This window comes from Rhodanobacter thiooxydans (assembly GCF_021545845.1).
Lineage (GTDB): Bacteria > Pseudomonadota > Gammaproteobacteria > Xanthomonadales > Rhodanobacteraceae > Rhodanobacter.
This window is the reverse complement of sequence record NZ_CP088923.1, coordinates 1,196,050-1,251,623: the sequence shown is the minus strand read 5'-3', so window position 1 is coordinate 1,251,623 and position 55,574 is coordinate 1,196,050. Positions and strand designations below refer to the sequence as shown.

The following is a 55,574-nucleotide window of genomic DNA, read 5'->3' as shown; positions in this document are numbered from 1 at the left end:
GCGACAGCGGCGTGATCACCGGGTTGAGCAGGATGGTGCGCGGCACTTCGGGCGCGTCCGGGTAGCGTTCGGAATGCTCGAAGCCGAAGATCACCAGCTGCAGATCGACACCGATCTGCGGTGCGGCCAGGCCGACCCCATCAGCGGCCTGCATGGTCTCGAACATGTCGGCGATCAGCGCATCGAGTTCCGCGCTGCCCAGCATCGCGGGGCGCACCAGCGGCGCGATGCGCAGCAGGCGCGGGTCGCCCATCTTGAGGATTTCACGGACCATGAGGACCTCGCCTTGAACACTGTTACTGGGTGATCTGTGGTCGATGCGATGCCGGTACAAGCGGCGATGCCCCATGCTTCAACGGCAGAAAGCCGGGCAAAGCCTCGTACCCATTTGTTGAAGTCGCAAGCGGCTTCAACCGCCGAACACCTTCTTCAGCAGGTCGGTGGTGCGTGCGGCGGGGTTGTGGCGGATCGACTGCTCCTGCTCGCCGATGGTAGTGAACAGGCCGTCCAGGGTTTTCGCCGTTACGTAGTCGTCCAGATCCAGCGGGCTGCCGCCCTTGTTCGAATTGTCGCCGCCGAGTGCGCCGAGCACGCCACCGAGTTCGCCGCCCATGCTGCCGGCGGTGAACGACTTGTACTTCTGGGTGACGCCGACGCTGTCGGTGGCCTTGGCCACGATCGGGTGGATGCGCGCGGTCAGTGCGTCGCCGGCGGTGCGGCGGAAGAAATCGGTGGCCGCGTGGTCGCCGCCGGCGAGGATGCCGCGCGCGTCGTCCAGCGTCATCCTGCGGATCGCGTCGCCGAAGATCTCAGCCACCTGCGGCACCGCCTTCTCCGCCGCGCGGTTCATGCTCAGCTCGAACGCGTCGACCTTGGCGCCCTGGCCCAGCTGGCGCGCCAGCTCGCCGGCCCGTTCGAGCTTGCCCGGCAGCGGGATGCGCACCTTGCTGTTGTTCCAGAAGCCGCCGTCACGGCCGAGGCTGTTGATCGCGTTGGTGGTGCCCTTGGCCAGTGCTTGCTTGAGCCCGGCGGCGATGTCGCTGGTCGGCAGGTTGTTGCCGAGCTGCGATGAACTGGACGGCTGCGTCGACTGCTTGACCTTGTTCAGCAGGCTCTTGAACTGACCGGAACCGGTGGCCGTCAGCGGCAGCGCGGCGACGGCGAGTACAAGGCTCAGCAAACCGTAGCGAACCGCGATGCGCATGACGAATTCCTTGTAGTCAGGGGGGGCCAGTGTAGCGTCGCCGCCTCGTCACGGCGTGACGACGCGGGCTTCGCTATTCGACCAATGGCTAATGCCGCTTTGCCGGTTTCGGGATTGACCGCCACGGCCGACGGTACGAATCTTGCGGCACTGCCCAGGAGAGCCCGCCCATGCAAGCCGCCGTCATGCCCAAGCCCAGCCCTGCCAGCAGGATATTGTGGGTCGCCATCGCCATCGTCGGCGCGTTCTGCCTGGGCGTGGTGGCCCTGCGCCGGGGCGAGCCGATCAACGCAATCTGGCTGGTAGCCGCCTCGATCGCGATCTTCGTGATCGGCTACCGCTTCTACGGCAAGTTCATCGAACACTCGGTGCTGAAGCTGGACCCGACCCGCGCACCACCCTCGGTCCTGCGCAACGACGGCCTGGACTACGTGCCGACCGACAAGTGGGTGGTGTTCGGCCACCACTTCGCCGCGATCGCCGGCGCCGGCCCGCTGGTCGGCCCGGTGCTGGCCGCCCAGATGGGCTACCTGCCCGGCACGCTGTGGATCCTGTTCGGCGTGGTGTTCGCCGGCGCGGTGCAGGATTTCATGATCCTGGGCCTGTCGCTGCGCCGCGACGCGCGCTCGCTCGGCCACATGCTGCGCGAGGAGCTGGGCCCGATGCCCGGCATCGTAGCGATGATCGGCGTGCTGGTGCTGATGATGATCGTGCTGGCGGTGCTGGCGCTGGTGGTGGTCAAGGCGCTCACGCACAGCCCGTGGGGCACCTTCACCGTAGCCGCCACCATCCCGATCGCGTTCCTGATGGGCGGCTACATGCGCTGGTTCCGCCCGGGCCGCATCCTGGAAGTGTCGATCATCGGCCTGGTGCTGCTGCTGGCCTCGATCTGGGCCGGCAAGTTCGTGGCCGACTCTGCCGCGCTGGCGCCGATCTTCGACATGGATGCCAAGACGCTGGCCTGGTGGCTGATCGGCTACGGCTTCGTGGCCTCGGTGCTGCCGGTGTGGCTGTTGCTGGCGCCGCGCGACTACCTCAGCACCTTCCTCAAGATCGGCACCATCGCGCTGCTGGCGCTGGCGATCTTCCTGGCCGCGCCGACCCTGCAGATGCCCGCGGTGACCAAGTTCATCGACGGCACCGGCCCGGTGTTCGCCGGCAACCTGTTCCCGTTCCTGTTCATCACCATCGCCTGCGGCGCGGTATCCGGCTGGCATTCGATCATCGCCTCCGGCACCACGCCGAAGCTGCTGGCCAACGAAGGCCAGGCGCGCATGGTCGGCTACGGCGGCATGCTGATGGAGGCGTTCGTGGCGATCATGGCGCTGGTCGCCGCCGCCTCGCTGCACCCGGGTGTGTACTTCGCGATGAATGCGCCCGGTGCGATCATCGGCACCACCGTGGAGCAGGCCGCCACCACGATCAGCCAGTGGGGCTTCGTGGTGACTCCGGACGAGTTGATGCGGACCGCGAAGGACATCGGCGAGAACAGCATCCTCAGCCGCGCCGGCGGCGCACCGACGCTGGCGGTGGGCATGGCCCAGCTGCTGCACAACATCATCCCCGGCGAGGGCATGGTGGCGTTCTGGTACCACTACGCGATCCTGTTCGAGGCGTTGTTCATCCTCACCACGGTGGACGCCGGCACCCGCGTGGGCCGCTTCATGATCCAGGAGATCGCCGGCCTGATCCACAAGCCGCTGCAGGCCACCGAGTCGTGGACCGGCAACCTGCTGGCCACCGCGATCTGCGTGGTGCTGTGGGGCTACTTCCTGTACCAGGGTGCGGTCGATCCGCTCGGCGGCATCAATACGCTGTGGCCACTGTTCGGCATCGCCAACCAGATGCTGGCCGCGATCGCGCTGATGCTGGCCACGGTGGTGGTGGTGAAGCTCAAGCGCGAGCGCTACGTATGGGTGCCGGGCATCCCGGCGCTGTGGCTGATCATCTGCACGCTCACCGCCGGCTACGAGAAACTGGTCGGCCCGATCAGCTTCACCGCCGCCGCGAACAAGTACGCGGCGGCGATGCAGCAGGGCCAGTTGCTGGCACCGGCCAAGACCCAGGCGGCGATGCAGCAGATCGTCACCAACAACTACGTGGACATGGCGATGACCGGCCTGTTCATGGCGCTGGTCGTGGCGATGGTGATCTTCTGCCTGCGCGCTGCGATCAGGGGCTGGCAGACCAACCACCCGACCGCGCACGAGGAACCGTACGTGGCGCTGGCGAGCGTGGCCGGCTGAGGACGACGCGATGAATGCGAGCTTCCGTTCCGTGGGCAAGTGGGCGGTGCAAACCGCCCGCCTGTGCTGCGGCGTGCCCGACTACGACATCTACGTGAAGCACCTGCGCGAGCATCACCCCGAACGCGAGGTGCCCAGTTACAAGGAGTTCTTCCGCGAGCGCCAGGAAGCGCGCTACAAGGGCACTGGCGGACGCTGCTGCTGAGCACCCGGCCCCTCTCCTGTTGCGGGAGGGGCCGGCGCACGGGGAGTATCCGACAGCACGGCCACGGTTCGCCGCAGTGCCGCGCTCAGGGCTTGCGCGCCACGATGATCTGGCTGATCGGCATGAATTCGTCCAGCTGCCGCTTGAGCTGCAACCCCTGCGGCATCTCCAGCAGGGACTGCCAGGCGGCGGTCCAGTGATCCAGCACCGGGTGCGCGGGGTCGTGCAGCTCCACCTGGCAACCCCAGAACAATGCCCACCAAATCGACCAGAAGAAGCCGTGCTGGGTGTGCTCCACCACCGTCAGGCCGGCCTCGCCGACCCACTGCGCGAACTCGTCGCGGCCGATCACCCGCACGGCGCCACCGGGCAGTTCGCGATACTCCGGCGGCAACACTTTGTCCTGCAACGCCTCCTGCAACGCGCCAGGTACGCTGAGCAGGTAGAGCGCGCCGGGCGCGCCGACCCGCACCAGCTCGGCCAGCATTCGGCGCGGATCCTCGACATGCTGCAACACCTCGGTGCAGACCACCCGCGTGGCGATGCCGTCGTCCAGCGGCAGCGGATTCGCATCGCTGACCAGCGCGGCGTACTCGCCGCGGGCTTCGACGCTCAACCGGGCGCGCAGCTCGCGGATCACCTGCGGTTCGCGGTCAATGGCGTAGACGTGGGCGCCATGGCGCGCGCAGAACACGCTGTTGACGCCAGCACCGCAGCCGACGTCCACCACCACGTCGCCGGCGCCGATCGGCATGCCGCGGAACAGCTCGCCGCTGTCCTCGCCATACCAACCGGCAAGTTTCGCGTCATGCAGGCCGACGGCCGACGGTCCGTGCGGCGCGGATTCGCCGCTGGTCGCCGCGGCGGAGCTGGCATCCTCGGCACGATCGGGCATGGCGGCTCTCCGAAAGAAGAAAACGGTCTTCGCGAACGCCTCCGGCTCGCGCGGTCGTCACCCGTAGTGTGGCAGCTTGCGGCATGACGGGCGCATGGACGATCGCCGCGGCCGCCGCACAGCGCCGGCGCCGGCGCCGGCGCCGGATCGGCGACAATAGCGCCAACCACTCCGATCGCCACTCGATGCCCACTGCCGAACCCGCCCCTGCTCCCGCGCCGGCCGCAACCCAACCGCGCCATGCCGGCCTGCGCGTCATCGCGGTCTACGAGATCATCAAGACCGCCTGCCTGCTGCTGGTAGCCATGGCGGCGTTCCACCTCGACCACCAGCAGAGCTTCGAACAGCTGGTGCACTGGCTGGAACACCTCTCGCTGACCGACAGCAACGGCCTGCGCTGGAAACTGGTCGGCCTGCTGCAGGATTTCGGGCCCAGCCGCTTCGTGGCGGTCGGTGCGGTCGCGCTCGGCTACGCGGTGCTGTTCGGCATCGAGGGCATCGGCCTGTGGCTGGGCAAGTACTGGGCCGAATGGTTCACCGTGATCGCCACCGGCTCGCTGATCCCGCTGGAACTGTACGAGACGCTGCACCGCTTCGGCTGGCTGAAGCTGGCGACGCTGGTCGGCAACGTGGCGATCGTGGTGTACCTGGTGCGCATCGCCCTGCAGACGCGCGCAGCACGACGTGCATCGAGGCCTCACACCTCGTGATGGACCGCCTCGGCGGACAGTGCCGCGCGCCGCGGCATCAACTCGACCAGGTACATCGCCGCCAGAATCAGCCCGCCGCCGGCGAGCATGCGCCAGCTCAGCACGTCGCTGCCGAGCAGCACGGCGAACGCGGCGGCGAACACCGGTTCGGTGGTCATCACGATCGCCGCGCGGGTGGCCGGCAGGTGCGACTGCGCCCAGGTCTGCATCAGCATCGCGCCGGCGCCGGCGATCAGCGCCATGTACAGCACGGCGAACCAGGCGCTGCGATCCGGCGGCAGCACCGGCCCGTGCGGCGCGGTGGCGAGCAGACAGACCGCGGCGATCGCCACCATCTGCACCGCCGACAAGCCGAACGCCTCGCCCTGCCGCGACCACTGGCCAAGCAGCACGATGTGCAGCGCATACAGCGCCGCCGAGGCCAGCGTCAGCCACACGCCAAGGTCCACCGATACGCCGTTGAGCGAGAGCAGCGCCAGGCCCGCGGTGGACAGCCCCACCGCCAGCCACACCACGCCGGCCATGCGCTGGCCGAGCAGCAGCAGCGCGAGGATCGGCGTGAACACCACGTACATGCCGGTGGCGAAGCCGCTGACGCTGGGCGCGATCAGCGACAGGCCCCAGGTCTGCAGCAACTGGCCGATGCCGTAGATCGCGCCCAGCAGCAGGCCATGCAGCACCTGCCGCCGGCCGAGCCGCCACACCGGCCGCGCGAACAGCACCAGCATGGCCACGGCGGCGATGACGAAGCGCACGGCCAGGAAATCCGCCACCGGCATGCGCCCGACCACGTCCTTGATCAGCACGAAGGTGGAGCCCCACACGGCGGTCATCACCAGCAGGCCGAGGGTGGCAAGAAGGGAGATGGTGCGTGCGTTCATAGGGCGGTAGGTGAATAGAGAGAAGCGAGGAGTGCGAGAACAGCAGCGACACTGCAAGGCGCTTTTGCCTTCTCCATTTTTCCGCTTCCCTTCACTCGCTCCTCGCTTTCCGCCGCAGCAGCTGGCCGGGAATCTGCAGCAGGAAATGTCCCCAGATGCCCAGCCACACCACGCAGGCCACCAGTGGATTGCGCGCGGCCGGGTCGTGCTTGCGGAACCAGCGCCACATGCCGCGGTGCTTGTGGCGGCTGACGAACACCGGGCGGTGCCGGCTGGAGCTGCCCTTGCCGTGCTGCACGCGCACGTCGCCGGCCAGCAGCACCTGGTAGCCGAGGTTGCGCACGCGGCGGCACAGGTCCAAGTCTTCGCAATGCAGGAAATAGCCCTCGTCGAAACCGCCGAGACGCTGGAACAGCGCGCGTGGCATCAGCATCACCGCGCCCGATACCGCCTCGGCCTCGACCACCTCGGCCGGAATCTCGCGCTCGATGTTGATCTTCTCGCCGGCGCGGCCGAACAGGCTGTTGAGCGCGCGCCACAGCAGCGGGTCGCGGCGCCACGACGCGGGATCGGGGTGGCCCTCGGCATCGCACACCACGGCGCCGACCAGGCCCGCTCCGGGTCGCCCGGAAAGCAGGTCCAGCAATCGCTGCAGGTCGTCCTGTGGCAACAGGCAATCGGGGTTGAGGATCAGCAGCGCCTGGCCGTACGCCTGCTTGGCGGCGAGGTTCACCGCCGGGCCGAAGCCCAGGTTGCGGGAGTTGTAGATCAAGCGGAGGCGGGGGTCGTGCGCATGCGCGCGCTCGATCGCCTCGGGCACGCCGTCGTGCGAATCGTTGTCGACCAGGATCAACTCCAGCGCCAGCGTGCTGGCCAGCACGCTGCGCACGCATTCGCGCAAGCTCGGGCCGCTGTCGGCGGATACCACGACCACGCTGAGCGCCGGCGCGAACGGTGATCGTTGGGAAGCGGGCGTGCTCATCCGGCAAGTATGCGCAAAGATGCGCGCAGGGAGAACAGCCCGCACGGCATGGCCAGCGACCCGTGGCCCGCGGCGGCTTCAGCTTTCATCCGCGTCGTCCCCGCCAAGCACGGTCGACAGCGCCAGCGGCATGTCACCGTCGCGGCGCACCAGGTACGGCTGGCCGCGGTACCAGCCGTCGAGGCGCCAGCCGCGCAGGCGGTGCTGCCGCTCGCGCTGGCGATCCCACAGCAGCACGCCGCGGCCGTGGCGCAGCTGCGCGGCAAACCAGCGCCCGCCGGGGCTGAAGGCGACCGGTGCGTCGGCGCCGGCGATGCGCTCGCCGATCTCGAAAACGTATGCGCCATCGCGGTGGGCCACGCAGCCTCCCAGCGGATCGGGCAGGCCGCCGGTGGCGAGCTGCCATGCCGGCAGCTGCAGCTCGATGATCTCCGCCGCCGGACCGATCGGCGCCATCGCCAGTTCCGGCCACTCGGCGGATGGCGCCGCCGGCGCGCGACGCAGCTCGCGGTCGAGCCACGCCTCCAGCCCGGCCAGCATGGTGTAACCGGCCAACGCACCCAGCAAGGCCGCGCCCCAGGCGAAGGCGTCGCCGCCCAGCGTCCGCTGCAGCGCGAACAGCATGCCGGGCAGGCCCCAGCGCAGGGTGCGCCGGATCAAGGCGGCATGCTCGTCGGCCAGCCGCTGCGGTAGCACGGCCACCGCGATCGCCAGCGCCAGCAGCAGCGACAGGCCCAGCCACCACGGCAGCAGCGCCAGCAGGATCAGCCAGGCCAGTAGTGGCAGTACGACACGCCATGCCGGCGAATGACGCCGGACCATCACTCAGTGCCTCGCGACGCGGTAGGCGGTCAGCCGCACCACACGCGAGCGTTGCGGAACATGCGCATCCACGGTGAATCCTCGCCCCACTGTTCCGGATGCCAGCTCAGCTGCACGCTGCGGAACACGCGCTCGGGGTGCGGCATCATGATCGTCACGCGGCCGTCGGCGGCGGTGAAACCGGCCAGGCCGCCGGGCGAACCGTTGGTGTTGAGCGGGAAGCTCTCGGTCGGCCTGCCGCGGTTGTCGACGAAGCGCACGGCGCCGTTCGACTTCGACGGGCTGCAGGTGTGCGGAAAACTCACCCGGCCCTCGCCGTGCGCCACCGCCACCGGAATCCGCGAGCCGGCCATGCCCTTGAAGAACAGGCTCGGCGTGTCGAGGATCTCCAGCGTGGACAGGCGTGCCTCGTACTGTTCGGACGCGTTGCGCAGGAACTTCGGCCAGTGCTGCGCGCCGGGAATGATCTCCTTCAGCTGCGACAGCATCTGGCAACCATTGCACACGCCGAGCGCGAACTTCGTGGGATCGGCGAAGAACGCGGCGAACTCGGCGCGCAGGTAGTCGTTGTACAGGATCGAGGTGGCCCAGCCGCGGCCGGCACCGAGCACGTCACCGTAGGAGAAGCCGCCGCAGGCGGCGAAGCCGCGGAACTCGGCCAGCTTCACCCGGCCGCTGGCCAGGTCGGACATGTGCACGTCCACCGCGTCGAAGCCGGCGCGGGTGAACGCGGCCGCCATCTCCACCTGGCCGTTGACGCCCTGCTCGCGCAGCACCGCGACGCGCGGGCGCACGCCCTGGCCGATGAACGCTGCAGCGACGTCCTGCGCCGGGTCGAAGCTGAGCTTCGGCGTGATGCCCGGATCGGCGTCGTCGAGCCGCCACTCCGACTCCGCGTCGGCGGTGAGCGGGTTGTCGCGCAGGCGTTGCATCGCATGGCTGGTCTCGTTCCAGGCCTTGAACAGCGTGCTCCAGTGCCACTTGAACAAGGTCTCATCGCCCAGGAACAGCTTGATGCCCAGCTTTTCCTTCGGTCGGCCGATACGGTGGCTGACGCCGGCCAGTTCGTGCTTGATCAACAGCGCCTCGAACGCCTCGCGGTTCGCCTCGGCCACCTGCACCACCGCGCCGAGCTCCTCGTTGAACAGCGCGCGCAAGGTCGCCTCGGCCCAGCCATCCAGGTGGATCTCCAGCCCGCAGTGGCCGGCAAACGCCATCTCCAGCAAGGTGGTGATGACGCCGCCGTCGGAGCGGTCGTGGTAGGCCAGCAGCAGGCCGCCGGCGTTGGCTTCCTGCACCAGCTCGAACAGCGCGCGCAGTCGTTTCGCGTCGTCCAGGTTCGGCGGCACGCCGCCGGAACGGTTGAACACCTGGGTCAGTGCGGAGCCGCCGAGGCGGTCGCGGCCCGCGCCCAGGTCGATCAGCCACAGCGCGGTCGCACCGCGGTCCAGCCGCAACTGCGGGGTGAGCGTGCGGCGCGCGTCGGTGACCCGGGCGAAGCCGGTGACCACCAGCGACACCGGCGATATCGTGCGCTGCGCGGTGTCGCCGTCCTTCCATACGGTCTGCATCGACAGCGAGTCCTTGCCGACCGGAATCGAAATCTCCAGCTCCGGGCACAGCTCCATGCCGACGGCCTTCACCGCGTCGAACAGCGCGGCATCCTCGCCCGGGTGGTTGACCGCGGCCATCCAGTTCGCGGAGAGCCGGATCTCGCCCAGGCTCGCGATCGGCGCGGCGGCCAGGTTGGTGATCGCCTCGCCCACCGTCAGCCGCGCCGCGTCGGCGCTGGAGAGCAGGGCCACCGGCGCGCGCTCGGCCATCGCCATCGCCTCGCCGGCGTAGCCGTCGAAGTCGGCGAGGGTCACCGCGCAATCGGCCACCGGCACCTGCCACGGGCCGACCATCGGGTCGCGCGCGTTCAGGCCGCCAACGGTACGGTCGCCGATGGTGATCAGGAAACTCTTGCTGCCCACGCCGGGCAGGCGCAGCACGCGCAGCAGCGCCTCGTCCATGCCGATGCCGGTCAGGTCCGGCAGCAGGTCGACGCGCGGCTTGCCGCGCTGCGCGTCGCGGTGCATCCGCGGCGGCTTGCCGAACAGCACGTCCATGGGGAGGTCGATCACGGTCAGTCCGCGGCGCGGGTCGGTCAGCACCAACTGGCGCTCGGCCGTGGCGTCGCCGACTACCGCATACGGGCAGCGCTCGCGCACGCACATCGCCTCGAACTCGGCGAGGTTTTCCGGCGCGATCGCCAGCACGTAGCGTTCCTGCGACTCGTTGCTCCACACCTGCATCGGCGACAGCGACGGGTCGTCGCAGGGAATCATCGACAGGTCGATCACGCCGCCCACGCCAGCGTCGTTGAGCAGTTCGGGAATCGCGTTGGAGAGGCCACCGGCGCCGACGTCGTGCACGCTGACGATCGGGTTGGCCTCGCCGCGACGCCAGCAGGCGTCGATCACTTCCTGGCAGCGCCGCTCCATCTCGGCGTTGTCGCGCTGCACCGAGGCGAAATCCAGCTCCGCGCTCGACGCACCGCCGGACACCGACGAGGCCGCACCGCCGCCCAGGCCGATCAGCATGGCCGGGCCGCCCAGCACGATCACCTTGTGGCCCGGCTGCACCGCGTGCTTCAGCACGTGGCCGGGGCGCAGGTTGGCCAGCCCGCCGGCCAGCATGATCGGCTTGTCGTAGCCGCGGCGCAGGCCGGGTTCGGCGGTCTCGTGCTCGTAGCTGCGGAAATAGCCGCCCAGGCAGGCGCGGCCGAATTCGTTGTTGAACGCGGCGGCACCGAGCGGGCCGTCGCGCATGATCTCGAACGCGCTGGCCATCCGCGGCGGCAGCGGGCGATCCACTTCCCACGGTCGCGGCAGGCCGGGGATGCGCAGGTCGGACACCGAGAAGCCGGTGAGCCCGGCCTTCGGCTTGCCGCCGCGACCGGTGGCGCCCTCGTCGCGGATCTCGCCGCCGGCGCCGGTGGCCGCACCGGGCCACGGCGCGATCGCGGTGGGGTGGTTGTGCGTTTCCACCTTGATCGCGTAGTCGATGCGTTCCTCGTGGCCGCGCCACACGCCATCGGCCGGATCGGCGAAGAAGCGCCCGCCGGTGCTGCCCTCGATCACCGCTGCGTTGTCCGAATAGGCGGACAAGGTATGCGCGGGTGAGCACTGGTGGGTGTGCTTGATCATGCCGAACAGGCTGTTGTCCTGCGCCGCGCCGTCCACCGTCCAGCTGGCGTTGAACACCTTGTGCCGGCAGTGTTCGGAATTGGCCTGCGCGAACATGAACAGCTCGGCATCGGTAGGGTCGCGGCCGAGTTCGGCGTAGCGGTCGACCAGGTACTCGATCTCGTCGTCGGCCAGCGCCAGGCCCAGCCGTATGTTCGCCGCGGCCAGCGCGGCCTGCGGGTCGGCGCCGAGCGCCACGTGCACCAGGTCGCCAGGCGTACCGCCAAGGAACAGGCCCTGCGCGTCCTCGATCCGCTGCAGCACCGACTGCGTCATCGCGTCGTGCAGCAGCGCCATGATCGGCGCGTGGTCCGGTGCCCCGGCCGGCGGCAGCCCGGCCACCTGCCAGGCCAGGCCGCGCTCCACCCGACGCAGATTGAAGCCGGACGCGTCGAAGCCGGCGCCATGCAGGATGTCGGTGGCCTTGCTCGACCACGGCGAGATCGTGCCCAGCCGCGGTACCACCCACAACGTGGCCGGCTCAGGCAGCGCATCCTTCGCTTCCAGCACGGCCAGCAGGCGCTGGCGCAACTCGCCCTCCGGCGCCGTGGCGGCGTCGACGAAATAGACGAACCACGACGCCTGCACCCGCACGCCGTGATGCAGGGCATCCAGGCGGGCATTGAGGCGTTCGAGGCGGAACGGCGAGAGGGCGCTCTGCCCGTCGAGTACGATCATGCGGGGAACGGAGCTGTGCGAAGAAAACGCCTATTCTACCTCATGCTGCAATACGGCATCGCCTTGGCTCGTCCCCCTGCAGTTGGGGAGGCCGGCGACTAAAGGAAGTCCTTCAGGTGAGGGAGTGGCTTTTGGTCCATCCCGCAAAGAGCACCCCGCCCCAACTTTCCACCGCCTTGGCGCTCAAGAGACCCCCTTTAGTCGCAAGAGAGGGAGGCCAGCGTCAGCCGCCCCGCTTGAGCGCCTGCAACAGCTGTTCCGGCGTGACGTAGCCGCCCAGCACGCGCCCATCCGGGCCGTAGATCGCCGGGGTGCCGTTGACGCCCAGCTTCACGCCCAGGTTGAACTGGTCCTTGACCGGGTTGGTGCAGGTGGCCGGCGCCGGCGCATGGCCTTCCTTTGCGGCGGTGAACGCGGCCTTGCGGTCCTTGGCGCACCACACCGAGACCATCTCGGTGTAGGTCGGCGTGGGCCGGCCGGCGGTGGTCACCAGGCCTTCGCGCGGCCACGCCAGGTACTCCACCGCGATGCCTTCCTTGTTGAACGCGGCCACATGCTCGTGCAGCGCGCGGCAGAAGCCGCAGTTGACGTCGGTGAATACGCTGATGGTGTACTTCGGGTTCGGCGGCGCGAACACGATGCGCTCGGATGCCGGCACCTTGGCCAGCTCGGCCTTGCGGAAGCGCGCCCAGGCATCGTCGCCGAGGTTGTGCTTGCTTTGCAGGTCAAGCACGTCGCCGTGCATCGCGTACTTGCCATCGGTGCTGACATAGAGCAACTGGCCGGCGGCGATCACCTGGTAGAAGCCCGGCATTGGCGCCGGCTCGATCGAATCGACCTGCACGTTCGCCGCCAGGCTCCTGATCGCCTGCCGCACCATCTGCTGCGCCGCCGGCGTCACCGCCGAACCGGCAACCGGCACCGCGTCGTTGTCCGCCGCACAGGCGCTCAGGGAAAGCCCGCCGATGCACAGCGCCAGCAACAGTTTCTTCAACATCATCAACCTCGTTTGATCCGTGGCCGGCGCGCTCGCCGGCAGCAAACACGGATTCTCGCACAGGCAGCTGAACGCCATTCGGTGCACGGTGCCGCAGAAAACCGGTCGCGATGGTGGTTTCCACGGCACTGCCGCGCGAGCTGCCTAGGCCAGGAAGCCGAACTTGCTCACCCTCGCGGATGATGCTGCGCATGCAGCCGCTTCAGGCCTTCCTTCGCCACCAGCGTGTAGATCTGCGTGGTGCTGAGCGAGCTGTGGCCGAGCAGCATCTGCAGCGCGCGCAGGTCGGCGCCGTGATTGAGCAGGTGGGTGGCGAAGGAGTGGCGCAGCACGTGGGGCGAGATGCGTTTCGGGTTGATGCCGACTTTCAGCGCGTAGCGCTTGACCAGGGTCCAGAACATCTGCCGGGTCATGCCTTCGCCGCGCCGGCTGAGGAACAGCGCCGCCGGCTGGCGGCCTTTCGCCAGCGCCGGCCGCGCGTCAGTCAGGTAGGCACCGATGCGCACCAGCGCTTCCTCGCCGACCGGCACCAGCCGATCCTTGCCGCCCTTGCCGGTGACCCGCAGCACGCCCTGGCGCGGGTTCAGCGCGGCCAGCGGCAGCTCTACCAGTTCGGACACGCGCAGGCCGGAGGCGTACATCAGCTCCAGCATGGCGCGGTCGCGCAGGCCCAGCGTAGTGCCGGTGTCGGGCGCGGTCAGCAGGCCCTCGATCTCGCGTTCGGCCAGCGCCTTGGGCAGGCTGCGCGGCAGCTTCGGACGCTCGATCAGCAAGGTCGGGTCGGCGAAGCCGGGCTCGCTGCGGGCGAGGAACGCGTAGTAGCGACGGAACGCCGACTGCCGTCGCGCGATCGAGCGCACCGCCGCCGGCTGCGCGCCGTGGTAGGCGGAGATGTCCTCGCGCCGCGCGGTGCGCAGGTTGCGTCCGCGCGCGGCAAGCCACAGCGCCAGCGCCTCCAGGTCGCGCCGGTAGGCCTCCAGCGTGCGGTCGGCCAGGCCGTCCTCCGACCAGACCCGCTCCACGAACGTGCTGATGTCCCGCCGGTCGGCTTCGGCGATACTGGCGCGGTTTTCGTCCTTCTTCATGCGCTCGATGCTGGGCATTGCGCGCGCGCTACGCAAGCGACCGAGCCACGATGCCGCCGAACCTCGCCACCACCGATACCCCCTGCCCGCCGTGGCGACGCCTGCTCGCGCTGGTCTACGACCTGCTGATCGTGCTGGCGATCGTAATGGTGGTGGGTCTCGTGTGTCAGCTCGCCACCGGCGGCAACCTGATCCGCACCGGCGCGCGGACGGTCGTGCCGGTCTGGTACCAGGCGCTGCAAGGGGCGGCGGTGGTGGCGTACTTCGTCAGCTCGTGGCGGCGCGGCGGGCAGACGCTGGGCATGCGCCCGTGGCGCATCCGGCTGACCCGCGGCGACGGCGGCAGGCCGACGCTGCAGCAGGCGTTGATCCGCGTACTGGTGGCGGCCGCGCCGCTGGCGCTGCTGCTGCTGGAACCGGTGATCGGGTTGCGCGCGACGCTGTGGACGCTGCTGGCGGTATGGGCCGGCTGGTTCGCGGTGGCCCTGGTCGACCCGCGCCGGCGCGCGCTGCACGACATCGCCGCCGGCACCGAGCTCCGCCGGCTGGACTGAACTTCATGCTGCGCTCAGCGCCCCCGCCGCCCAATCCGCCGATGCCTACACCGCACCCCGCCGAAAGCCGCAGCGACGCCGAACTGATCCGCGCCAATCGCGGCTTCTACGACTCGCTGTGGGCCGGGGCGAAACTGATCGCGCCGGCGTGCTTCAACACGTGGCCGCTGCTGCACGAACTGGCCGCGGCCGCGCCGCGCCGGCTGGAGGTGGCGCCTGGCCTGCGTCCGCGGCTGCCGTTGCACGGCAGCTGTTTCGTCGACCTCAGCCATGCCGCGCTGCGTTGCCTGCAGGCCAGCGGCGCCAGTGCGGTACACGGCATGATCGGCGCGCTGCCATACGGCGACGCCAGTTTCGACCTGGTCTGCGCGCTCGACATCCTCGAACACGTCGCCGACGACGAGGGTGCCCTGGCCGAACTGGCGCGCGTGGCAGCGCCGGGCGCCGCCGTGCTGCTGTCGGTGCCGCTGCACCCGGCGGCGTGGACGGCGTTCGACGATTTCGTCGGCCACTGCCGCCGCTACGAGCCGGAGCGGATCGTGGCCCTGCTCGCGCGGCATGGCTTCAGCATCGAACGCAGCGCGGTGTACGGCATGCAGCCGAAGTCCTCACGCCTGCTCGAACTCGGCCAGTGGTACCTCACCCATCACCGTGAGCGCGCGATGTGGTGGTACAACCGCGTGCTGATGCCGCTCGGCCTGCGCTTCCAGAAACCACTGCGATGGCGCGCCGGGCTGGGCGACACCAGCGGCGTCGACGAGCTGCTGCTGCGCTGCCGCTACCGGCCGGTTTTGGTGCCAAGTCGCTGATCGAGCTGCCATCGCTGATGGCGGCGACGCAACACTCCGGAAACCGATCGGCGCTAAGATGGCGACTTTCGCCTGCGACAAATCGTCCCGATGCTCTATCAGATCCATGAGTGGCAGCGCGCGTTTCTCGGCCCGCTGAGTCATTTCGCCCAGGCCGGCGCGCGCATGCTCAACGACGCCAGCAATCCGTTCGCGCAGTTGCCCGGCGCGCAGCGCATGGCCGCCGGCTATGAACTGATGCATCGCATCGGCAAGGCTTACGAGAAGCCCGCCTTCGGCATCCATACCGCCATCGCGCACGAACACGAGATCGCGGTGATCGAACGGGTCGCGCTGGACCAGCCGTTCTGCCAGCTGAAGCGCTTCAAGCGTTTCAGCGACGACCCGTCGACCATCGAGAAGATGAAGAACGACCCGGTGGTGCTGGTGGTGGCGCCGCTGTCCGGCCACCACGCCACGCTGCTGCGCGACACCGTGCGCACGCTGCTGCGCGACCACAAGGTCTACATCACCGACTGGGTCGATGCGCGCATGGTGCCGGCCGCGGTCGGTCCGTTCGGGCTGGACGACTACATCGCCTATGTCCGGGCCTTCATCCGCCACATCGGCGCGTCCAGCCTGCACGTGATCTCGGTCTGCCAGCCGACCGTGCCGGTGCTGGCGGCGGTGTCGCTGATGGCCGCGCGCGGTGAGGCCGCCCCACGCAGCCTGACCATGATGGGCGGCCCGATCGACCCGCGCCGCAACCCCACCAGCGTCAACAACCTGGCCACTACCCAGCCGCTGTCCTGGTTCAAGGGCAACGTGATCCACACCGTGCCGCCGAACTACCCCGGCCACGGCCGCGAGGTCTACCCCGGCTTCCTGCAGCACGCCGGGTTCATCGCGATGAACCCCGGGCGCCACCTCAATTCGCACTGGGATTTTTACCAGGACCTTGTCCGCGGCGACCTCGACGACGCCGAGTCGCACCGCAAGTTCTACGACGAGTACAACGCCGTGCTCGACATGCCGGCCGAGTTCTACCTAGACACGATCGAGAAGGTGTTCCAGCAGTTCCTGCTGCCGCGCGGCCGGTGGGACGTGGCCGGCGAACGGGTGAACCCGGCCGCGATCACGCGCAGTGCGCTGCTTACCATCGAGGGCGAGCTGGACGACATCTCCGGCCTCGGCCAGACCGAAGCGGCGCACGACCTGTGCAGCAGCATCCCGGCCACGCGCCGTGCGCACAAGGTGATCGAAGGCGCCGGCCACTACGGCATCTTCAGCGGCCGTCGCTGGCGCGAAACGGTCTACCCGCAGGTGCGCGACTTCATCCGCAAGTTCGACCACGCCGCGAAGTAGCCGCCCGCCGATTGCGCCCAGGCTTTGCGCCCGGCGGCCCGGCCCCATCGTCAATCCGAAATCGCCAGCACGCATGCGTCCGCGCCATAACTGCGGCAGCAGACGGGAAAGATCGACAAGCTACCCGGCGCGATCGCTGGTCCGAGCAGCCCTTCCAGAAAACCGCTGAAGAAGGCGCAGCCGGAGTGGCCTTCCGTGCATAGCGGGCTGGCGTGGATGCGCAACTGGTCGTCCTGCTGATCGACCTCGACCAGCGCACGCAGCGCGGGGGCGCCGATGTGCTCGATGGCCGCGCGCAAGTCCTGCCCGACGTCCAGCGCGTACTCGCGCTCGAACAGCCACGCGCCCGTGCGCTGCCCCGCCAGCGTGAGCGAGGATTCGCGCGCGCCGTCGGCAACCGCCTGCGCCAACGCCAGCAACCGCGGCACGATCCGCGGATACTCCGAGGGCAACTCGTGCAGCGCCCGACCGACCGCCGCTTCATCCGCCGGCAGCGGCACCAGCTGGACGAATGGCGCCGCCACCACGGGCGGCGCGGCCGGCGCCCGCGGCGTGGGCAGGATGAATTCGAACATCGGCTCCTCCACCACGGCTGGTGTCGGTGTCGGTGTCGGTGTCGATGTCGGCAAAGCTGCCGCATCGGTCAGCGCGACCGGTGCCGCGACGACGCCCGCCATCCCGGTACGATCGGCCATCGCGGGAGCGGGAGCAGGCACGGGCGCGGCAACCGGCGTTTTTTCCGCCGCAGGAGCCTCCGCTGCCGGGCGGCGTGCAACTGGCGGAGCCACGCGCACCGGCTCCATCGGTTCGCGCGATGCCGCGAAATGCGCCCGCGCCTCGCCTTCGACGAAGGGAAACATCTTCACGCTGATGAAGCGCTCGCAGGCGTCCAGCGCTGCCTCGAGCGCCCGCTGCTTGCGCGACGGCCCCTGCACCACCATCGTCAGCAGGATGCCGTGGTTATCCTGCACGAGGCGCTGCCGTTGCAGGCTGAAGCCGCCGGCCAGGACCAGCCGACCAACCTCTACCAGCAAGCCCTCACGGCGTTCCGAGAGGCCCTGGATTTCCAGCTCGATCATCATGCCCCCTGCATGCGATGCCGGTGATGCGTGTCGTGCCGCATGCTACGTCAGCCGCTGCGACAAAACCCGGACGCACGGCCGGAAATTCCGCTTGCACGGAACAGCCTTGTGGTGCATGCAGGCGGTCAACGAAAAGCCCCGCCGTAGTGGGGCCTTTCGTCCGGACTGCGCAGCTGCTTCAGCGCAGGATCGCGGCCGGGTCCTGTTTCGCCTTCAGCGCGCTGCACAGCTGGATCGACTCGCCGGTCTGCGCCAGGCCACGGCCGATGCCGGCGGCGTCCTGCTCGCGGGTCTTGAAGAACGCCTGCAGGCGGTCGTACTCGGCTGCCGAGCAGCCGCCGGCAGCCGCCAGCGACGGCAGGCGGCCGCCGGAGAAGCTGCCGGTGCGATCGAGGATCTGCTGGTAGTGCGCGGTGAACCACGACCACATCGCGTCGCGCTGGGCCTTGGTGTCGCGGACGCCGCGCAGCAACATGGCCATTTCGCCGACCTTGACCGGCTTGGTCAGCGCGAAGTCGCGCACCTGCTCGGCCAGCGCCGGATCTTCCACGCTGGCGAGGCCACCGAGGATGCCGTTGCGCAGCGCCGCATCGCTGGTCTTCGGCAATTCGGCAACCAGCGCATCGACCGCGCTCTTGCCGTGCTGCTGCACCGCCACGCCCAGCGCGTCGCCAAGCAGGTCCGGGTCGGCGGCGGCCAGGTCCAGATGGCCATCCGCCTCCGGCTTGAGCGCCGCCTCGCCCTGCTTGAGCAGCGCCGCGCGCACTTCCGGCAGCTTGAAGTCGAGCGCCAGCGCGCTGGCCAGGCTACTGCGCAGCAGCGCGTCATCCTCGGCTTCGCCAGCCTTGCGCTGGTAGCCGAGCTGCTCCAGCCGCGGCAGGTAGGCGGCCTTGGCCCAGTCGGCCAGGCGTTCGCGCTGGGCGTCGGTGACGGCGATGCGCTGATAGAGGCCACTGGCCGTGTCCAGTGGCGCCACGGCCACTTCGCGGATCTTCGAGCCGGCCAGCGGCTGCAGTGCCGCCAGCACCTGGCCCGCGTCCAGATCGCCGCGGCGGAAGCTGGCATTGATCGCGTCGGCGTAGGCCAGCTGCTCGGCATCGCTGAGCTTGCCGACCTGCTTGATCAGGCTGTCCAGCCCGGCCTGGTCGAGGCTGAAGCGGTAGTAGCCGCTGGCGTTCGCGTTCGGCATCACCCAGGTCGGCGTGCTGGCGCCGGGCAGCGCCATCGAGCCGGTGGCCTGGTCGAGCATTTCGCAGGCGACCTTGCTGCCGCCGCTGGTGCCGTAGCGCACGCATACCGGCACGCCCCAGATGCGCTGCGGGTCGCCGTGGCTGCCGAGCGGCAGGTAGCGGCTCTGGCTCAGCCGCAGCACGGTCTTGCCGTTTTTCTGTTCGAGCCTGGTCGCCACGTAGGGCACGCCGGACTGGTCGAGGAAGCTCTTGAACGCGTGCTTGAACGCGTCACCCTTGTCGGCCGCGGTGGCGATCGCCGAGACCAGGTCGTCGGCGGTGGCGTTGCCGAACTTCTGCTGCTGGATGTACGCGCGCATGCCCTTCTGGTAGGTCGGCTCGCCCACGTAGTTCTCGAACATGCCGATGACGCTGGCGCCCTTCTGGTAGGTGATGCCGTCGAACGCGGTCATGATGTCGCCGTTGCCGGTGATCGGCTGGCGGATGCTGCGCGCGCTGGTCAGGCTGTCGTTGCTCATCGCGCCCTGCGCACCACGCACGCGGTCCAGGTCGGCGCGGTACTCCGGGTGCACCTGCATGGTGACCTTCTGCTGCATCCAGGTGGCGAAGGCTTCGTTGAGCCAGATGTCGTTCCACCATTCGGTGGTGACCGTGTCGCCGGTCCACTGGTGCGCCAGCTCATGCGCGTTGACGTTGAACGAGCCGCGCACGTTGCGCGCGGGCGAATCCTTGTCGAGCAGCAGCAGCCAGTCGCGGAACGTCACCAACCCGGGGTTCTCCATCGCGCCGGCCTCGAAGTCCGGCGCCGCCAGCAGGTCGAGCTTGCCGAACGGATAGCCGAAGCCGTAGTAGTTCTCCAGTGCGTGGATGATGCTCGGCGCCTCGCTCAGCACGTGCTGCATGCGATGCCCCTCGCCCTTGGCGGCGATGCCGCGCAGCTTGAGCGGCTCGGCGCGGTACGCGTCGGGCGAGATGTCCGGGCCGTCGACGATGTCCCACGGGCCCACGGCGAACGCCACCAGGTAGGTCGGCAGCGGCTGGGTCTGCGCGAAGGTCACGGTTTTCCAGCCCTTGGCGGCCGGCTGCTCCTTCACCTGACGGGTGTTGGCCACCACGTTCTCGTGCTCGGGCACGGTGATGGTGATGTCGAACGGGGTCTTGAAGCCGGGCTCGTCGAAACCGGAGAAGGCGAAGCGCGCGCTGATCGGCTCCATCTGCGTCATCGCGTACGGCTGGCCCTTCGCGGTGACCTTGTACAGGCCCTGCAACTGCTGGTTGAGCGGCGCGGTGTACTCGAACTTCAAGGTCAGCTGCTGCGGCTCGAGCGTGCTGCCGAAATCCACCCGCGACACGCCGGCCTTCGGGTCCACCGCTACGTACTTGCCGGCATGCGCCTTGCCGGCGGCGTCGGTGACGGTCACCTTCGACACCTTCAATTCGGCACCGTCCAGCCACAGATGGTCGGAGGCCTGGTTCAGCTTCACCTTGATCGTGGTGGTGCCGGAAAAGTCCTGCTGCGCCGGATCCACCTTGAACGCGAGCTGGTACGACTGCGGCACCGCCCAGCCGGGCAGCCGGCCCTGCGGCGCCTGGTCGGCGCTGGCGGCGAACGCGGCGCCGCAGCAGGCAGCCAGCGCGGTGAGCAGAAGGGGACGGGCGAAACGGCGCATGAAAACATCTCTGGTTTGCGAGGGGAAACCCAAGCTAGGGCCGTCATGACCTTTGACCCAGTGCCGGAAGGCATGGCGGCCACCGGCCGGATCACGAGACGAAAAAAACCGGCGGCAAGGCAGGCCTTGTCGCCGGTCGGGGGAAACCCGCGCGCCTGCGGGGGAGCTGGAGGGAGGGGACTCCGACGCGCGGGGTGTTGCAGAACGTGCATGCAGGATAGGTCACGCCCTTGCATCGTTCCAATTGATTGTTACCATCCATGTCATAGCGTACGTCTATTGCCTGCCGGACCCGTCATGAACCTGCGCGATCTGCAATATCTGGTGGCCCTGGCCGAGCACCGGCATTTCGGCCGCGCCGCCGAAGCCTGCTTCGTCAGCCAGCCCACCCTGTCCACCCAGATCAAGAAGCTGGAGGACGAACTGGGCGTGTCGCTGGTCGAACGCACCCCGCGCAAGGTGCTGCTGACCGAGGTCGGCCGCGACATCGCCACGCGGGCGCGCGACGTGCTCAACGAGATCGAGCAGATCCGCGGCGTGGCCCGCCGCACGCTGGACCCGGAATCCGGCACGGTGCGCCTGGGCATCTTTCCGACGTTAGGTCCGTACCTGCTGCCGCACGCGCTGCCGCTGGTGCGCGAGGCGTTCCCCCGGCTGGAGCTGTTGCTGGTAGAGGAGAAGACCGAAGTGGTGCTGCGCATGTTGCGCGAAGGCAAGCTGGATGCCGGCATCCTCGCGCTGCCGCTGCACGAGGACAGCCTGCACAGCGAGTTCCTGTTCGAGGAACCGTTCCTGCTGGCGGTGTCGGACGCGCACCCGCTGGCGCAGCACCAGGGCCAGCTGAAGCTGGGCGACCTGTCCAGCCAGAACCTGCTGCTGCTGGAAGACGGCCACTGCCTGCGCGACCAGGCGCTGGAGGTCTGCCACCTGACCGGCGCCGGCGAGCACAGCGGCTTCCGCGCCACCAGCCTGGAGACGCTGCGGCAGATGGTGGCGGCGAACGTGGGCATCACCCTGCTGCCGGTCACCGCGGTGAAGCCGCCGGTGGCGCCGGTGGAGAACCTGCACCTGATCGAGTTCCGCGGCCACCCACCGAGCCGGCGCATCGCCATGGTCTGGCGCAAGAGCTCGGCCATGGACGGATTCCTGCGGCGGCTGGCGGACGTATTCCGGCAATTGCCGGCGGACCTGCTCGATGCGCACACCGCCACCACGCCGGCGCCAGCGCCGCGCAAGGCGGCGCGCCGATAGCTGCAAGCTATCCGTGCGATCCAGACAATCAATTTCATTGCGCGCCAGGCCGGCGCTAGGCTCGGCCAGAGCAGCCGTCAAGACCGCCAGTCACAACCCCTCCCAGCCCAACGCCACGAGGTGATGTCATGAGCAACTTGAAAGGATCGCGCACCGAGCAGAACCTGAAAGACGCCTTTGCCGGCGAGTCGATGGCCAACCGCCGCTACCTGTACTTCGCCGCCAAGGCCGACGTCGAGGGCTACAACGACGTTTCCGCGGTGTTCCGCTCCACCGCCGAAGGCGAAACCGGCCACGCCCACGGCCACCTGGAATACCTCGAAGCGGTGGGCGACCCCGCCACCGGCCTGCCGTTCGGCGGCACCCAGCTGAACCTGAAGAGCGCCATCGCCGGCGAAACCCACGAGTACACCGACATGTACCCGGGCATGGCCAAGGCCGCGCGCGACGAAGGCTTCGAGGAAATTGCCGACTGGTTCGAGACGCTGGCCAAGGCCGAGCGCTCGCACGCGAACCGCTTCACCAAGGCACTGGGCGACATGGCCTGAGCACGGCCGCCTGACCCTGATCGTCATCCCTGCGAAAGCAGGAATCCAGCGGCTCGGCAAGTATCCGAAGGCGCTGGATCCGGCTTCCGCCGGGATGACGGATTGCGTGCATCGACGCTTTGCTGACTCGACCTGTTCCAGTCCGCGGGGGAAATACGATGGCCGACCCCATCCACGAAACGCGCGAAGGCAACCTCGACGCGCCTACGCGCCATCCGCTGGGCCAGCACGACCCGGCCTTCTGGGACGCCGCAGCGCTGGAAGCGGAGATGGAGCGCGTGTTCAACATCTGCCACGGCTGCCGCCGCTGCGTCAGCCTGTGCCACGCCTTCCCCACCCTGTTCGACCTGGTCGACGAATCAAAGACGATGGAGGTCGACGGCGTCGACAAGGCCGACTACCCGAAGGTCACCGAGCAGTGTTACCTGTGCGACCTGTGCTACCAGACCAAGTGCCCGTATACGCCGCCGCATCCGTGGAACGTGGATTTCCCGCACCTGATGCTGCGCGCCAAGGCGGTGGCGTTCGAACGCGAGGGCGCGCCGCTGTCGTCGAAGATCCTGTCCAGCACGCGCACCGTCGGCAAGCTCGCCTCGATCCCGGTAGTGGTGCAGGTGGTCAACGCCGCCAACCGCAATCCGGCCGCGCGCCAGCTGCTGGAAAAGACCATGGGCGTCGACGCGAACGCGCGCGTGCCCGAGTACTTCGCGCCGACCGCGCGCAAGCGCCTGCGCGATCTCGACGGCAGCGGCGAAGCGGTGCCCGCGGGCCGCACCCGCGGCAGGCTCGCGCTGTTCGCCACCTGCTACTGCGACCACTCCGCGCCCGGCGTGGTCGAGGACCTCGCTGCCGTGCTGACGCACAACGCAATCCCGACCCGGCTGGTCGAGCAGGAAAGCTGCTGCGGCATGCCCAAGCTGGAACTGGGCGACCTCAAGACGGTGACGAAGTACAAGGAACGCAACATCCCGGTGCTGGCGAGGATGGCGCGCGAAGGCTGGGACTTCACCGCGGCGATCCCGTCCTGCGTGCTGATGTTCAAGCAGGAGCTGCCGCTGATGTTCCCGGATGACCCCGAGGTGGCGCTGGTCCGCGAGCGCTTCTTCGACCCGTTCGAATACCTGGCCGAACGGCACAAGGCCGGCCTGCTCAAGACTGATTTCAGGCAATCGCTGGGCAAGGTCGCCTGGCAGGTGCCGTGCCACCAGCGCGTGCAGAAGATTGGCCCGAAGACGCGCGAGATCCTGCAACTGGTGCCGGGCACCGAAATCGTCACCATCGAGCGCTGCTCCGGCCACGACGGCACCTACGGCGTGAAGCGCAAGACCTACGCGCTCTCGCGCAAGCTGGCCAAACCGGTGGAGAGCCGCGTGCAGCAGGCCGCACCCGACCATTTCACCAGCGACTGCCCGATGGCCGGCGGCCACATCGCCCACGGCCTCGGCGATCAGCCGGCGGCGGAGCACCCGCTGAGCCTGCTGCGCAAGGCCTACGGCGTTTGAAGCCCCTCTCCCGCTGGCGACCGAAGGAAGTCCCCTTGTGGGAGAACGGGGTGGGAGTGAGGGTTCGGCGAAACCGGCAACGCCACGCTCCGCCCGCACCCTCACCCGCCCTACGGGCACCCTCTCCCAAAGGGAGAGGGGTCAAAGCAAACCAGGGAAGTCTATGGACAAGCTCGAACGCGGCGACCTACTCAGCCTAGAGCACTACGCACAGCAACGCGCAGAATTTCGCACCCGCGTGATGGCGCACAAGCGGCAGCGCACGGTGCACCTGGGCGAGCACCTCACGCTGATCTTCGAGGACCGGCTGAGCCTCCAGTATCAGGTGCAGGAGATGCTGCGCATCGAGCGCATCTTCGAGGCCGCCGGCATCCAGGACGAACTGGACGCCTACAATCCGCTGGTCCCCGACGGCAGCAACCTCAAGGCCACCCTGCTGATCGAATACGCCGACGCCGAGGAGCGCAAACGCGAGCTGGTACGCCTGCGCCATATCGAGCACGCAATCGCGCTGAGCGTGCACGGCCACGCCGCAGTCGTCGCGGTCGCCGACGAGGACATGGAGCGCAGCAACGAGGAGAAGACCGCCGCCGTGCACTTCCTGCGCTTCGAACTCGATGCGGCGATGATCGCCGACTGGCGCGCCGGCGCGGCGGTCACGCTGGCCTCGACGCTGCCGGCGATGGCGGTTGAAGCCAATCTCACTTCCGGACAGTTGCACGCGCTGGCGGCGGATTTCAGCTGAGCATGCGCAAGCCCCCGTGAATCGCGACGCCACCGGGCGGACGAGCTGATCTACGTCGAACGGATCGACCTCACAGCGCCGTGAGCGGCCGACTCAATAGCGCAGCAGGCTGTGCAGTGGCCTGTCCGCCGGCCAGCGGCTGCGCCCCTGCAAGGCGGGCAGCTCGATCACCACGCTGGCGCCGAGCAGCTCGGCCCCCAGGCCGTCGACCAGGGCCGCGGCCGCCGCCAGCGTGCCGCCGGTGGCCAGCACGTCATCGGCCAGCAGCACGCGCTCGCCGGGGCGGAACGCATCGCGCTGCACCTGCAACTGGTCGCTGCCGTATTCCAGCTGGTAGTCCACCGTTGCCACCGGCGGCGGCAGCTTGCCCGGCTTGCGCAGCGGCACGAAGCCGGCGTACAGCTTCTGCGCCAGCGCGGCACCGAAGATGAAGCCGCGCGCCTCGATGCCGCACACCGCCTGCACGCCGCTGCCCTGCCACGGCTCGGCCAGTGCGTCGATACAGCGAGCGAAGCTGCCGGCGTCGGCAAGCAGCGGGGTGACATCACGAAACATCACGCCGGGACGGGGGAAATCGGGTACGGCGCGGATCAGTGCAGCGAGGTCTTGCATGAGGTTTCCTTGAGCGCACGCAGCTGCACGACTCAGCAGGGCGCGGCCAGCGGATCGTCCGGCAGCTCGTCGCCGATCGCCTGCCGCGCCTCGACCAGCCGCGCCTCGACCTCGGCCACGATGCCGCCGGCTTCGGCCAGACTCGATTCGGGCACCATCACTGCGATGTAATCCATCGCCGGCAACTGGCCGACGCCGCCGGTGAGGTACTCGCCGGCGATGAACGCCGGGATGCCGCCCGCCTCCAGCGCATCCTTGACCAGATGGGCATCGAACAGGTTCTCGGCGCGGTAGACGGTATGCATGCCTCGCACGCTAACCCGCCCCGGCACGCGGGGCAAGGCGCCCGGCGGCAATGACGGCGACAGGGTAAACTTGCGTGTTTCCGCCACCGCTTGCGAGCCCGTGCCGATGTCGACCGAGAATCCCGCCAACGCACCCGCCCATCCGGCGGCCGCCGTGCAGCAGGCGGCCCCACATCAGGACTTCATTCGGCAGATCGTGCGTGACGACCTCGCCGCGGGCAGGCACAGCGCGATCCACACCCGCTTCCCGCCGGAGCCGAACGGCTACCTGCACATCGGCCATGCCAAGGCGATCTGCCTGAGCTTCGGCATCGCGCAGGAGTTCGGCGGCTGGTGCAACCTGCGCCTGGACGACACCAACCCGGGCAAGGAAGACCCCGAGTTCGTGCAGGGCATCAAGGACGACGTGCGCTGGCTGGGCTACGACTGGCATGAGCTGCGCCACGCCTCGGACTACTTCGACGTGTTCTATCGCGGCGCGCTCAAGCTGATCGAGGACGGCCTGGCCTACGTGGACGACCTTTCCGCCGACGAGATGCGCGAGTATCGCGGCACGCTGACCGAGTCGGGTCGCCACTCGCCGTACCGCGAGCGCAGCGTGGAGGAGAACCTCGACCTGTTCCGCCGCATGCGCGAGGGCGAGTTCGCCGACGGCAGCCGCACGTTGCGCGCGAAGATCGACATGGCCTCCGGCAACATCAACCTGCGCGACCCGGCGCTGTACCGCATCCGCAAGGTCGCCCACCAGAACACCGGCGACGCCTGGCCGATCTACCCGATGTACGACTTCGCACACGCGCTCAGCGACGCGATGGAAGGCATCACCCATTCGCTGTGCACGCTGGAATTCGAGGACCACCGCCCGCTGTACGACTGGTGCGTGGACAAGGTGGATCTGCCGAACCATCCCGAGCTGTGGCAGTCGGTGGTCGCCGCGGGTCTGGAGGCGAAACCGGCCAAGCCGCGGCAGATCGAATTCTCGCGGCTGAACCTTTCCTACTGCATCACCAGCAAGCGCAAGCTGGCGCAGCTGGTGAACGAGCACTTCGTGGACGGCTGGGACGACCCGCGCATGAACACCCTGCGCGGCCTGCGCCGGCGCGGCTTCACCCCGGCCGGGCTGCGCCTGCTGATCGAGCGCGTGGGCGTCTCCAAGCAGAACAGCGTGATCAACTACGCGGTGCTGGAAAACTGCATCCGCGAGGATCTGGACGCTACCGCGCCGCGCCGCATGGCCGTGCTCGACCCGCTGAAGCTGGTGATCACCAACCTGCCCGAGGACCACGAGGAAACGCTGGTCTTCCCGAACCACCCGAAGGACGAAAGTTTCGGCACGCGCGAGGTGCCGTTCGCGCGCGAGGTATGGATCGAACGCGACGACTTCGCCGAAGTGCCGCCGAAGGGCTTCCACCGGCTGAAGCCCGACGGTGAGGTGCGCCTGCGCGGCGTCGGCATCGTGAAGTGCGGGGAGGTCGTCAAGGACGCCAGCGGCAACGTCGTCGAGCTGCATTGCACGCTCGACCCGGAAACCCGCCACGGCCTGCCCGGCGCCGACCGCAAGGTGAAGGGCACCATCCATTGGGTCAGCGCGAGGCAGGCGGTGGCCGCCGAGGTGCGCCTGTACGACCGCCTGTTCAGCGTGCCCGCGCCGGACAGCGAGGAGGACGGCAAGAGCTGGCTCGACCACCTCAACCCCGAGGCCAAGCGCGTGGTGCAGGCGTGGCTGGAACCGGCCGCCGCCAGTGTCGAGCCGGAGCAGCGCTTCCAGTTCGAACGGCTCGGCTACTTCGTGGCCGACCGTGTCGACCACCGCGCCGACGCGCCGGTGTTCAACCGCACGGTGACCCTGCGCGACGTCTGGACCCGGCCGGCCGGCCAGTAAGCAAACCGGACACACACGGAGCGAAGGCATGCTGCCGCTGCAAATCCACCTCACCTTGCCGCCGTGGATCGGCGACGTCGCCGACACCAACCGGCGCTACCACAGCGACGAGGAGCGCGTGAGCCTGGCGATCGGGCTGTCGCGGCACAACGTAGAGCGCGGCGGCGGCGGTCCGTTCGGCGCGGCCGTGTTCAACAGCCACAGCGGCCGGCTGGTCGCCGTCGGCGTCAACCGGGTGGTACCGCAAAGCTGCTCGGTCGCGCATGCCGAGATGATGGCGATCATGATCGCGCAGCAGCGCCTGAGCCGGCACCGGATGAACGAGGACGGCGGGCATTACGTGCTGGCGACCAGCTCGCAGCCCTGCTGCCAGTGCTACGGCGCCACCGTGTGGGCCGGCATCGACGAGCTGCTGATCGGCGCGCGCTCGGAGGACGTGGAGGAACTCACCGAATTCGACGAGGGCCCGTTGCCGGCCGACTGGATCGGCGAACTGGCCCGCCGCAACATCGCCGTGCGCCGCGACATCCTGCGCGAACAGGCGCGCGAGGTACTGGCCGCCTACGGCAGCGGCGGCACGCCGTATTGAGCCGCTGGCGCGCCGCGCTGCCGCTGATCCTGCTGGTGCTGGCCGGCCTCTTGCTGTTCGCCTCCGGTTCGCTGCACCAGCTGGCCCCGCAGCGGCTGGTGGCGCACCAGGCCGAGTTGCACGCGCAGATCGCCAGCCACCCGTGGCTGACCCGGCTGGCCTACATCGGGCTGCTGACGCTGACCGTGGCCACCGGCATCCCCGGCACCATCGTGGTGATCCTGGCCGGCGGCTTCGCCTTCGGCGTGGTGGACGCCACCGTGTTCTCGTCGATCGGCCTGACCCTGGGCTCGCTGGTGCTGTACCTGGCCAGCCGCTACGCCTTCGGTGCCGGCAGCCGCCAGCCGCCGGCGATGGTGGCCAGGCTGCGCCACGGCTTCGAACGCCACCCGGCGAGCTACACCCTGTTCCTGCGCTTCGTGCCGGTGGCGCCGTTCGGCCTGGTCACCATCAGCCTGGCCTGGCTGCGCTGTCCGCTGTGGCTGTTCCTCGGCGCCAGCTGGCTCGGCGGCACCGTCTCGCTGATCTTCGAAACCTCGATCGGCGCCGGCCTTGGCGACGCCATCGCCACCAGCCATGGCGGCCCTCTCGGCATCGGCCTGTTCCTGCACCGCGAAGTGCTGCTGCCGCTGGGCGCGATCGCCCTGCTCGCCCTGCTGCCGCTACTGCTCGAACGCCTCACCCGGCGACGCCGGCAGCCATCCCGGCATAGCGACTGAACCGCGACCCGGCCCGGCGCACGGCCGGTCCCGGCCGCCCACAGGCACCCGCTCCGCATCGCTCGGCGGAGAACATGGGGACTGCCGTTGCCAGGTCGGCCGAAAGTTCATGCGCCGGCCTTGTCGCACTGCCGGATGCACGGCGTCGGGCAAATTAACTTTGATTTGGCAGCACTTCATATTCCCATCCAGGCATGGCGCCGGGTCGTGACCCAGTACACGGATGTGCCTGTCGACCAACTGAAACAATACTGGTGACCCTAGGGGGAAATATGCCAGTTGCGATCCACACCGGCCGATGGCTTGCGGCACCGCGGCGCAGTTATCTGCGTCAGGCGCACGACGTATCGCGCATGCGGGGTTTCACCCTGATCGAGCTGATGATCACAGTGGCGGTCATCGCCATCCTGGCCGCCATCGCCGTGCCCAGCTACTTCCAGTACACCCTGCGTTCCAACCGCTCGGCGGCCGAAAGCCTCATGCAGGAAATGGCCAGCGCGCAGGAGCGCTACATGGTCGACAGCCGGGCGTTCGCCGGCAGCCGAACAGTACTCGGCTACGGCACGCTGCCGAACACGGTGGAACCCAACTACACCATCGCGATGGTGGCCACCGCCGCCTCCGCCTCCGGCGGCACCCCACCGGGCTACACCATCACCGCCACGCCGAAAGGTAGCCAGGTCCGCGATACCGCTTGCGCCGCCCTCACCCTCAACGGCGACGGCAGCAAGCTGGCCAGCGGCGGTGCCACGAACTGCTGGAAGTGACCATGCGCACATCGCGTAGCCACGGCTTCACGCTGGTCGAGATGCTGGTCACCCTGGCCATCTTCGCCGTGCTGCTGATGATCGCCATTCCCTCGATGCGACCGTTCCTGCAATCGCAAAGCGTCAAGAACGCCTCGATGGACCTGGTCTCCACGGTGGCGCTGGCGCGCAGCGAGGCGATCAAGCGCAATACCACGGTCGACGTGAAGGCCACCAACGTCGCCGACTGGAGCTTGGGTTGGGTGATCAGCCAGGGCGCCAACGTGATCCGCAAGCAGGGCTCCCTCGGCAACATCGCCATCACGCCGTCCACTGGGAGTTTCAGCTTCGACGGCAACGGCCGGATGACCAGCACGGGGGCCACGTTCGCCATCGCGCCGGTCAACAAGACCGGCTCGCAGCCGCTGTGCCTCAGCGTCATCGTGGGCGCCACCGGCCGCACCGAGTCCACCAAGGTCAGCTGCCCATGAAAAACCAGACCGGCATGATGTTGATCGAAGCGCTGGTGTCGCTGGTCATCGCCGCCATCGCCCTGCTTGGCACCGTCACCCTGATGGCGAAATCCACGCGCAGCGAGATGGAGTCCTACCAGCGGGTGCAGGCGCTGACCCTGGTGCAGGACATGGCCTCGCGCATCAACGCCAACCGGCAGGTGGCCTCGTGCTACTCGAACGGCGCCACCGGGCTCAGCACAACCACCGCCCCGCTGCCGGTCTGCGCCACCGGCTCGGCCGTCCAGATCGCCACCGCCAACGCCGATCTCGCCGCGTGGAAGAACGCGCTGCTCGGCTCCAGCGAAGTTTCCGGCGCCTCCAAGGTCGGCGCCATGATCGGCGCCGTGGGCTGCATCGACCAGATCGACGCGGCCAACCAGATCTATCGCGTGAGCGTCGCCTGGCAGGGCCTGATGCCCACCGCGGCGCCCGTCCTGACGTGCGGGCAGGCCTCGATCGGCAACACCAACCTGCGACGCGTGATCAGCGTCCAGATCCAGATCGCCAACCTCACGACGACATGATGGCTCCTCGCGCCCACGGCCAGCCCCTGTCGCATGCCCGCCTGCAGGCGGGCATGTCCCTGATCGAGCTGATGATCGCCATCGCCATCGGCCTGGCGCTGCTGGCCGGGCTCAGTTCGCTGTACGTCTCCACCAGCAAGGCGCGGGCGGAGTTCAACAAGACTTCCGAACAGGTCGAGAACGGCCGCTTCGCCCTGCAGTCCATCACCCGCGACATCGAAATGGCCGGCTTCTACGGCCGCACCAGCCAACCGCTCACTACCTCCAGCTACGCGCTGCCCGATCCCTGCGCCACGGCGCCGGCCTCGATGGGTTTCAGCACCACTCCGGCGCTCACTTTCCCGCTCCCGGTTTATGCGCCATCGCTGGCCACCACCGTTCTCCCCTGCCTGGCGACCACGCTTCCGAACATGCGGACGGGCGCGGAAGTCCTGACCGTCAGCTACGTCTCCGGCAGCGTCACCGCCACGCCGAGTGGCGCGGAATACTACCTGCAGCGTTCCGGTTGCGAAACCGACACCGTGCCGATGGTCTACAGCAACACCGCCAGCGCCTTCACGCTGCACAACAAGGCAGCCGTTGCCGGCGGCACCTGCAGCACCAGCAGCAGCGCCGAGCTGCGCAAGTACGTCGAGCGCAGCTACTACGTGGCCACCTGCGACGTATGCAGCGGCACCGGTGCCGATACCACACCGACGCTGAAGATAGCCGAGTTCGTGAACGGAGCGATCAATGTCTCGTCGCTGGTCACCGGCATCGAGGACGTGCACTACAGCTATGGCGTGGATCTCGACAACAACGGCTCGCCCGACTGCTACGTCGACAATCCATCCGACACCAGCGCCGTGCCGGCAACCTGCGCCACCGCGGTGACGGCTGCCGCCTACCCATGGACCGCGTCGGCCACCGCCAACTGGGCCAACGTCACCGCCGTACGCGTCAACCTGCTTTCGCGCAACCTGGACAACACCGCCGGCTGGACCGACACCCGCAGCTACGACCTGGGCCGCACCGCAGTGAACGGCCCGTACGGCGACCACTACAAGCGGCATGTCTACGGCACCGTCGCCCGCGTCTGGAACACCGGCGGCCAGAGGGAGAACCAGTGATGAAGACCTCTCCGCCCCGCGCACCGCAACGCGGTTTCACCCTGGTGATGACGCTGATCTTCCTGGTCATCTTCATGCTGTTCGCCATCTCCATGGTCAGCTCGAGCATGATCAACACCCGGGTCGCCGCCAACCAGCAGTACCGGCTGGAAGCCGGCACCGTGGCGCAGAAGGGCATCGAGCAGGTGATGAGCCAGCCGTTCATCCGGGTGCCGATTACCGCCATCACCCCCGTGCCGGTCGACGTCAACGGCGATGGCACCACCGATTTCACTGCACAGGTCGCGCCCCCGGCCTGCCTCGACAGCAAGATCATCCCGAACGCGTCCCTGCCGGTGGGCGACGTCTGCAAGGTGCCGAACAACCCCAACGGCAACCTGATCCTGCCCGGCCCGTCTTCCTCGGTATCCCCGCCGCCGACTGCGCCTTCGATGTGCTCGGCGACGGATTGGGACATCCAGTCCACCGTCACCGATCCAAGCAACACCGCCGTCGCGGTCACCATGCACCAGGGTGCCTCCGTGCAGGTGCCGATCGGCACGCCCTGCCCCTAATAACCTTGCATCCGTCGCCGCGGAGTAGCCGCCATGTCACACCCACGCACCCACCTGAATCACCGGCTGCGCATCCTCGCCCTGATCGCCGCGGCGCTGACGCTGCCAGGCATGGCCAGCGGCGAGGACATCGACCTGTACACCGGCAACCCGGTCAATGGCGGGCAGCCGAACGTGCTGCTGATCATGGACAACGCGTCGAACGGCAACTCGGCCACGTCGATCCTTCCCGGCAGCAACTGCCCCACCTGGATCACCTCCAACCCCAAGTCGCATGACTTCGAGGCATGCGCGCTCTACAACATGATCGGTTCCATCGGGGCACCAAGCAGCTCGCTGAACGGCCAGGTCAAGATGGGCCTGATGATGTTCAATCCGGCCGATGGCGGCTTGTTCTTCTACCCGAACCCCTCGCCGACCCCGCCCGGCCCCCTGCCTTTGCTGAATACCGCGGGCGCTACCACGTTCCAGAGCGCGATCGCGGGCACACCCGGCGGCGGAACCGGCCCCGGCACGGCGGCCGTCAGCACCAACTCGAACAATCTCGACGATTCGATGGAGGAGGCCTGGGCTTTCTTCAGCGGTACCAAGGGCCTGTCCGGGACCACCTACACCACGCCGATCAACGACACATGCCAGAAGAACTTCATCATCTACCTGGCCAATGTCAGCGGCAGCAACGCGCCAAAGACCTCCAACAGCGTCACGCTGCCGCAATCGACCCTGGCCACGGCCATGGGCGTCCCCGCCAGTACCAAACCCATGTCGCCGCCGATGATCCCGCTGAACCCCGCGGGCTACCAGCAGAACTGGGGCGACGAATGGGCGAAGTTCATGTATCAGTCCGACCTGTCCGGCATCCCCGCCTCGGTCGCGCACAACCCGCAGAACATCATCACCTACACCATCGCCGTTTCGGATGGCTGCGACGCCACGCAGCAGAAATGCGTCGATCACATCAACCTGGTCAAGAGCATGGCCGCCAATGGCGGCGGCAAGTACTTCTACGTCAGGGCGGGCGACGTGAGCGCCCTGGTCAAGGCGCTGATCACGATCCTCACCGAAGTGCAGGCGACCAACAGCGTGTTCGCCTCGGTGAGCCTGCCGGTCAGCGTGAACGCCCAAGGTACCTCGCTCAACCAGGTCTACGTGGGCATGTTCCGCCCGGATGCCACCGCCGCGCCGCGCTGGGCGGGCAACCTCAAGCAGTATCAGATCGGCTATGACTCCAGCAACAACGTGGTGCTGGATGACTCGCTGGGCAACCCGGCGATCAGCAACGCGGGCACCGGCTTCATTTCGCCCACCGCACTCAGCTACTGGACCGCGGACCACCAGACCGGCACCCCGGGCGACGGCCCGTTCACCGTCACCGCCAGCGGCTACAGCAGCAGCATCGTCGCCAACTGGCCGGCCAGCGGCTTCTGGGTCAATCGCCCGACCGGTTCCGGTGGCGCCTTCGATGCCCCCGACGGCGAGGTGGTCGACAAGGGTGGCGTGGCCGAAATGATCCGCGCGGACTACCTCACCGACCAGTCGAAGCGGGTGATCTACACCTGCACCAGCGTCGGCGGCTGCCCCAGCTCCGGCACGCTGCCCACCTTCGATGACACCACGTTGGCCGGCAGCAGCCTGTTCGGCACCAGCTCGACCACCACGCCCACCACCACCAACCTCATCAACTGGATCCGCGGCACCGACAACAACACCACCACCCCCGGCGCCGAAAGCCCGGCAGGGCCCGGCACTCCGGTCACCGTACGCCCCTCCATCCATGGCGACGTGCTGCATTCGCGGCCAGCGGTGGTCAACTATGGCGGTTCCATCGGCATCGTGGCGTTCTACGGCTCCAACGACGGCCTCCTCCGTGCTGTCAACGGCAACAAGAATGCCACCTCTCCCGGCGTCATCTCGATGGCCAGCGGGCGACTGGTACGCCCCGGTGGCGAACTGTGGTCGTTCATCGCACCTGATTTCTTCAACAGGTTCCAGCGCCTGTACAACAACAGCCCGCTGCTGACGCTGGGCTCCACCAGCGGCAGCGGCAAGCCCTACTTCTTTGATGGCACCACCACGGTCTACCAGGATCTGCGCGTGGCCGGCAGTCCGAAGACCTACATCTACGTCACGGCGCGCCGCGGCGGCCGGTTGATCTATGCGTTCGACGTGAGCGATCCAACCAAGCCGCCGCTCTTCCTGTGGAGCAAGACCAACGCCAACATCCCCGAACTCGGTCAGACCTGGTCGCAACCCAAGCTGGCCCTGGTCAAGGGCCACACCGACCTCAGCGGCAATCCCATTCCCGTGCTGGTCATGGGCGGCGGCTACGATCCCGCCGAGGATACGGACCCGGTCGCCACCGCCGACACCATGGGCCGCGCGATCGTGGTGCTGGATGCCTTCAATGGCAGCACGGTGTGGACCGCCTGTGCTTCCGGTTGCACAGCGTCGGTTTCCGGGATGACCTATGCGATCCCGTCCGACATCACCCTGCTCGACCGCAACGGCGACGGCTACGCCGACCGCCTCTACACCGGCGACCTCGGCGGCAACATCTGGCGCGTCGACGTCGACGACAGCTCCCCTGCCAACTGGAAGGTGACCAAGCTTGCCAGCCTGGGCACCACCGGTACCGGTACCGGCGCCAGCTGCGCCACCAACCCCACTGGCGCGCGCAAGTTCTTCTACCCGCCCGACGTCACGCCGACCACCAGCTTCGACGCCGTGGTCGCGGCCAGCGGCGATCGCGAGCATCCTCTGGCGTCGAACGCATCCTCCTGCGTGGTCAACCGCTTCTACATGCTGAAGGACACCAACACCGGCACCAGCGTAGCCACCAGCTGGACCACGATCACCCAATCCATGCTCACCGACGAAACCGGCGCCGCCGCGGAAACGACCCCGCCTTACTCCTCCACCAGCACCACGTCGGGGTTCTATGTCACTCTGACCCACTCGGGCGAGAAGGCGGTGAATGCGCCGCTGACGGTGGCTGGCTACACCTACTTCGGCACCAACACCCCGGCCGATCCCAAGCTGAACCCCGGCATGTGCTACCCGAACCTGGGCATTGCGCGCGGCTACGCCATCAACTTCCGGACCGGTGAGGGCCAGAACAGCAACGGCTACATCGTGTTCGACGGCGGCGGCCTGCCGCCCTCGCCGGTATTCGGCCTGGTCGAAGTCAATCCCGGCAGCGGCGTCTACACCCCGGTACTCATCGGCGGCGGCAACCAGACCGGCACTGGCGGCGGCAACAACAGCTCGGCGTTGGGCGCCCAGAGGGTCACTCCGCCCAATACCGGCAAGCGCAAGCGTACCTACTGGTTCACCGAAGGTCTGAAATAAACCTTGCAGGCGCGGCCGCCACGCCGCGCCTGCACCAAGGCACACACGGATTTGCCCGGGCTCGACGGCAACTGGCCACCGAGCCCAAGGGCAAACACCTGCTGATCGCGGACGGCGACACGAGCATTCGAAACCATGCCGGCTAACGCACGAACAAAAAAAGAGCGCCCGTCCGGACGCTCTGGAAACTGGTGGGTCGTCCGGGACTCGAACCCGGGACCAATAGATTAAAAGTCTACTGCTCTACCAACTGAGCTAACGACCCATCATTGCAAAACTCAAGCGGGCAATTTTACGGGCTGGGCGACAGCCGTACAAGCAAACGCATCGACCCGCTTCAGACGTAGCGGGTGGGATCGGCCAGCCCCGCTTCGCGGAAGCCTTGTGCGCGCAGTCGGCAGGCATCGCAATGGCCACAGGCACGGCCTTTCTGGTCGGCCTGGTAGCAACTGACCGTGGCCGAGAAATCCACGCCGAGGCGCTGGCCCTCGCGCGCGATGTCGGCCTTGCTCATGCGCATCAGTGGCGCATGGATGCGGATGCCGGCACCTTCCACGCCGGCCTTGGTGGCGACGTTGGCCAATTTCTCGAAGGCCTCGATGAAGGCGGGGCGGCAATCCGGATAGCCGGAGTAGTCGACCGCGTTGACCCCGCACCAGATGTCGCTTGAGCCGAGCACCTCGGCCCAGCCCAGCGCGATCGACAGCATGATGGTGTTGCGCGCCGGCACGTAGGTCACCGGGATGGCGCTGCTGTCGGCAGCATCCAGCGGCACGTCGATGTCGGCGGTGAGCGCGGAGCCGCCGATGCTGCGCAGGTCGATGCCGACCGTCTTGTGCTCGATCGCGCCGAGCATCGTCGCCACGCGGTCGGACGCCGCCAGCTCCGAGCTGTGGCGCTGGCCATAGGCCACGCTGAGCGCATGCACCTGGTAACCCTGCTCGCGCGCGATGGCGATGGTGACGGCCGAATCCATGCCGCCGGAGACGAGCACGACGGCCTTGCGGGGAAGTGTTTCAGACATGGGTTTCATCCATTGGGGTACGGCCGGTCACCGGCCGGAAAGCGCACGCGGCGACACAGGCCACAGCGCGTAGAACAGGAGTGCGTGAAGAGGAACGAAAAGTGAGTGGAAAGTGCGCTGCGCACCTCCCTTCCCACTCCTCTCCACTCGCCTATTTTCCTCGCGCGTCGTTCCACAGCAGCTTGTGCAGCTGCAGCTGGAAACGCACGGGCAACTTGTCGGCGATGATCCATTCGGCCAGTTCGCGCGGCTCGACCTTGCCCCACACCGGCGAGAACAACACCATGCAGCGAGCCGCCAGCGTACGCTCGGCCAGCACCGCGCACGCCCACTCGTAGTCGGCGCGACTGGCGATGACGATCTTGACCTGGTCGTGCGGCAGCAGGTGGTCGAGGTTCGACCACAGGTTGCGCGCGCTCTCGCCCGAGCCCGGCGCCTTCAGGTCCATCACCTTGTGCACGCGCGGATCGACTGCGGAAACATCCAGCGCGCCGGACGTTTCCAGCGAGACCTGGTAACCGGCATCGCACAGCTTGCGCAGCAGGATCAGGCAGCGCTTCTGCGCCAGCGGCTCGCCGCCGCTCACGCACACATGCTTTGCACCATGCGTGGCGACCTCGGCGAGGATGTCGTCGATCGCGCGCCAGTTGCCGCCGTGGAACGCATACTCGGTATCGCACCAGACGCAACGCAACGGGCAGCCGGTGAGACGCACAAACACGGTACGCCAGCCGATCGCGTCGGCTTCGCCCTGGATCGAGTGGAAGATCTCGGTGATGCGCAGGCGCTCGGCAACCACCGCGGCAGGCGTGCCGGACGCCTCGCGCGCGTCATGGCCGCTCATATCGTTACCCGCTCAGTTGCCCGACTGCAGTTGCAGGCGCTGCAGGCGCTCCTGGGCCAGGCTGGCCGCCTTGGAGCCCGGATATTTGGCGGTGACCTGAGCCAGCGTGGCCTTCGCCGCCGCGGTCTGCTTGAGTTCCAGCTGGCTGTAGCCGACCTTGAGCAGCGCGTCGGCCGCCTTGTCGCTCTGCGGAAACTGGCTGAGCAACTGCTGGAACGATTCCAGCGCGACCGGATAATTGGTGGTGGCGTAGTACGACTCGCCGAGCCAGTACCAGGCGTTCGGCGCCAGCGCATGGTTCGGATACTGCTGGATGAAGCTGCGGAACTCGCGCGAGGCTTCCACGTAATTGCCCGCGCGAATCGCCTTGAAGGCCACGTCGTAGGCGGCCTGGGCCGCTGCCGGATCGGCGGCGGCGGCGCCATTGTTGCCGGCCTTCGCGGCGGGCTGGGCGGCCGCGGGGTTGCCGGTGGCAGCGGCAGTCGCCGCCGCAGCCTGGCCGCCGGCCTGCGCCTGCGCCTGCGGGTTGTTGCCCGCCGCCGCGGCAGCGCCCGTCGCCCCACCCTCGAGCCTCCCGAAGCGGGCGTCGAGATCGGTGTACTGGGCCTTGTTCTTGTCGTCGAGCGTCTGCAGCTGGTGCTGCAGCTCCTCGACCTGCCCCTGCAACTGCTGCACCTGTGCTTGCAACTGCTGCATCTGGTTGACCATGCCGGTGCCGGACTGGTCCTTGTTCTGTGCCTGCTGTTCCAGCCGCGCGACGCGATCGGCGAGACTCAACCGCGAATCCTGCGCGAATGCCGGGAACGCGAACAGCATGGCGGACGCGACCGCGCCCGCCATGCTGAACCTGGCTGCAAAGCTGTTAGCCAGTCGCTTCGTCATTACCGCGCCGTGTAGACGATCTCGACGCGGCGGTTCTTGCTCCAGCAATCCTCGTTGTGCTCACGGCACACCGGCTTTTCTTTGCCGTAGCTGATCACTTCCAGCTGGCTGGCCGAGCCACCGTTGGCCTGCAGCGCGTCGGAGACGGCATTGCCGCGACGCTCGCCGAGGCCGAGGTTGTACTCGCGCGAACCGCGCTCGTCGGCATTGCCTTCGAGACGGACGTGCGAGGTCGGGCGATCCTGCAGGTACTTGGCGTGGCAAGCCATGATCTGCTGGAACTCCGGCTTGATCTCGGTCTTGTCGAAATCGAAGTACACGACGCGCTGACGCAGGCAGGCATCGGTATCGAGGTCGGCGGGGGTGTACTTGCCGTCGGAGACGGGAGCCTGAACCGGAGCAGCCTGCTCCGGGGCGGGCTGGGGTTTGACTTCCTGCTTTTTGGAGCAAGCGGCCGCGCCCACGCAGAGCAGGGCGACCAGGGCGACGCGAACGGTCTTATTCATGGTGACGTTCCTTACGGGTTGAGTTCCGACAAACGATGACGACTGGGTTACGGGACAGCTGACGCCGGTTGTCCGGCTGTTATTTTGACACTTGAGAGGTCGATTGTGCATGGTTCTGCACGGTCGCCCTGACTGGCTGCTGGCGCGGCGAAGCGCCATGGCCGGAAACCGAAACGCGCCTCGCAGCGCCGTTCGGGCCCACTCCCTGGGCATCAGGCTGCCGCACTCGCGCGCGGCAGCCTGGAAAATCAACGTTGCCGGAAGGGCCCCCAGGCGGGCTCGCGCACGTCGCCATCGGAAAGCACGAGGCGCTGGCGAACCAGACCGTCAGCCGATACGGCATACAACACGCCGCGACGTCCTTCGGTAGCGGCGTAAAGCAGCATGCTGGCATTCGGAGCAAAACTCGGGGACTCGTCGATCGGACCCGGCGAGAGGAAACGCACCTGGTCACCCAGGCTGCGATCCATGATGGTAATACGATACACGTTCCCGTTGCCCTGCACCATGGCGATCTGCTTGCCGTCGTAGCTCACATCGGCATTTAGATTGCTCTGGCCCTGGAAGCTGATCCGCTGCGGCGTACCGCCGCTGGCCGGCACCTGGTAGATCTGCGGCCGGCCGGAACGGTCGGAGGTGAAATAGATGCTCTGGCCGTCGGGCGCCCAGACCGGCTCGGTGTCGATCGACAGGCTGTTGGTCAGGCGGGTTTCGCGCCGGCTGGCCAGATCCAGCACGAACAATTCCAGGTTGCCGACATAGGACAGCGCCACCGCCAGCTTGCTGCCGTCGGGCGACCAGGCCGGCGCGCCGTTGATCCCCCGCGGGTGGGATTCCACCAGCTGGCGCGAGCCGGTGGTGATGTCCTGCACGTAGATCGACGAATTGCCGCTCTCGAACGAGACGTAGGCAAGCTTGCGCCCGTCGGGCGACCACGCCGGCGTCAGCAGCGACTCCTTCGAGCGCGCCACCACCTGCGGGTTGTAGCCGTCCGAATCGGCCACGATCAGCGAATAGGTGGTGTGGTTGCCCAGGCCCACCGCGGTGATGTAGGCGATGCGGGTCCAGAACGCGCCGCGCACGCCGGTGATCTTCTGGTAGATGATGTCCGCGATCTGGTGCGCCACGCCACGCAGGTCGCCCGCCGGGGCCGGCGGCATCTGCTGGTGCAGCAGGCTCTGCTGCTTGTTGACGTCCCACAGCTCGTACTCGACCTGGACCATGCCGTTGCCGACGTCGGCGACGTTGCCGACCACGATGTAGTCCTGCTTGAGCAACCGCCAGGTGGCGAACTTGATGTCCGAGCCCTTGGACGGGAACTCCACGATGTCACTCTTGGCCAGCGAGCGGAACTTGCCGGAGCGGTTGAAGTCGTTGCGCATCACGTCGGCCACGTCGGTCGACAGCGGCGCGCCGCCGGCCTGGGCGAACGGCACCACCACGATCGGGGTGGCGGTCTTGACGCCGCCGACGATGTCGACATTCAGCGACTGGGCGGCGGCCGGGCCGGCAACGAACAACGCCACCACGGCCAGCAGGATGGCGGCGAAGCTGGGGCTGGATTTGCGCATGGGCTTGATCATTGCGGCCTGAAGGTGAAGGTGAGGTTGCGCTGGAACACGCTTTCAAAGCCCTTGTAGGGCAAGGTCTTGGTACGCAGCACCGCATTCTCGACCGAACGCCGGCCAGCATCGTCGTACGGGCAGCTGGAATCCACGGTGGCGCTCATCACGTCACCGCCGGGCGACTGCACGATATGAACCTGACACGGAACAGACGGTATGTTATCCGGCCTTAACCAGTTCGGCGTGACCGCATTCTGAATGGCCGCTGCATATTCGTCGGCGAGGTTGCTGTTCAGGCTGTTGTTGCCGGTCTGGCGCTGTGCCGCGTTGGGCAGGTCGGGAGCGCCGTTGTCCTGGGCGTTCTTCAGATCCTCCAGCTGCTGCTTGGCCTGCTTGGCCCGGTTGTCGAGCTTGCGGGTCTGCTGCGCGGCGGCGTCCATCTTGGCGATCAGGTCGTCGATCTGCTTCTGTTTCTGCTGTTTCTGCTTGGCCGCCTGCGCATCCAGCTCGGCCTGGCGCTGGCGCTGCTTTTCCTCCTGCAGCTGCTTGGCTTCCTCGGCCTTCAGCGCCGCCTCCTCCACTACCCGCTCCTGGTCCTTGAGGTCCGGCTGCTTGGGCGGCGGCGGCAGGGTCTTCACCTCCGGTGCCTCGATCTTGGGCGGGGTCGGCGGCGGCACCGTCGGTGGCGGCGGCGTCGAATCGGGTACCGGCTTGACCTTGACCGCCTTCGGCGGCGGGCTGCCGGTGGGGCCGATCAGGGTGGCCTCGATGATCGGCCCCTGCAGCTCCAGCGGCTTCGAGCAGGTGATCGGGTTCATCCACGTCGGCAGGTGCAGCGCGTCGAACACGTTCTCGTAGGTGGAACACGGCAGCACCGCGAGGAACAGGAACCCCACGATGCCGATGTGCAGGACGGCGGAAAGTACGACCGCCTTCGGCGTCGCCTTACTTTCGTCCATCGGAGGCGCTCTTGCCCTGGCCGCCCGGCTGACCCGGCTGACCCATCAGGCCGACCTTGGCCACGCCAGCCTGCTGCAGGTCGGCCAGCACCTTGAACACGCCGCCGTAGCTGCCGCGCTCGTCGCCGCCGACCAGCACGCTGACTTCGGGGTTCTCGCGCACGAACGCGCCCACCTTGAGCTTGAGCGTGTCGGCGTCGACCAGCTCCTTCTTCGCCCCGCTCAGGGTCAGGTAGAGCTGGCCGTCCTGCAGCACCGAGACCAGCACCGGGTCCTTCTTCTGCTGCAGCGACTTGGCGTTGGCTTGCGGCAACTGCACGTCGACGCTGGAGTTCATCATCGGCGTGGTGACCATGAAGATGATCAGCAGCACCAGCATCACGTCGATGTACGGCACCACGTTGATCTCGGATTTGAGCTTGTAGCGCCGCTGGCGCCCGGAGGTTCGCATGGCCGCTCTCCGCTCAGGCGACGTCGTCGGTCTGGATCTGCCGCTGCAGCACCGAGGAGAACTCTTCCTGGAATACGTCGTAGCGCGAAGCGATACGCTCGACCTTGGTGGCGTAGCGGTTGTACGCCCACTGCGCCGGGATCGCCGCGAACAGGCCCATCGCGGTGGCGATCAGGGCCTCGGAGATGTGCGGCGCAACCACCGCGATGGTCACGTCCTTCATGTCGCCCAGGCCCTGGAACGCACCCATGATGCCCCACACGGTGCCGAACAGGCCCACGTACGGGCTGATCGAGCCGACGTTGGCGAGGAATTCCAGGTTGCGCTCGAGCCGGCCGATCTCGCGCGTGCCGGCCACCTGCATGGCGCGCTCGGAGCCCTCGATCGCGCTGCGCGAATCGTGGGTCTTGCGCTGGCGCTGGCGGGCAAATTCGCGGAAGCCCGACTCGAAGATGTTCTCGATGCCGCCGGTGCCGCCGTTGCGGTTGCTGACCTCGCGGAACAGCTGGGCCAGGTCACCGCCGGACCAGAAGCGCTCCTCGAATTCCTCGGCGTTCTCCATCGCCGCCTTGGTCTGCGAATACTTGCGGATGATGATGACCCAGGACAGGAACGAGAACACCAGCAGGATCAGCAGCACCAGTTTTACCGGCACGCTCGAATCCGCGATCAGCGTGAAAACATTCAGTCCACTGTTCATTGCTTGCAGGTGCTCCGCCTATCGGCTTGGGTTGTCTTGAGGTGCGGTCTGCGGGATCAGGTCGGCAGGAATCGGCGCCGGCCGCATGCGCTGGAGGTCGACGCAGGCCACCCGCACGCTGGCGCGGACCAGGCAGCTGCCGTCCTTTCCCGTAATCGTCTGGGCGAACAGGATACTGGCTGCGCGTCGTTCTTCGACGTCGACCGTTACCGACAGTTCATCATCCAGCAGGGCGGGCTTGAGGAAGTCGATGTGCATGTCGCGCACCATGAAGGCCAGCCCGGTGGCCTGCTTGAAGGCCATCTGGTCGACACCGAGCGCGCGCATCCACTCGCTGCGGGCGCGCTCCATGAAACGCAGGTAGCCGGCGTGATAGACCACTCCGCCGGCGTCGGTGTCTTCCCAGTAGACCCGTACGTTCCAGCGGAAGGACGGCTTCGCGGCAAGCTCAGGCATCGTCGGCCCCGCTCTCGAACAGGTCGGCGGCCTGCGCCTGCCGCGGCGGCGGAACCAGCCCCAGGTGGCGCCAGCCCCTGGCGCTGACCATGCGGCCGCGGGCGGTGCGCACCAGATAGCCCTGCTGGATCAGGTACGGCTCGACCACGTCCTCCAGCGTGCCGCGGTCCTCGCTCAGCGCGGCGGCCAGCGACTCCACCCCGACCGGACCGCCGCCGAAGTTCTCGATGATCAGGCCGAGCAGGCGCCGGTCCAGTTCGTCGAAACCCTGCGGGTCGATCTTCAGCATGTCCAGCGCGGCCTGCGCCGCGGCCAGGGTGATTTCGCCGCCGGCGCGTACCTCGGCATAGTCGCGCACCCGGCGCAGCAGGCGGTTTGCGATGCGCGGCGTGCCGCGCGAGCGGCGGGCGATCTCCTGCGCCCCTTCCGGCGCGCAGACGATGCCCAGGATGCGCGCGGCACGGCGCACGATCGCGGTGAGCTCGTCGGCGGTATAGAACTCCAGCCGCTGCACGATGCCGAAGCGGTCGCGCAGCGGCGCGGTCAGCATGCCGGCGCGGGTGGTGGCGCCGATCAGGGTGAACGGCGGCAGGTCCAGCTTGATCGAGCGCGCGGCCGGTCCTTCGCCGATCATGATGTCGATCTGGAAATCCTCCATCGCCGGGTACAGCACCTCCTCGACCAGCGGCGACAGGCGATGGATTTCGTCGACGAACAGCACGTCGTTCGCCTCCAGGTTGGTCAGCAGCGCGGCCAGGTCGCCGGCGCGTTCCAGCACCGGGCCGGAGGTGGAGCGCAGGTTGACGCCCAGTTCGTTCGCGATCACATGGCTGAGCGTGGTCTTGCCCAGTCCCGGCGGGCCGAACACCAACACGTGGTCCAGCGCCCCGCCGCGCTTCTTCGCCGCCTCGATGTAGATCGACAGCTGCTCGCGCACCGCCTGCTGGCCCAGGTACTCGGCCAGCCGCTTCGGCCGGATGGTGGCTTCCAGCGCCTCGTCGTCGAGCTGGGCGGCGGCGGTGATGATGCGGTGGTCGGTCATGCCGGCATTATGGCGACTTGCGTGGGTGAAATGGAGTGGGAATCAAGAGCAGGAGCAGCCGTTCCCATGAGCCAAAGAAGTGCTTTCCTGCACTTCTTTGGCTCGCCCCGGTCGGGCTACGCCCGACCGGGGCTCCGCAGGTCGATCGCATCCGCGATCGGCCTGCGTGCGGCCCATCCGTGGGCCGCGGTGGAGATCTGATTCGCTTCGCGAATCAGATCTCCACCTGCGCCCCCAGCTCGATCAGCCGGTTGCCGGGGATCTGGAAGAACGCGGTGGCCGGCATCGCGTTGCGCGACAGGAACGCGAACAGTTTGTCGCGCCACAGCGCCATGCCGGGGCGGCGCGCGTCGGCCACGATGGTTTCGCGCGACAGGAAGAAGGTGGTGTCCATCATGTCGAAGCCAAGCCCCTCGCGCGAGCACTGGGTCAGCGCCAGCGGGATGTTCGGGTCCTCGGCGAAGCCGAAACGCAGCTCCAGCCCGAAGAAGTTGCCGCCCATCGGGGTAATCGCGATGCGCTCGTGGGCCTCGGCCACCGGCGTTTCCAGCGTATCCACCGTCAGCAGCACGTTGCGTTCGTGCAACACCTTGTTGTGCTTGAGGTTGTGCAGCAGCGCATGCGGCACGGCATGCTGGTTCGCAGTGAGGAAGATCGCCGTGCCCGGCACGCGCAACGGCGGGTACTCGGCGATGTTCTCGATGAACGGCGCCAGCGCCAGGCCGCCCTGCTTGATCTCGCGCACCACCAGCTCGCGGCCGCGGCGCCAGGTGGTCATCACGCTGAACACCACCACACCCAGCACCAGCGGAAACCAGCCGCCGTGCGCCACCTTCAGCAGGTTGGCGCCGAAGAACGCCAGGTCGATGATCAGGAACAGCACGCCGACCAGCACCACCGTGAACCAGCTCCAGTGCCAGCGCTTGCGCGCCACTACCAGCGCCAGCGCCGTGGTCACGGTCATCGTGCCAGTCACCGCGATGCCATAGGCCGCGCCCAGGTTGTCGGAGCTGCGGAAGCCGAGCACCGCCAGGATCACCAGCACCATCAGCATGCGGTTGACCCACGGTACAAAAATTTGCCCGGACATCTCGCGCGAGGTATGCACTACCGCCAGCCGCGGCGAATAGCCCAGCGACATCGCCTCGCGGGTCATCGAGAACGCGCCGGAGATCACCGCCTGCGACGCGATCACCGCCGCGGCGGCCGACAGCACGATCATCGGGTACAGCAGCGACTCGGGCACCATCAGGTAGAACGGGCTGGAGATCGCCAGCGGGTCGCCCAGCAGCAGCGCACCCTGGCCGAAATAGTTGAGCAGCAGCGCCGGCAGCACGAAGCCGAACCAGGCCAGCCGGATGGGCTTCTTGCCGAAGTGGCCCATGTCCGCGTACAACGCCTCAGCGCCGGTCAGCGCCAGCACCACGCCGCCGAGCGCGATGAACGAGGTATCGCCGTGGCTGAGGAAGAAGCGCACCGCATGCAGCGGATTGACCGCGTACAGCACCTGCGGATTGGCGATGATCTGGCGCCCGCCGAGCACCGCCAGCACCACGAACCACAGCGTCATCACCGGCGCGAACGCCTTGCCGACCTTGTGCGTGCCATACCGCTGCACCGCAAACATGCCCAGCAGAATCGCCAGTGCGATCCACACCACGTACCTGCCCAGACCGGGCGCGGCGACCTGCAGCCCCTCGACCGCGCCGAGCACCGAGATCGCCGGAGTGATCACGCCGTCGCCATAGAACAGCGCCGCGCCGAAGATGCCGATGCCGGCCAGCACCCAGCGTGCTCGCGCCGAGCCGCTCATCGAGCGCTGCGCCAGCGCCATCAGCGCCATGATGCCGCCTTCGCCCTTGTTGTCCGCGCGCATCACGAAGGTGACGTACTTCAGCGACACCACCATGATCAGTGCCCAGAACACCAGCGACAGCACGCCCAGCACCGCCGGCTCGGTCGGCGTCATGCCGTGCGTGCCGAGGGTTTCCTTCATGGTGTACAGCGGGCTGGTACCGATGTCGCCGAACACCACGCCGATCGCGCCGAGCGCCAGCGCCCGCAATCGGCGCCGGTTCTCCGCGGGGGTGAGGAGTTGAACAGTCTGATGGTGATGGCTCACGATCAAGCTCCGAGCGCGGCGCGCAGCGCCTTGCGGATGATGGCCTCGGCGCCGTCGCCATCGGCAGCAACCTTCTGCACCAGCCGCGCCACCTCGGCCGGCTTGTAACCCAGCTGCTGCAAGGCCACGGCGGCTTCGCCCGCGGCGTCCAGCGGCGCACCAGCCGTGCGCAGCGCGGCGCCCGGCATGCCGGACAGGCCGTCCACGCGGTCGCGCAACTCCACCACGATGCGCTCGGCGGTCTTCTTGCCGATGCCGGGGATCTTGGTTAGCGCGACCACGTCGCCGGCCTGCACCAGCCGCGCAAAGTGGTCGGTGGACACGCCCGACAGCACCGCCAGCGCGATCTTCGCACCGATCCCGCTGACCTTCAGCAGGTTGCGGAACAGCACGCGCTCGGCCTCGTGCAGGAAGCCGTACAGCGTGATGCTGTCCTCCTTCACCGCATGATGGATCAGCAGCACCACTTCCTTGCCGAGGCCAGGCAGGTCGTAGATCGTCGACATCGGCGCCTCGACCTCGTAGCCGACGCCGCCCACCTCGACCAGCAGGGAGGGTGGCTGCTTGCTTATCAGGATGCCGCGCAGACGCCCGATCATCGGCGCCGTCTCCCTGCCCGGTTCGGTGTCGCCTTCACCGGCGCCGCCTCCAGGCCGTGCGCGGAATGCCGACGCGGGCCAGGCTGGCGCGGGTATGCGCATGCGCCACCGCGACCGCCAGCGCATCGGCGGCATCGGCCTGCAGCGGCCCCTTGAGGCCGAGCAGCACGCCGATCATGTGCTGTACCTGAGTCTTGTCGCCGCGGCCGCTGCCGACCACGGACTGCTTCACTTCGGTTGCTGCGTATTCGTGCACCACGATCCCCTGGCTGACCACCGCGCAAATGGCGGCGCCGCGTGCCTGCCCCAGCTTCAGTGCCGAGTCCGGATTGCGCGCCATGAACACGCGCTCGATCCCGCACTCGGTCGGTCGATGGGCGGCGATGATGTCACACAGTTCGTCAAAGATGCGTTTCAGGCGCAGCGGAAACGTGGCCTCGCCGGCCACGGCCAGCGCGCCGTGAAAGACGTGCGCGAGCCGGCCGGCGTCATCGACGTCGATGATGCCTACGCCGGTACGCTGGCTGCCGGGGTCGATGCCGATGATCCGCACATGCCGGGATTCGGGATTCGGGATTCGGGATTCGGGAAAAGCCACAGCTGGCGCCTTCACTTCTATGGTGAACGGAGCCGAGCGGAACCCGTCGACTCTTTGCTCGCACCGAACCCCGGAACCCAGTTCACGGTTCCCGTCACGACGCCGCCGGCAAGGCGGCGTTGTGCGACACCTCGCTCACGTCGTCCAACGCGTCGAGCCTCTCCAGCAGGTCGAGCAGCTGTTCCAGCGCTTCCTCCGGCACTTCGACGCGGTTGTTCGGGCGCATCACCACGCCGGCGTGCTGGGCGTTCAGTCCGGCAGCAATCAGCCCCTGCTGCACCGCCTCGAAATGCTCCGGCGTGCACAGCACGATGCTCTCGCCGTGCTCGTTGAGCACGTCGTCGGCGCCAGCTTCCAGCGCCGCCTCCAGCACCTTTTCCTCGGCCGCCGCGTCGCCGCCGGTGGCGAACACCAGCTCGCCGCAGCGGGTGAACTGGAACGCCACCGAACCGGAGGTGCCGAGGTTGCCGCCGTGCTTGGTCAGCGCGTAGCGCACGTCGGCCACGGTGCGGGTGGGGTTGTCGGTGAAGCTCTCGATGATCAGCGCGATGCCGGCCGGGCCGTAGCCTTCGTAGCGCAGCTCCTGCATGTCGGCGCCGCCCTCGGCGCCGGAGCCACGCTTGACCGCGCGCTCGATGGTGTCCTTGGTCATGTTTGCCGACAGGGCCTTGTCGATCGCCGCACGCAGGCGCGGGTTGCCGCCAGGGTCGGCCACGCCGGAACGGGTGGCGACGGTAATTTCGCGGATCAGCTTGGTGAACACCTTGGCGCGCCTGGCATCCTCGGCGTTCTTGCGGCCTTCGATGGACGGTCCCCTACCCATGGCGATTCCTGCACGAAGCGATTGGACAAGCGGCCAATTTTACCCGAATTCGGCCCGCGTGCCGGCCGCGCCGCCGCGCCGTGCCGCGACATGACGCCTCAGCCGGGAACCGCCGTGAACCGCCCATCCCGGAGGAACTCCGCCACCAGCCGCGCCACCTCCTGCGAGAACAGCAGGCCGATATGATTCGCCTCGACCACGCGGTGCGCGGTCACCCCCGCCAGGCGGGTTTCCTCCACTGCCACCGTGCCGTCGTGCGCGCCAGCGAAGTGGCCGAGCATGGCGCCCAGGCCCAGCGGCAGGCGCCCAGCGATCACGCCGACCTCACGTGGCCCGTCCCAGCGTTCGAAGCCCTGTTGCAGCAGTTCGCGGTTGTGCCCCAGCAGCACCTCGCCACCGCGGCCCCAGGCAGCGAAACCGCGCGCGGCGGCGCTGCCCTTCAGCGGCGAGCCCAGGCAGACGATGCGGCCGGGCGGCGGGTTGCCGTCCAGGCACGCGCGCAGGGCCAGCAGGCCGCCGAGACTGTGACCGACCAGGTGCACCGCGTCGGCCTCCCCCGCCAGCGCGGCCATACGCGCCTGCAACCGGTCCAGGATGCGCTGCTGGGTGGCCGCCACGCTCAGGTAATCGAAGCGGTGCACGCGGAAGCCCGCCTCGATCAGCCGCCGGTGCAGCATGGACAGCGCGAAGCCGCGCATCCACAGGCCGTGCAGCAGGATCACGTGCGCGGGGAGCCGGGATTCGGGATACGGGATTCGGGATTCGGTCATCACGCGCCTCGCCACCATCGGCCGCCGACAAGGATGCGCGCCCCCAGCCTCAGGGCTTGTTCTCGACGGTCGCTATCGACAGCTCCTTCAGTTGCGCGTCGGATACTGGCGACGGCGCGTCGGTCATCAGGTCCTGGGCGCTGGTGGTCTTGGGGAACGCGATCACGTCGCGGATCGACTCGGTGCCGGCCATCAGCGCGGCGATGCGGTCGATGCCGAACGCCAGACCACCATGCGGCGGCGCGCCGAACTTCAGCGCCTTGAGCAGGAAGCCGAACTTCATCTCGGCCTCCTCCGCGCCGATGCCGAGCAACTCGAACACCGTGCTTTGCATCTCCGGCCGATGGATGCGGATCGAGCCGCCGCCGATCTCGTTGCCGTTCAACACCATGTCGTAACCGCGACTCACCGCGTTGTGCGGATCGGCGCGCAGCTGGGCGGCGTCATCCACCTTCGGCGCGGTGAACGGATGATGCAGGGCCACGAAGCGCTGCTCCTCGGCGTCGTACTCGAACATCGGGAAGTCGGTGACCCACAGCGGCTTCCAGCTGTCCTCGACCAGGCCGCGGTCCTTGCCTAGCTTCAGCCGCAGCGCGCCCATGAAGTCGCTGACGGTCTTCCACGCACCGGCGCCGAAGAACACGATGTCGCCGCTCTGCGCGCCGGTGGCTTTCAGCACGCCGTCCAGCGCCGCGTCGTCGAGGAACTTCGCCACCGGCGAATTGATCCCCTCGCGGCCCTTGGCCAGATCCTCGACCTTGAGCCAGGCCAGCCCCTTCGCGCCGTAGCGCGCGGCGTATTCGGCCAGGCCGTCGATGTCCTTGCGCGACAACGTGCTGCCGCCGGGCACGCGCAACGCGGCGACACGGCCGGCGGGATCGTTGGCCGGCTCGGCGAACACCTTGAACTCGACGTGCTTCAGCACGTCGGCCACGTCGACCAGCTCCAGCGCGATGCGCAGGTCCGGCTTGTCCGAGCCGAAGCGACGCATCGCCTCGGCCCAGGTCATGCGCGGGAACGCGGCATCGAGTTCGACGCCCTGCACTTCCTTGAACACGTGGCGGATCAGCTCCTCCACGAAATCCTGCACGTCCTTCTCTTCGACGAAGGCGAACTCCAGGTCGAGCTGGGTGAACTCCGGCTGGCGGTCGGCGCGCAGGTCCTCGTCGCGGAAGCAGCGGGCGATCTGGTAGTAGCGGTCGAAGCCGGCCACCATCAGGATCTGCTTGAACAGCTGCGGCGACTGCGGCAAAGCGTAGAACTGGCCCGGATGCACGCGGCTGGGCACCAGGTAGTCGCGTGCGCCCTCGGGCGTGGCCTTGGTCAGGATCGGCGTCTCGATGTCCTGGAAGCCGCGTGCGTCGAGGTAGCGGCGCAGCGCCTGCACCAGCTTGATCCGCTTGCGCATCATCGCCTGCATCTCGGGGCGGCGCAGGTCGAGGTAGCGGTAGGTCATCCGCAGGTCCTCGTTCGGGCTCTCGTGCAGCGCGAACGGCAGGTCCTTGGCGGCATTGAGCACCTCGACGCTGTCGGCCAGCAGCTCGACCGTACCGGTCTTCAGCTTGTCGTTGATCGACACCCGCGGACGGATCGTGCCGGTGACACGCAGGCAGTACTCGTAGCCCAGCTCGCCGGCGATGGCGAACGCCGCGGCGTTGTCGCGATCGACCACCACCTGGGCCAGCCCCTCGTGGTCGCGCAGGTCGACGAACGCCACATGCGCCTGCAGGCGGATCTTGTTGACCCAGCCGCACAGGGTGACGGTCTGGCCGATCAGCGCCTCGTCGATGAGGCCGCAGTAATGCGTGCGCATGCGTTGGAACTCCGGCGTCGCCGCGGCGACTTCAGGCAGAGGGAAAAGACCGCGAAGTCTACCACTGCCGCGCAATGCGGCGCGCCGCGCTACCAGCGCCGGTCGACCAGAAACTGGCCGCGGCAGCCGTGCGCCACCCACACCCCGGCGCGGTTCCAGCCCCAGCTGTAGCCCTCCACGCAATTCGCGTCGGAAAGCTGCCGCCCCAGCCGCACGCGGCCGTAGCCCACGTCGACCTGGCACAGCTGGTACTTCTTCTGGTTGCTGTCGCACTGCAGGCTGATCCGGCGATCCCAGCCGGGACCGGGACGCCAGCCGCCACGGTCGTCGTCGTAGCGGTCGTCGTAGCGATCGCCCCAGCGATTACCCGGGGCGTAACGATCATCAGGATCGTTGTAGCGGCCTCGGTCGCCGTAGCCGTAGCCGTAGCCACCGCGGTCGGCCGGACCGAACAGGCCGCGGCAGCCGCGGTCGACCCACAGCGTGTCGTAGTCCATGCCCCAGCTCTCGCCGCGGATGCAGGCAGCCTTCGACTCCTGCCTGTACAGCTCGACGTATCGCCATGGCACGGCGCAGCGCGCGTAGTGGCTGTCGTTGCTCACGCAGCGCACCGGTGCGTCCGAGTGCGCCCGGACCGGCGTCGCCATGCCCAGCAGGCCACCCGTCAGCGCAGCCGCGACGACCCCGACCATCCACCCGCCGATTGCACGCATTGCCGCCTCCTCGCCCTCTCCGACGCCGGCACCTCGCCGGGGTCTTGCGGAATCAGCATATCCCGCGTCGGAATACGCCAACCGGGCGGAGGTTTCGCCGGTTCAGCTGGCGCTGCCGGCGGTATCGCTGGAGGCCGTCGCCGGCGCCGCGGCAGGGGCCGCCGCCGTGCTGGACTGGCCGGCGTCGCCGGCGAGGTTGTGTTTCTTCTCGCCGTTCTTCTTGAAGTCGGTCTCGTACCAGCCGCTGCCGGCAAGACGGAACGACGGCGCGCTGACCATCCGCCGCAAGTGCGGCGCATCGCAGGCGGGGCAGATGGTGGGATCGGCGTCGGACAACTTCTGCAGCCGGTCGAAACGGTGACCGCAATGGCTGCATTCGAACTCGTAGATGGGCATGGGAACTCCGGGCACGCCGGCCATCGCGCGGCCGGCAACGGACCATTATCGGGGTGTGCGGCCGGATTTCAATGCGGCAGGCGGCACATGGCGGGCGTTCTGCGCACCGGAGTAGCCTGCGGATCCGTGCCGAGCGCCGGCGGCAGCCTGCCGCTGCGGGTTCGCCCGATTGCATGCGAAGGGGTCGTTGAGGCATTTGGACTGATAGACGTCTATACGTCTATTGACGAAGCGATGGTGCGTCACTAGTCTGCATTTGCTGCGCCGCGGCAAATCACGAACCGGAGAGTTTCCATGACCAAACGTTCCAACCCGATCGCCCTGGCGTGGCTGCCCGTCGCGGTGCTGCTGGCCCTGGCCGGCAACGTCGCCGCACAGGATATCGCCCAGCCCGCCCCGGCCAAGGCCAAGAGCCTGGATGCCGTGGTGGTCACCGGCACGCGCGTGTCCAACCGCACCGCCGGCGAGTCGCTGGCGCCCATCGACGTGCTGAACCCGGCCGACCTGCAGGGCACCGGCACCACCGAGCTGGCCACCGCGCTGTCGCGCCTGCTGCCCTCGCTGAACTTCCCGCGCCCCTCGCTCACCGACGGCACCGACGGCTCGCGCCCGGCGCAGCTGCGCGGCCTGTCGCCGGACCAGGTGCTGGTGCTGGTGAACGGCAAGCGCCGCCACACCGGCGCCATCGTCAACCTCAACGGCACCCAGGGCCGCGGCTCTTCGCCGGTGGACCTCAACGCGATCCCGATCACCGCGGTGAAGCGCATCGAGGTGCTGCGCGACGGCGCCGCCGCGCAGTATGGTTCCGACGCGATCGCCGGGGTGATCAACATCATGCTGAAGGACGGCGCCGACGGCGGCAGCGTGGCTGCCAGCGTGGGCCAGTACAGCGCCGGCGACGGCCTGCAGCGCGAAGGCAGCGGCGACATCGGCTTCCACCTCGGCCAGAACGGCTGGCTGCGCGTGGCCGCCGCGGTGGGCAAGGACGGCTACACCGACCGTGCCGGGCCGGACCTGCGCAACCCGGCCGACCCCAGCTACGCCCGCGTCAACCAGCGCTTCGGCGATCCCGAGGTCACCCACCAGTCGGTGTTCCTCAACAGCCAGTACGACCTGTCGCCGAACGTCAACGTCTACGCGTTCGCCAACGCCAACAACCGCGACGCGGAATCCGCCGGCTTCTACCGTCCGGGCCTGGACCGCCGCAACATCCGCGCGATCTACCCCGACGGCTTCCTGCCGCTGATCGCCACCACCTCCAAGGACCGCGCCTTCGTCGCCGGCATCCGCGGCACCACGGCGAACTACTGGCACTGGGACCTCAGCGGCAACTACGGCAAGAACAGCCTGCAGTTCGACGTCAACCACAGCCTCAACACCCAGCTCGGCCCCACCAGCCCCACCCATTTCTACGCCGGCCGGCTGAACAACACCGAGAAACTGCTCAACGCGGATTTCTCGCGCGACTTCGAGGTGGGCGGTCTGGCCGGCCCGCTGACCCTGGCGTTCGGCGGGGAATACCGCCACGAGAACTACACCATCGACGCCGGCGACCCCAGCTCGTATTTCGGCGGCGGCTCGCAGGTATTCCCCGGCTTCCGTCCGTCCGACGCCAACTCCAACAGCCGTCACAGCTACGCCGTGTACGGCGAGCTGGACGCAGACCTCACCCAGCAGCTGAGCGGCTCGCTGGCCGTACGCCACGAGAAATACAGCGACTTCGGCAACACCACCTCGGGCAAGCTGTCGGCCCGCTACGCGTTCACCGACAAGGTCGCGCTGCGCGCCACCGCCTCGAACGGCTTCCGCGCGCCATCGCTGGCCCAGCAGGACTACTCCACCACCTCGACCGTGTTCATCAGCAGCGTGCCCTACGAGGTGCGCACGTTCCCGGTGAACAGCCCGGTCGGGCGCGCCTTCGGCGCCGAACCGCTGAAGGCGGAGAAGTCGGTGAACTACAGCCTGGGCCTGGTGCTGCAGCCCACCGACCGCACCGCGCTGACCGTCGACGCCTACCAGATCCGCATCGGCGACCGCATCGTGCTGTCGGAGAACCTCACCGGCAGCGCGGTCACCAACTACCTCACCGCGCACGGCTTCCCCGGCGTCACTGGCGGGCGCTACTTCACCAACGCGGTGGATACGCGCACCCGCGGCGTGGACATCGTGGGCAGCTGGCGCACCGAGCTGGCCGGCGGCGGGCTCAACCTCACGCTGGGCTACAACTACAACAAGACCGACATCATCAACACCCGGCCGAACCCGGCGATCCTGGCGCAGAACGGGCTCAACCTGCAGCGCATGGGGCGCACGGAGAAGGGTCGCATCACGGTCGGCGCGCCGCGCGACAAGCTCACCCTCGGCGGCGACTGGACACTCGGCCACTGGGACCTGCGCTCCACGCTGTCGCGCTACGGCAAGTTCACCGTGCTGAACAACAAGCCGGCCAACGACCAGACCTTCGCCGCGAAGTGGGTGCTGGACCTGGCCGGCGACTACACGCTGGACCAGTGGACCTTCACCCTCGGCGCGGACAACGTGTTCAACGAATACCCGGACAAGGTGATCGCCGCCAACAGCATCTCGGGCATCCTGCCGTACAGCTCGAGCTCGCCGTTCGGCTTCAACGGCGCCTACGTCTACGGCAAGGTAGCGTACCGCTGGTAGGCCTGTGCCACGCAGGCGGAACAGAGCCCCGGCAAGTCCGGGGCTTTTTCATTTCGCCATGACTCCAGCACCGAACTTTGCTGGACTACACCGAAGCTCGGCTGGCTCAGGTTCGCCGGGGTGGCGACCCATCCGCTGACCAGGCGGCATCGCGCAAAGCTCCCACGGTCAAGGAGCTATGCACGAAGTCCATGGAGGACTGCTCCAAGCTGCGCAACACGCCCGACACGCAACGGCGCGGGCAGCGCGTGGCCGGCATCTACCGGCGTTCCGTGATGCTCGCCAGCGGGCGCTATGCGCTGCTCGATGATGGCATGGATTCAGCCCAGTGCCGTGGCGGCCGGTGATCGAACAGCGGTTAGGCCAGCAACCCGCCGCGACGATGTGCAGCGGCGGTGTGGGTCATCAGTAGGGTAATGACCCACGCTGCGGTGATCGGGGGCGCTCCAGCAGAAAATCAATCTGGATTCTTGTTTTGCCCAGTCGCTTCCCGTATGCGGGGAAAATTGACTTCGAGCCAGTCCGCCAGCGCGGCCACATGCGCAGCCGCTTCCTCGCCCAATGGGGTGAGGTCATATTCGACATGCGGAGGAATGACCGGATAGGACGTGCGGCGAACCAATCCATCCCCCTCAAGGCGCTGAAGGGTCTGGGCCAGCATTTTTTCACTGATCCCAGAGGCCTTTCGGCGCAGTTCGCCGTAACGCAGGGTGCCATCGCGCAAGGCGATCAGGCACAGCACGCCCCACAGGCTGGTGATGTGGGCGAACACCTCGCGCGACTCGCAATTTCCGGTGAACAGATCTCCGCGTCTGACACGCGCAGTCAGTGTGAGGTTGCCACTCGACTCGTTCGCCTGGTCGACCGGGACAGGTGCCTTTTCACTCACAGAGCGGCTCATATCACTAACCTGAAGGTGCGTACTTCCACATTCGCAAGAACGGTCATACATTTCATGCTCTGCATGCTAGTCGATCCGGAAGTCCGTCCGCACATGAAAGCCATCCATCTTCGTCGCCCTTTCGGGTTGGAGCATCTCGAATACACCGACAGCGCGGATCCCGGCGCACCTGGTGCCGGTAAAATCCGCGTGCGGCTGCACGCCAGTTCG

General features: G+C 67.9%; 54 protein-coding genes and 1 tRNA gene (2 of these 55 only partly in view). 22 read left to right on the top strand and 33 right to left on the bottom strand.

Features of this window, described 5'->3' with window-relative positions; translation table 11 throughout:
- Positions 1-274: the 5' end (the start) of a peptide deformylase gene (def, locus tag LRK53_RS05340; protein ID WP_027493090.1), read on the bottom strand. It extends 281 nt beyond the left edge of the window; only the first 274 of its 555 coding nucleotides appear in the window; its start codon is at positions 272-274; its stop codon lies off the left edge, out of view.
- Between the two features lie 135 nt (positions 275-409).
- Positions 410-1,204 carry a DUF4197 domain-containing protein gene (locus LRK53_RS05335; protein WP_027493091.1) on the bottom strand — a complete coding sequence of 265 codons (795 nt, stop codon included), beginning with the start codon at positions 1,202-1,204 and terminating at the stop codon, positions 410-412.
- A 170-nt stretch (positions 1,205-1,374) separates the two neighbouring features.
- On the opposite strand from LRK53_RS05335, the gene LRK53_RS05330 reads away from it, so the two are divergent.
- Together LRK53_RS05330 and LRK53_RS05325 are read left to right on the top strand one after the other, a co-directional pair.
- Positions 1,375-3,450: a carbon starvation CstA family protein gene (locus tag LRK53_RS05330; protein ID WP_027493092.1), complete on the top strand. Its 2,076-nt coding sequence runs from the start codon at positions 1,375-1,377 to the stop codon at positions 3,448-3,450.
- 10 nt (positions 3,451-3,460) lie between these two features.
- A complete protein-coding gene (locus tag LRK53_RS05325) occupies positions 3,461-3,655 on the top strand; it encodes a YbdD/YjiX family protein (RefSeq protein ID WP_027493093.1) in 195 nt (64 codons plus the stop codon).
- Between the two features lie 85 nt (positions 3,656-3,740).
- Here LRK53_RS05325 and LRK53_RS05320 read toward each other — a convergent pair whose 3' ends face one another.
- Complete coding sequence (locus tag LRK53_RS05320) at positions 3,741-4,550, bottom strand: class I SAM-dependent methyltransferase (RefSeq protein ID WP_027493094.1); 810 nt, start codon at positions 4,548-4,550, stop codon at positions 3,741-3,743.
- A 185-nt stretch (positions 4,551-4,735) separates the two neighbouring features.
- Here LRK53_RS05320 and LRK53_RS05315 point away from each other — a divergent pair, with 185 nt between their 5' ends.
- Positions 4,736-5,260, top strand: coding sequence for a DUF2127 domain-containing protein (locus LRK53_RS05315; protein ID WP_235642650.1), 525 nt, complete (start codon positions 4,736-4,738; stop codon positions 5,258-5,260).
- On the opposite strand, the gene LRK53_RS05310 is transcribed toward LRK53_RS05315, so the two are convergent.
- The 6 genes from LRK53_RS05310 to xerD form a co-directional block, all read right to left on the bottom strand.
- Complete coding sequence (locus LRK53_RS05310; RefSeq protein ID WP_027493095.1) at positions 5,248-6,141, bottom strand: DMT family transporter; 894 nt, start codon at positions 6,139-6,141, stop codon at positions 5,248-5,250. The genes LRK53_RS05315 and LRK53_RS05310 overlap by 13 nt on opposite strands.
- Before the next feature lie 91 nt (positions 6,142-6,232).
- Positions 6,233-7,123 (bottom strand): glycosyltransferase family 2 protein, encoded by an 891-nt coding sequence (locus LRK53_RS05305; protein ID WP_027493096.1) that lies wholly within the window; start codon positions 7,121-7,123, stop codon positions 6,233-6,235.
- Positions 7,124-7,201: 78 nt separating this feature from the next.
- A complete protein-coding gene (locus tag LRK53_RS05300) occupies positions 7,202-7,945 on the bottom strand; it encodes a hypothetical protein (RefSeq protein ID WP_027493097.1) in 744 nt (247 codons plus the stop codon).
- A 29-nt stretch (positions 7,946-7,974) separates the two neighbouring features.
- Positions 7,975-11,853, bottom strand: coding sequence for a phosphoribosylformylglycinamidine synthase (purL, locus tag LRK53_RS05295; RefSeq protein ID WP_027493098.1), 3,879 nt, complete (start codon positions 11,851-11,853; stop codon positions 7,975-7,977).
- Between the two features lie 223 nt (positions 11,854-12,076).
- Complete coding sequence (locus LRK53_RS05290) at positions 12,077-12,850, bottom strand: DsbC family protein (protein ID WP_037089955.1); 774 nt, start codon at positions 12,848-12,850, stop codon at positions 12,077-12,079.
- A gap of 167 nt (positions 12,851-13,017) precedes the next feature.
- A complete protein-coding gene (gene xerD / locus LRK53_RS05285) occupies positions 13,018-13,935 on the bottom strand; it encodes a site-specific tyrosine recombinase XerD (protein WP_027493100.1) in 918 nt (305 codons plus the stop codon).
- Between the two features lie 50 nt (positions 13,936-13,985).
- Between xerD and LRK53_RS05280 the strand changes: the two genes are divergently transcribed.
- The 3 genes from LRK53_RS05280 (at position 13,986) to LRK53_RS05270 (ending at position 16,642) form a co-directional block, all read left to right on the top strand.
- Positions 13,986-14,489, top strand: coding sequence for an RDD family protein (locus LRK53_RS05280; RefSeq protein WP_027493101.1), 504 nt, complete (start codon positions 13,986-13,988; stop codon positions 14,487-14,489).
- 41 nt (positions 14,490-14,530) lie between these two features.
- Positions 14,531-15,298, top strand: coding sequence for a class I SAM-dependent methyltransferase (locus tag LRK53_RS05275; RefSeq protein ID WP_037089937.1), 768 nt, complete (start codon positions 14,531-14,533; stop codon positions 15,296-15,298).
- A 90-nt stretch (positions 15,299-15,388) separates the two neighbouring features.
- Entirely contained in the window at positions 15,389-16,642 is a 1,254-nt protein-coding gene (locus tag LRK53_RS05270; protein WP_027493103.1) for a polyhydroxyalkanoate depolymerase, read from the top strand.
- A gap of 50 nt (positions 16,643-16,692) precedes the next feature.
- Here LRK53_RS05270 and LRK53_RS05265 read toward each other — a convergent pair whose 3' ends face one another.
- Complete coding sequence (locus LRK53_RS05265) at positions 16,693-17,724, bottom strand: hypothetical protein (protein ID WP_027493104.1); 1,032 nt, start codon at positions 17,722-17,724, stop codon at positions 16,693-16,695.
- 178 nt (positions 17,725-17,902) lie between these two features.
- Positions 17,903-20,584 carry a M1 family metallopeptidase gene (locus LRK53_RS05260; protein WP_027493105.1) on the bottom strand — a complete coding sequence of 894 codons (2,682 nt, stop codon included), beginning with the start codon at positions 20,582-20,584 and terminating at the stop codon, positions 17,903-17,905.
- 297 nt (positions 20,585-20,881) lie between these two features.
- Between LRK53_RS05260 and LRK53_RS05255 the strand changes: the two genes are divergently transcribed.
- The 4 genes from LRK53_RS05255 to LRK53_RS05240 all read left to right on the top strand — a co-directional run bounded on the left by LRK53_RS05255 (position 20,882) and on the right by LRK53_RS05240 (position 24,630).
- Positions 20,882-21,835 carry a LysR substrate-binding domain-containing protein gene (locus LRK53_RS05255; RefSeq protein WP_027493106.1) on the top strand — a complete coding sequence of 318 codons (954 nt, stop codon included), beginning with the start codon at positions 20,882-20,884 and terminating at the stop codon, positions 21,833-21,835.
- A gap of 128 nt (positions 21,836-21,963) precedes the next feature.
- On the top strand, positions 21,964-22,383 hold the full coding sequence (locus LRK53_RS05250; protein ID WP_027493107.1) for a rubrerythrin family protein: 420 nt from the start codon (positions 21,964-21,966) through the stop codon (positions 22,381-22,383).
- A gap of 158 nt (positions 22,384-22,541) precedes the next feature.
- Positions 22,542-23,885, top strand: a complete 1,344-nt coding sequence (locus tag LRK53_RS05245) for a (Fe-S)-binding protein (protein ID WP_027493108.1) — start codon at positions 22,542-22,544, stop codon at positions 23,883-23,885.
- Between the two features lie 163 nt (positions 23,886-24,048).
- Entirely contained in the window at positions 24,049-24,630 is a 582-nt protein-coding gene (locus LRK53_RS05240) for a DUF3501 family protein (RefSeq protein ID WP_027493109.1), read from the top strand.
- Between the two features lie 93 nt (positions 24,631-24,723).
- Here LRK53_RS05240 and LRK53_RS05235 read toward each other — a convergent pair whose 3' ends face one another.
- A complete protein-coding gene (locus LRK53_RS05235; protein WP_027493110.1) occupies positions 24,724-25,242 on the bottom strand; it encodes an adenine phosphoribosyltransferase in 519 nt (172 codons plus the stop codon).
- A gap of 32 nt (positions 25,243-25,274) precedes the next feature.
- Positions 25,275-25,547 carry a putative signal transducing protein gene (locus LRK53_RS05230; protein ID WP_027493111.1) on the bottom strand — a complete coding sequence of 91 codons (273 nt, stop codon included), beginning with the start codon at positions 25,545-25,547 and terminating at the stop codon, positions 25,275-25,277.
- Between the two features lie 106 nt (positions 25,548-25,653).
- On the opposite strand from LRK53_RS05230, the gene LRK53_RS05225 reads away from it, so the two are divergent.
- The 9 genes from LRK53_RS05225 (at position 25,654) to LRK53_RS05185 (ending at position 35,533) form a co-directional block, all read left to right on the top strand.
- On the top strand, positions 25,654-27,429 hold the full coding sequence (locus tag LRK53_RS05225) for a glutamine--tRNA ligase/YqeY domain fusion protein (protein ID WP_027493112.1): 1,776 nt from the start codon (positions 25,654-25,656) through the stop codon (positions 27,427-27,429).
- Positions 27,430-27,457: 28 nt separating this feature from the next.
- Positions 27,458-28,018: a nucleoside deaminase gene (locus LRK53_RS05220; RefSeq protein WP_027493113.1), complete on the top strand. Its 561-nt coding sequence runs from the start codon at positions 27,458-27,460 to the stop codon at positions 28,016-28,018.
- A complete protein-coding gene (locus LRK53_RS05215; RefSeq protein ID WP_235642544.1) occupies positions 28,015-28,737 on the top strand; it encodes a TVP38/TMEM64 family protein in 723 nt (240 codons plus the stop codon). The genes LRK53_RS05220 and LRK53_RS05215 overlap by 4 nt, the downstream gene beginning before the upstream one ends.
- A gap of 353 nt (positions 28,738-29,090) precedes the next feature.
- Positions 29,091-29,504, top strand: coding sequence for a type IV pilin protein (locus LRK53_RS05210; RefSeq protein WP_235642543.1), 414 nt, complete (start codon positions 29,091-29,093; stop codon positions 29,502-29,504).
- A gap of 2 nt (positions 29,505-29,506) precedes the next feature.
- Positions 29,507-29,974, top strand: coding sequence for a GspH/FimT family pseudopilin (locus LRK53_RS05205; protein WP_027493115.1), 468 nt, complete (start codon positions 29,507-29,509; stop codon positions 29,972-29,974).
- On the top strand, positions 29,971-30,522 hold the full coding sequence (gene pilV, locus LRK53_RS05200) for a type IV pilus modification protein PilV (RefSeq protein WP_027493116.1): 552 nt from the start codon (positions 29,971-29,973) through the stop codon (positions 30,520-30,522). Before LRK53_RS05205 ends, pilV begins: the two co-directional genes overlap by 4 nt.
- Positions 30,523-30,575: 53 nt before the next feature.
- Positions 30,576-31,631 carry a PilW family protein gene (locus LRK53_RS05195; RefSeq protein ID WP_235642542.1) on the top strand — a complete coding sequence of 352 codons (1,056 nt, stop codon included), beginning with the start codon at positions 30,576-30,578 and terminating at the stop codon, positions 31,629-31,631.
- Positions 31,631-32,185 (top strand): pilus assembly PilX family protein, encoded by a 555-nt coding sequence (locus LRK53_RS05190; RefSeq protein ID WP_027493118.1) that lies wholly within the window; start codon positions 31,631-31,633, stop codon positions 32,183-32,185. The genes LRK53_RS05195 and LRK53_RS05190 overlap by 1 nt, the downstream gene beginning before the upstream one ends.
- A gap of 33 nt (positions 32,186-32,218) precedes the next feature.
- A complete protein-coding gene (locus LRK53_RS05185) occupies positions 32,219-35,533 on the top strand; it encodes a pilus assembly protein (RefSeq protein ID WP_037089947.1) in 3,315 nt (1,104 codons plus the stop codon).
- Positions 35,534-35,722: 189 nt separating this feature from the next.
- Here the strand turns inward: LRK53_RS05185 and LRK53_RS05180 are convergent.
- From LRK53_RS05180 to LRK53_RS05090, 19 genes are all read right to left on the bottom strand, one after another.
- A tRNA-Lys gene (locus LRK53_RS05180) sits at positions 35,723-35,798 on the bottom strand.
- 72 nt (positions 35,799-35,870) lie between these two features.
- Complete coding sequence (gene queC / locus LRK53_RS05175; protein WP_027493120.1) at positions 35,871-36,557, bottom strand: 7-cyano-7-deazaguanine synthase QueC; 687 nt, start codon at positions 36,555-36,557, stop codon at positions 35,871-35,873.
- A 151-nt stretch (positions 36,558-36,708) separates the two neighbouring features.
- Positions 36,709-37,401, bottom strand: a complete 693-nt coding sequence (gene queE, locus LRK53_RS05170) for a 7-carboxy-7-deazaguanine synthase QueE (RefSeq protein ID WP_027493121.1) — start codon at positions 37,399-37,401, stop codon at positions 36,709-36,711.
- Between the two features lie 12 nt (positions 37,402-37,413).
- Positions 37,414-38,283, bottom strand: a complete 870-nt coding sequence (gene ybgF / locus LRK53_RS05165; protein ID WP_027493122.1) for a tol-pal system protein YbgF — start codon at positions 38,281-38,283, stop codon at positions 37,414-37,416.
- Positions 38,283-38,789, bottom strand: a complete 507-nt coding sequence (gene pal / locus LRK53_RS05160) for a peptidoglycan-associated lipoprotein Pal (protein WP_027493123.1) — start codon at positions 38,787-38,789, stop codon at positions 38,283-38,285. Before pal ends, ybgF begins: the two co-directional genes overlap by 1 nt.
- A 248-nt stretch (positions 38,790-39,037) precedes the next feature.
- The gene (tolB, locus tag LRK53_RS05155; RefSeq protein WP_027493124.1) at positions 39,038-40,360 is read right to left on the bottom strand and encodes a Tol-Pal system beta propeller repeat protein TolB; all 1,323 of its coding nucleotides are present in this window, start codon (positions 40,358-40,360) and stop codon (positions 39,038-39,040) included.
- An 8-nt stretch (positions 40,361-40,368) separates the two neighbouring features.
- Positions 40,369-41,313, bottom strand: coding sequence for a cell envelope integrity TolA family protein (locus LRK53_RS05150; protein WP_027493125.1), 945 nt, complete (start codon positions 41,311-41,313; stop codon positions 40,369-40,371).
- Positions 41,300-41,764 carry a protein TolR gene (tolR, locus tag LRK53_RS05145; protein WP_008436868.1) on the bottom strand — a complete coding sequence of 155 codons (465 nt, stop codon included), beginning with the start codon at positions 41,762-41,764 and terminating at the stop codon, positions 41,300-41,302. Before tolR ends, LRK53_RS05150 begins: the two co-directional genes overlap by 14 nt.
- A 13-nt stretch (positions 41,765-41,777) precedes the next feature.
- Positions 41,778-42,464 (bottom strand): protein TolQ, encoded by a 687-nt coding sequence (gene tolQ / locus LRK53_RS05140; protein ID WP_027493126.1) that lies wholly within the window; start codon positions 42,462-42,464, stop codon positions 41,778-41,780.
- A gap of 18 nt (positions 42,465-42,482) precedes the next feature.
- Positions 42,483-42,920, bottom strand: a complete 438-nt coding sequence (ybgC, locus tag LRK53_RS05135; RefSeq protein ID WP_027493127.1) for a tol-pal system-associated acyl-CoA thioesterase — start codon at positions 42,918-42,920, stop codon at positions 42,483-42,485.
- Positions 42,913-43,962: a Holliday junction branch migration DNA helicase RuvB gene (gene ruvB / locus LRK53_RS05130; protein WP_027493128.1), complete on the bottom strand. Its 1,050-nt coding sequence runs from the start codon at positions 43,960-43,962 to the stop codon at positions 42,913-42,915. Before ruvB ends, ybgC begins: the two co-directional genes overlap by 8 nt.
- 214 nt (positions 43,963-44,176) lie before the next feature.
- Complete coding sequence (locus LRK53_RS05125) at positions 44,177-46,084, bottom strand: potassium transporter Kup (protein ID WP_037089957.1); 1,908 nt, start codon at positions 46,082-46,084, stop codon at positions 44,177-44,179.
- A 2-nt stretch (positions 46,085-46,086) separates the two neighbouring features.
- Positions 46,087-46,683, bottom strand: coding sequence for a Holliday junction branch migration protein RuvA (ruvA, locus tag LRK53_RS05120; RefSeq protein ID WP_027493130.1), 597 nt, complete (start codon positions 46,681-46,683; stop codon positions 46,087-46,089).
- Between the two features lie 34 nt (positions 46,684-46,717).
- A complete protein-coding gene (gene ruvC / locus LRK53_RS05115; protein WP_027493131.1) occupies positions 46,718-47,236 on the bottom strand; it encodes a crossover junction endodeoxyribonuclease RuvC in 519 nt (172 codons plus the stop codon).
- A gap of 139 nt (positions 47,237-47,375) precedes the next feature.
- Positions 47,376-48,104: a YebC/PmpR family DNA-binding transcriptional regulator gene (locus tag LRK53_RS05110; protein ID WP_027493132.1), complete on the bottom strand. Its 729-nt coding sequence runs from the start codon at positions 48,102-48,104 to the stop codon at positions 47,376-47,378.
- A 98-nt stretch (positions 48,105-48,202) separates the two neighbouring features.
- Entirely contained in the window at positions 48,203-48,874 is a 672-nt protein-coding gene (locus LRK53_RS05105; RefSeq protein ID WP_051257594.1) for an alpha/beta fold hydrolase, read from the bottom strand.
- A 49-nt stretch (positions 48,875-48,923) separates the two neighbouring features.
- A complete protein-coding gene (aspS, locus tag LRK53_RS05100) occupies positions 48,924-50,687 on the bottom strand; it encodes an aspartate--tRNA ligase (RefSeq protein WP_027493134.1) in 1,764 nt (587 codons plus the stop codon).
- An 89-nt stretch (positions 50,688-50,776) separates the two neighbouring features.
- Positions 50,777-51,400, bottom strand: coding sequence for a DUF3011 domain-containing protein (locus LRK53_RS05095; RefSeq protein WP_027493135.1), 624 nt, complete (start codon positions 51,398-51,400; stop codon positions 50,777-50,779).
- A gap of 102 nt (positions 51,401-51,502) precedes the next feature.
- Positions 51,503-51,796 (bottom strand): FmdB family zinc ribbon protein, encoded by a 294-nt coding sequence (locus LRK53_RS05090; RefSeq protein WP_027493136.1) that lies wholly within the window; start codon positions 51,794-51,796, stop codon positions 51,503-51,505.
- Between the two features lie 294 nt (positions 51,797-52,090).
- On the opposite strand from LRK53_RS05090, the gene LRK53_RS05085 reads away from it, so the two are divergent.
- Together LRK53_RS05085 and LRK53_RS19395 are read left to right on the top strand one after the other, a co-directional pair.
- Positions 52,091-54,463: a TonB-dependent receptor plug domain-containing protein gene (locus tag LRK53_RS05085; RefSeq protein WP_027493137.1), complete on the top strand. Its 2,373-nt coding sequence runs from the start codon at positions 52,091-52,093 to the stop codon at positions 54,461-54,463.
- Between the two features lie 191 nt (positions 54,464-54,654).
- Positions 54,655-54,810 (top strand): hypothetical protein, encoded by a 156-nt coding sequence (locus LRK53_RS19395; RefSeq protein ID WP_425504535.1) that lies wholly within the window; start codon positions 54,655-54,657, stop codon positions 54,808-54,810.
- A gap of 110 nt (positions 54,811-54,920) precedes the next feature.
- Here LRK53_RS19395 and LRK53_RS05070 read toward each other — a convergent pair whose 3' ends face one another.
- A complete protein-coding gene (locus LRK53_RS05070) occupies positions 54,921-55,364 on the bottom strand; it encodes a winged helix-turn-helix transcriptional regulator (RefSeq protein WP_081666629.1) in 444 nt (147 codons plus the stop codon).
- Between the two features lie 93 nt (positions 55,365-55,457).
- Here LRK53_RS05070 and LRK53_RS05065 point away from each other — a divergent pair, with 93 nt between their 5' ends.
- Positions 55,458-55,574 carry the beginning of a zinc-dependent alcohol dehydrogenase family protein gene (locus LRK53_RS05065; protein ID WP_235642541.1) on the top strand. It continues 897 nt past the right edge of the window, so only the first 117 of its 1,014 coding nucleotides appear in the window; its start codon is at positions 55,458-55,460; its stop codon lies beyond the right edge, outside the window.

Bases quoted from the DNA above. Each gene is read 5' to 3' on its own strand.
- tolR (WP_008436868.1), bottom strand. From the start codon at position 41,764: ATGCGAACCTCCGGGCGCCAGCGGCGCTACAAGCTCAAATCCGAGATC.
- LRK53_RS05195 (WP_235642542.1), top strand. From the start codon at position 30,576: ATGTCCCTGATCGAGCTGATGATCGCCATCGCCATCGGCCTGGCGCTG.
- LRK53_RS05185 (WP_037089947.1), top strand. From the start codon at position 32,219: ATGTCACACCCACGCACCCACCTGAATCACCGGCTGCGCATCCTCGCC.
- LRK53_RS05330 (WP_027493092.1), top strand. From the start codon at position 1,375: ATGCAAGCCGCCGTCATGCCCAAGCCCAGCCCTGCCAGCAGGATATTG.
- LRK53_RS05255 (WP_027493106.1), top strand. From the start codon at position 20,882: ATGAACCTGCGCGATCTGCAATATCTGGTGGCCCTGGCCGAGCACCGG.
- queC (WP_027493120.1), bottom strand. From the start codon at position 36,557: ATGTCTGAAACACTTCCCCGCAAGGCCGTCGTGCTCGTCTCCGGCGGC.
- ybgC (WP_027493127.1), bottom strand. From the start codon at position 42,920: ATGCCTGAGCTTGCCGCGAAGCCGTCCTTCCGCTGGAACGTACGGGTC.
- LRK53_RS05315 (WP_235642650.1), top strand. From the start codon at position 4,736: ATGCCCACTGCCGAACCCGCCCCTGCTCCCGCGCCGGCCGCAACCCAA.
- purL (WP_027493098.1), bottom strand. From the start codon at position 11,853: ATGATCGTACTCGACGGGCAGAGCGCCCTCTCGCCGTTCCGCCTCGAA.
- LRK53_RS05090 (WP_027493136.1), bottom strand. From the start codon at position 51,796: ATGCCCATCTACGAGTTCGAATGCAGCCATTGCGGTCACCGTTTCGAC.
- aspS (WP_027493134.1), bottom strand. From the start codon at position 50,687: ATGCGCACGCATTACTGCGGCCTCATCGACGAGGCGCTGATCGGCCAG.
- LRK53_RS05275 (WP_037089937.1), top strand. From the start codon at position 14,531: ATGCCTACACCGCACCCCGCCGAAAGCCGCAGCGACGCCGAACTGATC.
- LRK53_RS05270 (WP_027493103.1), top strand. From the start codon at position 15,389: ATGCTCTATCAGATCCATGAGTGGCAGCGCGCGTTTCTCGGCCCGCTG.
- pal (WP_027493123.1), bottom strand. From the start codon at position 38,789: ATGAATAAGACCGTTCGCGTCGCCCTGGTCGCCCTGCTCTGCGTGGGC.
- LRK53_RS05220 (WP_027493113.1), top strand. From the start codon at position 27,458: ATGCTGCCGCTGCAAATCCACCTCACCTTGCCGCCGTGGATCGGCGAC.
- ruvA (WP_027493130.1), bottom strand. From the start codon at position 46,683: ATGATCGGGCGTCTGCGCGGCATCCTGATAAGCAAGCAGCCACCCTCC.
- LRK53_RS05335 (WP_027493091.1), bottom strand. From the start codon at position 1,204: ATGCGCATCGCGGTTCGCTACGGTTTGCTGAGCCTTGTACTCGCCGTC.
- LRK53_RS05250 (WP_027493107.1), top strand. From the start codon at position 21,964: ATGAGCAACTTGAAAGGATCGCGCACCGAGCAGAACCTGAAAGACGCC.
- LRK53_RS05300 (WP_027493097.1), bottom strand. From the start codon at position 7,945: ATGGTCCGGCGTCATTCGCCGGCATGGCGTGTCGTACTGCCACTACTG.
- ruvB (WP_027493128.1), bottom strand. From the start codon at position 43,962: ATGACCGACCACCGCATCATCACCGCCGCCGCCCAGCTCGACGACGAG.
- LRK53_RS05280 (WP_027493101.1), top strand. From the start codon at position 13,986: ATGCCGCCGAACCTCGCCACCACCGATACCCCCTGCCCGCCGTGGCGA.
- ybgF (WP_027493122.1), bottom strand. From the start codon at position 38,283: ATGACGAAGCGACTGGCTAACAGCTTTGCAGCCAGGTTCAGCATGGCG.
- queE (WP_027493121.1), bottom strand. From the start codon at position 37,401: ATGAGCGGCCATGACGCGCGCGAGGCGTCCGGCACGCCTGCCGCGGTG.
- LRK53_RS05320 (WP_027493094.1), bottom strand. From the start codon at position 4,550: ATGCCCGATCGTGCCGAGGATGCCAGCTCCGCCGCGGCGACCAGCGGC.
- LRK53_RS05070 (WP_081666629.1), bottom strand. From the start codon at position 55,364: ATGAGCCGCTCTGTGAGTGAAAAGGCACCTGTCCCGGTCGACCAGGCG.
- LRK53_RS05260 (WP_027493105.1), bottom strand. From the start codon at position 20,584: ATGCGCCGTTTCGCCCGTCCCCTTCTGCTCACCGCGCTGGCTGCCTGC.
- LRK53_RS05305 (WP_027493096.1), bottom strand. From the start codon at position 7,123: ATGAGCACGCCCGCTTCCCAACGATCACCGTTCGCGCCGGCGCTCAGC.
- LRK53_RS05105 (WP_051257594.1), bottom strand. From the start codon at position 48,874: ATGACCGAATCCCGAATCCCGTATCCCGAATCCCGGCTCCCCGCGCAC.
- xerD (WP_027493100.1), bottom strand. From the start codon at position 13,935: ATGAAGAAGGACGAAAACCGCGCCAGTATCGCCGAAGCCGACCGGCGG.
- LRK53_RS05190 (WP_027493118.1), top strand. From the start codon at position 31,631: ATGAAGACCTCTCCGCCCCGCGCACCGCAACGCGGTTTCACCCTGGTG.
- LRK53_RS05235 (WP_027493110.1), bottom strand. From the start codon at position 25,242: ATGCAAGACCTCGCTGCACTGATCCGCGCCGTACCCGATTTCCCCCGT.
- LRK53_RS05245 (WP_027493108.1), top strand. From the start codon at position 22,542: ATGGCCGACCCCATCCACGAAACGCGCGAAGGCAACCTCGACGCGCCT.
- LRK53_RS05325 (WP_027493093.1), top strand. From the start codon at position 3,461: ATGAATGCGAGCTTCCGTTCCGTGGGCAAGTGGGCGGTGCAAACCGCC.
- LRK53_RS05265 (WP_027493104.1), bottom strand. From the start codon at position 17,724: ATGATGATCGAGCTGGAAATCCAGGGCCTCTCGGAACGCCGTGAGGGC.
- LRK53_RS05205 (WP_027493115.1), top strand. From the start codon at position 29,507: ATGCGCACATCGCGTAGCCACGGCTTCACGCTGGTCGAGATGCTGGTC.
- LRK53_RS05150 (WP_027493125.1), bottom strand. From the start codon at position 41,313: ATGGACGAAAGTAAGGCGACGCCGAAGGCGGTCGTACTTTCCGCCGTC.
- LRK53_RS05225 (WP_027493112.1), top strand. From the start codon at position 25,654: ATGTCGACCGAGAATCCCGCCAACGCACCCGCCCATCCGGCGGCCGCC.
- LRK53_RS19395 (WP_425504535.1), top strand. From the start codon at position 54,655: ATGGAGGACTGCTCCAAGCTGCGCAACACGCCCGACACGCAACGGCGC.
- tolB (WP_027493124.1), bottom strand. From the start codon at position 40,360: ATGCGCAAATCCAGCCCCAGCTTCGCCGCCATCCTGCTGGCCGTGGTG.
- LRK53_RS05230 (WP_027493111.1), bottom strand. From the start codon at position 25,547: ATGCATACCGTCTACCGCGCCGAGAACCTGTTCGATGCCCATCTGGTC.
- LRK53_RS05310 (WP_027493095.1), bottom strand. From the start codon at position 6,141: ATGAACGCACGCACCATCTCCCTTCTTGCCACCCTCGGCCTGCTGGTG.
- LRK53_RS05095 (WP_027493135.1), bottom strand. From the start codon at position 51,400: ATGCGTGCAATCGGCGGGTGGATGGTCGGGGTCGTCGCGGCTGCGCTG.
- pilV (WP_027493116.1), top strand. From the start codon at position 29,971: ATGAAAAACCAGACCGGCATGATGTTGATCGAAGCGCTGGTGTCGCTG.
- LRK53_RS05240 (WP_027493109.1), top strand. From the start codon at position 24,049: ATGGACAAGCTCGAACGCGGCGACCTACTCAGCCTAGAGCACTACGCA.
- LRK53_RS05085 (WP_027493137.1), top strand. From the start codon at position 52,091: ATGACCAAACGTTCCAACCCGATCGCCCTGGCGTGGCTGCCCGTCGCG.
- tolQ (WP_027493126.1), bottom strand. From the start codon at position 42,464: ATGAACAGTGGACTGAATGTTTTCACGCTGATCGCGGATTCGAGCGTG.
- LRK53_RS05210 (WP_235642543.1), top strand. From the start codon at position 29,091: ATGCGGGGTTTCACCCTGATCGAGCTGATGATCACAGTGGCGGTCATC.
- LRK53_RS05290 (WP_037089955.1), bottom strand. From the start codon at position 12,850: ATGTTGAAGAAACTGTTGCTGGCGCTGTGCATCGGCGGGCTTTCCCTG.
- LRK53_RS05110 (WP_027493132.1), bottom strand. From the start codon at position 48,104: ATGGGTAGGGGACCGTCCATCGAAGGCCGCAAGAACGCCGAGGATGCC.